Origin of the sequence: Amycolatopsis taiwanensis DSM 45107 (assembly GCF_000519205.1) — a bacterium.
GTDB classification, from domain to species: domain Bacteria; phylum Actinomycetota; class Actinomycetes; order Mycobacteriales; family Pseudonocardiaceae; genus Amycolatopsis_E; species Amycolatopsis_E taiwanensis.
This window is the reverse complement of sequence record NZ_JAFB01000025.1, coordinates 57672-113704: the sequence shown is the minus strand read 5'-3', so window position 1 is coordinate 113704 and position 56033 is coordinate 57672. Positions and strand designations below refer to the sequence as shown.

Here is a 56033-nt window from a genome sequence, read left to right as displayed (position 1 = left end):
GCTACGACCGGATCGTGGTGATCTCCCGCTCCGGGACGACCACGGAGATAGTCCGTGCGATCGACGGCATCACCGTTCCGGTGACCGCGGTGACGGCGGTCGAGGACAGCCCGGTGGCGCGGGCCGCGACCGACGAGATCGTGCTCGGCTTCGCCGATGAGCGCTCAGTAGTCCAGACCCTGTTCGCGACGACCGCGCTGATGCTGTTGCGCGGATCGCTCGGCGAGCCGCTCGACGACGTGATCGAACAGGCCGCGGCGGTGCTGGGCGCGGGCGCGGCGCTGCCCGCCGAGGTCGAGAACGCGGAGCAGTTCACCTTTCTCGGCAACGGCTGGCGGTTCGGCGTCGGGCTGGAAGCCGGGCTGAAGGTGCGCGAGGCGGCGCGCCTGTGGTCCGAAGCCTACCCACAACTGGAGTACCGGCACGGGCCCATCTCGATCGCCCAGCCCGGCCGCGCGGTGTGGGTGTTCGGTGCGGCCGAGGAGGGCATCCTGACCGATGTCGCGGCCACCGGCGCGGTCGTGGTCGCCGACGACCTCGATCCCGTGGCCGACCTGGTTCGTGTGCAGTCCCTCGCGGCCCGGCGGGCGGTGGCCGCCGGGCTGGACCCCGACCACCCGCGCTCGCTGACCCGCTCGGTAGTGCTGGCCGAGCCGGCATGATCCTGTGTTTGTGCCCGAGCCCGGCGATCGACGTCACCTACGACGTGGCCGCGTTCGCCGTCGGTGAGACCACGCGTGTCCGGCGGGTGACCCGCCGGCCGGGGGGCAAGGCGGTCAACGTCGCGCGGGTGCTCACCGCGCTCGGGGACCACGCCGTGGTGCTGGCACCGGTCGGGGGCGCCACCGGCGAGGAGTTCCGCAACGGCCTGTCCGCGTTCGGCTTGCCTGCCGAAACCGTCCACTCTGGACATTCGACCCGGCACACCGTGACCGTGGTCGATGCCGCGGCCGGCCAGGCGTCCGTGCTCACCGAACCCGCGACCATCGACTGCTGGGACGCGGTCGCGGACCGGTTCCATGCGCTGCTGACCGCGGCCGAGGCGGTGGTCATCAGCGGCTCACTGCCCAGCGGCGCACCGGACGACGGCCTTGCCACGCTCACTCTGGCCGCTCGTGCGGCGGAACTCCCGGTTGTGGTCGACACCAGCGGTGCCGCGCTCGCCGGGGCACTGGCCGGGAAGCCGACGGTCATCAAGCCCAACGCCGCGGAGCTGGCCGAGGTCAGTGGCCGGTCGGATGTGCTTGCCGCAGCACGGGAACTGGCCGGCTTCCACGGCGTCGCGGTCGTCGCCTCCCTGGGCGCCGACGGCCTGATCGCCGTCGACGCAGCCGGTAGCTGGCACGCTCGCCCAGCCCGGAGGCTGCGCGGAAACCCGACCGGCGCCGGGGACGCGCTGGTCGCCGCGCTGGCGCGGGGATTCGCCCGTGGCACGGCCTTGGGCGATCTGCTCGGCGACGCGGTCGCCTTGTCCGCGGCGGCAGTTGTCCAGCCATATGCGGGCGAAGTCGACGTCGCCGAGTTCGACCGTCAGCGCACTGGCGTGCGGATCGAAGACCTGGAGGCAGCGCGATGACCCTGGTGCCCACCGCCGACCTGGTCGCGGCCGCGGTCGCCCGGGGTGGCGCGGTCGCGGCGGTCAACGTGATCACGCTGGAACACGCGGAGGCGATCTGCGCGGCGGCCACCGTCCGCGGCACCCCGGTGATCCTCCAGATCAGCGAGAACGCCGTGCGCTACCACGGAAACCAGCTCCTGCCCATCGCCGCGGCGACCGCCGCGGCCGGCCGGCTCGCCGCTGTTCCCGTTGCGCTGCATCTGGACCACGTCACCGACGACGATCTCCTCGCCCAGGCCGCCGACGCCGGCTTCAGCTCGCTGATGTACGACGCGGGAGCACTCCCGTACCGGGAAAACGTGGCCCGGACCGAGCGGGTGGCCCGCCTCGCGCACGCGGCCGGGCTGTGGGTCGAAGCGGAACTCGGTTACGTCGGCGGAAAGCCGGACGCACCGGCGAGCGCGCACCTGGCTGGTGTGCGCACCGATCCGGACGAGGCCGCCGACTACATCCGCCGCACCGGCGTCGACGGGCTGGCCGTGGCGGTCGGCAGTTCCCACGCGATGACCGGCCGGACCGCGATCCTGGACCTGGAGCTGATCGGCCGCCTGCGCGACCGGCTGCCCACCCCGTTGGTGTTGCACGGCTCTTCCGGCGTGCCGGACGACCAACTGCGCGCAGCAGCGCGAGCCGGTATCCGCAAGGTCAACGTCGGCACGGCGCTCAACGCGGCGATGACCGGCTCGGTCCGGCTGACCCTCGGCGGCGACGAGAAGCTGGTCGATCCCCGCAAGTACCTGACTCCCGCCCGGGAAGCCATGTGCGACACCGTCGACCGCCTTCTGGCCGTGCTGCCCTAGACGAGCCCTAGACGAGTAAGCCCGATCTGCTCAGCTGAATTCGGCCTCTCCGCGCAGAACGGGAATGCAGCTACCCGCGACGCTGGCGCGAATGCCCTCGGACTCACGCCAGGCCACCAGTTCCATCCGGCTTTCCCGCCCCATTTCCACGCCCTGGACCGATGTGTAGGCGAGGTGCCGGCCACCCGAGAGGTTCAGCAGCAGACCGGCAAGAGCCACGTTGGCGCTTCCCGTCGCCGGGTCTTCCGGGGTGCCGGACAATGGCGCGAACATTCGTGCGCGCACGTCATCGCCGTTCCGGGCATAGGCGAGAATGGCCAGTCTGCCCGCACCAGGCTGGGTCGCGAGAGCGCTGCGGAACGCAGCCTCATCCGGGGAAGCCTGGCTGAGTGCGTCCGCTCGAACCTCGGTCATCACGAAGGCATTCCCCATTGATGCCTCGATCGGCTCGTGCTGCGCGGTGACCACGTCCGTGGTGTCCAGCCGCAGGCAGGCCGCGATCGATTCGACCGAGTGGCGGTCGCCGACCGCCAGAGGTCGAGGGGCGGTGATCGCCGCGCCTCGAACGATCCCCGCACTGTCGTGCCGGAGTTCCACGTCCACCACGCCGGCCCGCACCTCGAACGCCAAGCGCCCTTCCCGCGCCCGGTCGGCGAGGACGTAGGCCGTGCCGACCATGGGATGTCCCGCGAAGTCCATTTCGCTGGTGCGATTGAAAATCCGCACCCGGGCCGCATGTGCGGGATCATCCGGCGGCAACACGAATGTCGTCTCGCTGAGGTTGAGCTCGCCGGCCAGCGGCTGCAACGCGGCTTCGGGGATTCCTATGGCATCGGTGAACACCGCCAAGGGGTTACCCCCGAAGCGTTGCTCGGTGAACACGTCGATCGTCACAAACGGCGAGGTCGGCACAGCGCCGACACTAGCCGAGTTTCTCCGGCAGTAGCCGGTAGAGCTGCTTGGGCCGGCCCGGGCCGGGCGAGCGTAACGGGGGCAACTGCCAGGCAAGGCCGGTCTCGGTCAGCGTGTGCAGCACCCGCCGGGCCGCTCGCGGGGTGATGTCCAGCAGTTCGGCCACCACGCCGGCGTCGACCACGAGGCGGTCGGCGGGCGAGCCGGGGTCCGATCCCAACGCCTTGGCGAGCCGGTCCAGGGTGGTGCGGGCCTTGCGGTGCGCCGGGTTCTCACTGCGTTGGCGGGTGTTCGGGCGCATGGGGGAGGTCAGCATCGTGCCGTCCGCCCCGACCACGTAACTGCGTTCCCCGACGCTGTCCGCCTTCGCCAGCGCGGTGCGAGCGTTGGCTTCGGCGGCCCGGGCGGTCACGCCGAGGCCGATGCCGAACTTGACGTCCAGGCCCACTTCCTGACGGATCCGCTCGATGAACGGTGGCGCGCTCAGGTCCTCGGTGGCGGCGGCCAGCGACCCGAAGGTGGTCACGAGGTAGTAGCTGCGCTCGTCGCGGGCCAGGACCGTGGCGTCCATCCGCCATGCCTCGTCGAGCAGGATGTGGTGCACCGCGAGACGTAGCTGGTCACGGCTGTACTGGCCGGTGGGCGGCAGTTCGACGATGCCGATCGCGATCTGCGAGTCCTCCAGCCTGCTGCCGATACCCAGCAGCGCGGCGGTCCGCAGCGCGGAGCGGATGGTCGCCGTGGTCGGCCGCATCAGCAGCACCGGCACGTCCGCGTCGGCCAGCCGCTGGGCCACCGAGCGCACGCTGGTCAGCGCGAGTTCGGCGACTTGCGACCGGTGGGCGTCACGGTGGAATTCGAAGAACTCGGCGGGCGAGTCCGGGTCGCGGTACTCGATCACCTGCACGTCGGTGACCGGCATGTGCAGATACGCGTAGGCCTCGTCGATCTCGCTGCGCGGGATCGAATCGATGCTCAGATGCCGGACGTCGGCGCGCTGCTCGAGGCCCGCTCGGGCCAGCGCGCCGTACAACGCCGAACTCGACAGCGGGATGTAGGTGGCGGGCACCGCGAACTCACCGGCGGCGCGTGCGAGGTCGTACGGCAACGGTCCGGTGAACAGGCAGGAGTCCAGGCCGGACTCGACCTTGGCCAGTTCCCTGGCCACCTCACGCTCGTCGTGATAGGTGATGCCGACCAGCCGCCAGTCCGCCTGATCCTCACCGGCGAGGCCGGCGCCGAGTTCGGTGATGCGGGTGACCAGGTCGGGGGGACCGGCCACGCCGACCACCGGTTGGTGCGAGCTCGGTGGCTCCTGTGACTCGGTCACCTTTCATCCCCCGATTCGGCCGGCCCCCGGTGGCAGGTGCGTGGTACGCCCGGTTGGGCCGTCCGGGTGTGCAACCTCCAGACCCCGCCCGGGAGCAAGTTCCCAGGCCCCTTGCGGTGGCCACGGCGATCCATCCTACACACGCGCCGGTTTCTCATCGGTGGACGTCAGGGCCGCATGTACCTTGCGGAACGCCGTTGCGATGTCATCGACGTCCGATTCGGTGTATGCCTCGTTCCAGTGCACCACGAGCAAGGTGCGGCCGATGAGCTCCTCGGCGTTCGGGCACAGCCCTTCCGGGTAGTGCCGTTCCTCGCTCGCCGGCGGGCTGGTCAGCGGGAATCCCGAACCGCCGTAGAGGTTCCGCTCGGCGAGCACCGGATAGCGGTACACCGGCCGGCTCAGGTACCCGGCCGAGACCGGGATCCCTTCGGCGTCAAGGGCTTTCGCCCACTCCGTGTTGGTGCCGCCGGCGAGGGCGGGATCGAGCACGATCGGGAACAGCCATACCGCGTGACGGTCGAGGTCGTCGGGCGGGCGCACGCCGGGCAACCCGGCCAGCGCCGCCGCGAGCCGCTTGGCGGTCGTCCGACGGCCGGCGACCACGTCGGCGAGCTTGCCCAGCTGAACCCTGGCGACCGCGGCCTGCAGCTCGGTCATCCGGTAGTTCATGCCGAGCGAGAGGTGGGTGCGTTCGCCGGTGTGCCGCGGCCAGCCCTTGTCCGCGAACAACCGCATCCGGGCGGCCAGCCCGGCGTCCGAGGTGATCACCAGGCCGCCGTCTCCGCAGGTGATGTGCTTGTACTGCTGGAGGCTGAAGCAGCCGACGTGGCCGCCGGTTCCGGCCGGCTTGCCGTCGGCGAGTTCGGTGAGGTAGGCCTGCGCGCAGTCCTCGATCAGCGCAACGCCGTGCCGGCGGGCGATTTCGGCGAGTTCCGCGATCGGTGCCGCGGCGCCGGTGAGGTGCACCGCGATGATCGCCCTGGTCCGGTCGGTGACCAGCGCGTCCACCGAAGCGGGGTCCAGGATGCCGGTGCCGGGGTCGACGTCGGCGAAGACCGGAACGGCGTTGTGCGCCAGAATCGGGATCACCGTGCCGAAATCGGTGATCGGCGCGGTGATGATCTCGTCGCCCGGTGCCGGGTCCAGGGCGCCGACCGCCAGGTGCAGCGCGGCGGTGCCGGACGTGCAGGCCACCGCGTGCGCAACCCCGTAGTATTCGGCGAATTCGCTTTCCAGGGCGGGAACCTGGGTCCCGCCGCCGGCGCCCAGCCGCCCGGAGGAGATCACCTCACCCAGCGCCGCCGCCTCCTCCGTACCCAGCGTGCGGCCTTCGGGATCCATTGCGGACGGGAAAGGCGCGGTGCGCACGGGAGTTCCGCCGTGCATGGCGAGCTGGTTCATGACTTCTGCTTCCCTTCACTGGCGGACGCGCCACCGGCCGGCTGCCGGCAGCACGAGGTTGACCACGCCATCGGTGCAGTGCGGCGTAAGCGGGACATCGTTGAGCAGCACGACAGCTGGCGGTTCCTGGCCCGTTGCGAGCCGCACCGCGGTGCGTGCCGTGGTTTCCAGTTCCGCTTGCACACCTTGCTCGTTCCACCTGATGTCGGCGGTTCGCAACCCGCGGCCGGCGTGGAGCAGTTCGCGCCCGGCGTGGTGGATATCGCGGGCTCCCCACGACACGGCGGCCACGGGGACGTCGTCGGCCGTGCGGATGACGTGGTCGCTACGAACCAGGTCGGCACGGTGCTTCCACCGCACCAGCACCGCAGCGCCAGGTTCTACTGTGGACACTTCAGGCACCGGCTCGGGCGAGGACCGGAACGGCACCAGCACGAGACTGGCCGAGCCACCCGGACAGTCCAGCCCGAGCCCGTGCAGTCCGGCGGCGCTCGGTCCGGCAGGCCCGGGAGCATTGGTCGGACCGGTGCCCAGATCGACCGCGCGGGCACGGTCCGGTTGTCCGGGCAGCACCAGCAGCCCGGGTCCACCATCGCTGCGGTACCCGCCGGGAGCCGGGCGCCACGGCCGGATTCCGTGCAGCAGCACGCGGAACGGTTCGGCGACCTCGTCGGTGAGCACCCAGTAGGGCTCCGTGCCGCGTAGCAGTAGCAAGGTTCGACGATGCCGCACCGAGTAACCGTCGTGCTCGGCGACCAGGACGTCCGCGGTCGGCAGACCGGCCGCAACCAGCAAGTCCGCGTCGTGCTCGTCGGCCAGTTCCCGGCCGGGAACCAGAACACCGCTGTGCGCCACCGGCGCCTGATACCAGTCGTAGTAGCGCGGGTGGTCGTAGGTGTCCGGCCCGCCCGCCTCCCACAGCAGCGGTTCGCCGTGCGCGGCGAGCACCAGATCCAGCACCGAACGGTGGCTGTGGCTTTCCAGTTCGTGCTCGATCAGCGGGCCACAGTTTACCGCCGCGTACGCCGAACCGCTGCGCTGTACCACGAACTTGCTGGCGGACAACAGCCCACGGTGCGCGGGCGGCGCGGTGCCGTAGGGGGCGGCCTCGAACTCGGCGAGCGGATCGCCGGCAGCGGGGCGTGGCGACAGCCAGGACAGCACCTCGGCGATCCGTTCGCGGTCCATCCAGCGCAGCACGGCGGCCTTGTACTCTCCAGCGCCCAGCAGATAATGGCCTCGTAGCAGGTGTTCTGCGCTGGTAACCAGGTGCGAGTCGTTGAACGGCGGCACCCAGCCGGCCGGCGCGGTCATCGCCAGCAGCCAGTCGTGCATGGCCACCAGCCGAGGATGCGTGACCAGGTCCCACCCCAGCGCCCGTTCCCCGACCATGGCGGCCAGTTGCAGCGCGCCCAGGCACATCACGTGGTAGGAGGGCGCGCGCTCGTAATGCCCGCCATCGGGATAGACGTCCAACTCCAGGTGTTCGTGGAGCCGGGCGAGCGCGACCCGGCTCCACAGCGCACTCTCCGGCAGCTCCGGCAGGAACGCGGCCACCTGCCCGAGCACCGAACAGCCCGCGAGCTGCCAGTTCCCGTGCCGGAAGGTGTCGTGTTCCTCGGCCAGCCATCGCGCTCCGCCGAGCAGCGTCCGCACCATGCTCAGCCACGCGTCGTCGGACAGGGCGGGATTCCCGCCGAGCACGTGCAGCGCTTCGATGAACACCTGGCAGCGGCCGGCGACGCCGAGCGTGTACCAGACCACGTCCAGCCCCGGCCACTGTCCGCGGACCCGTTCCCGGCTGGTGTACCAGTCGAGCACGATCTCGCCGAGCCGGACAGCGTACTTCTCCGCACCGGTCAGCGCGACGGCCCTGGTCAAGGGCTGGGCCCAGTGCAGGTAGTGGAAGCCGTACAACCCGGAGCGGCCGTGGCCGGGGTCGAGGAAGTCGACCGGGGTGTCGAGCAGGCGCTCCGCCTCGGCGATCACCTTGTCCCCGGCGGGACGGCCCTTGGCCCACTTCGCCCAGCGCACCGGGTCGGCGGCGGGGGAGATGTCGCGTGCGGCCAGCCGGGCCCGCAGGCTTCGCGGATCCGGCGCACCGAAGTCCGCCAGCAGGTCGTCGGTGGGTATGTGCAGCATCCGCACCGGGTCGACGTGGGGAGGTTTCTCGACCGGGGTCATTCAGTTCGCCTCCAGTGCTGCGTCACGAGTTACTGGGCCAGCAGGTCGTTCCACTCCTTCTCGGCATCCGTCAGGGCTTGCGCCGCGGTCTTGTCGCCGGACATGAAGGCGCGGATGTGTTCGCGGAAGCGGTCGGAGAGCTGCCGGTCCTTTCCGGTGCCCAAAGTGGACAGTTCCAGTTTGGGCAGTTCGGTGGCGATCTCCGCACGCGCCTTGTCCATCGGCGTGGTGCCGCCGGACTGGCTGAAGAACGGGTTCTTCAGGGCGTCGGAGTGAGACGGGTAGATCGGGGTGAGCTTGCAGAACTCCGTCTGGTTCTCTGCGTTGGTGACGAACGCGGCGAAGTCGGACGCGGTCTCGGGGTGCCGGGATCCGGCGGGAACCACCATCGTCTGCTGGTCGGGCAGGAGGTACTTACCTGTCTTGCCGACGGCCCCCGGTGCGACGCCGATCTTCGCGAAGACGTCCGGTGCGTTCTTCTGCAGGCTGGTCAGGCTGGTCGGGATGGCATTGGCGCCAAAGGCGACCTGCTGGTTGGCGAGCGTCTGTGGGTACTGCCGGTCGTCCTTGACCGTGGAGCCGGGTGAGATCGCCCCGGATTCCATTCCGTGGCGCCATTTCTCCAGCACCGCGACGGCGTCCGGGGTGTTGAACGCGGCGTGCTTGCGGTCCGGGGTGAGCATGTCGATGCCTTCCAGCCGCAGGATGTTCTCGTCGGGAATGCCGTTCATCCCGTAGGCGCCCGGCACCGCGGCGTGAATCTTCGCCCCCCAGTCGAGCGCCTCGTCGAAGGTCTTCGGTGGCGCGGCGGGGTCGAGCCCGGCCTGGCGCACCAGGTCGGTATTGATCAGTGAGATCGGTGCCCCGGCGTTGTACCAGGGAAGCGCGACAAGCTTGCCGTCGCGCCGCAGCGGATCGATGAGGTTCGGCTGGTACTTCTGCGGTACGTCGGGCGGGAGGTACCGGCCCAGATCCGTCAGAGACGGGACGAATTGGTCGATGTCGGCGTTGGCCAGGTTGACCACATCGGGCGCCTGCCGGCTGGCGATCGCGGACAGCAGCTTGGGGCCTACGTCGTTGCCCGGGACGTCGACCCAGGTGATGGTCACGTTCGGATGCTGCTGCTGGTACTTGTCGATCAGGCCCTGGACGTAGTCGCCGAAACTCTTCTTGAGGTTGATGGTCCAGAACTCCAGGGTGAGGGGTCCGCTGTCGTTCTGGGCCGGCTGACTGGGCCCGCTGGTGCCCGGGACGCATGCTCCCGCCACGGCCAGCACGGCGGCGACGGCAACGGCCCGTGCGACGAGCATCGGTCGAGAGAAGCGGAGTTTCACGGCGAAATCTCCTGTCGGTTCGAGGGAACGGGGGCGAAAGCGCTGTCCTTGACACCCCGGTGGAGCGGGGCTACTTTCGCGGTAGCCAATTTCGGCGGACCGTAATTCGGATTGCAGACACGATCTATTAGCCGTCGCGTCGCTGTCAAGGGCCAATCGAACGCGAGCCGGCGAACTGACCGGGTTCCGTCCCGTCTCCGACGAAGGGAAGTGGTGCATGGCCACCAGTGCCGGGACCACAGAACGCACCACGGCCGGTCCGATCACGCCACGCGAGCGCGGCACGACCTCCCGCCCACGTCGCAAGGCGCACCTGCACGGCAAGTGGTACACACCATGGCTGTTCCTGGTGCCCACACTGGTGTTGCTGGCGGTGTTCTTCGCCTGGCCCGCGTTCAGCGCGGTGCAGTTGGCGTTCTTCGACTACCGCGTGGTCAGCCCGCCCACGTGGGTCGGTGTGGACAACTTCCGCCGCATGGCCGAGGATCCGAGGTTCTTCAGCGCGCTGACGAACTCCGGGCTGTTCATGATCGGCATGGTGCCGTTGCTGGTGGCGCTGCCGTTGCTGCTGGCGCTGCTGGTGAACCTGCCGCTGCGGGCCATCAAGGTGTTCCGGCTGATCTACTACCTCCCGGTGGTCACCTCCATGGTCGTGGTCGCGATCGCCTGGAACTACGTGTTCCACGAGCGAGGGGTGCTGAACTGGCTGCTCACCTCGTTGGGGCTGTTCGACAAACCGGTGCAGTTCCTGCTGGACACCGGGTGGGCGCTGCCGGCTCTGGTGGCGGTGGAGGTCTGGAAATCCGCCGGCTACTACATGATGATCTATCTGGCGGGCCTGCAGTCCATTCCCGCCTCGCTCTACGAGGCCGCCCGGGTGGACGGCGCCACCGCACGGCAGCGCCTCGTGCACGTCACGGTCCCGTTGCTGCGGCCCTACCTCGCCGTGGTGGTCGTACTGGCCACAATGGACGCCGTTCAGGTGTTCACCTCGGTGTTCGTGATGACCAAGGGCGGCCCGCAGGACCACACCATGACGCTGGGCTACTACATCTACGACAAGGCCTTCCACGAATTCGACGTCGGCTACGCCAACGCCATCGGCCTGGTGCTGTGGGCCATCCTGATCATCATTTCGCTGGTCAGCTACCGGGTCACCCGAGGCAAGGTGACAACGCCATGAGTAAGCCTCTGCCAAGCCGCACCAGAGTCCTGTTCTACCTGTTGCTGTCGGCGGTGTCGCTGGTGTTCGTCGTCCCCTTCCTCATCCTGCTGTCCACCGCGGTCAAACCGCTGAGCCAGCCGATCTTCTCGTTCCCGCCCCAACTGGTTCCGCTGCCGCCGGTGCTCGACTGGTTCATCGAGGCGTGGACGCAGATCTCGTTCCCCCGCTACCTGTGGAACTCGATACTGCTCGAACTGCTCACGGTGCCCGCCTACCTGCTCATCTCGGCCCTGGCGGCATATCCGTTGGCGCGCCTGCAGTTCCGCGGCAAGCGGCTGGTGTTCGGGCTGATCGTGTCCACGATGTTCCTGCCGGGCGAGGTCATGCTGGTGCCCCGGTTCCTGGTCGTGTCGCAGCTTGGCATGGTCGACACCTTCGCCGGTGTCGTGCTGCCGGGCCTGATGTCCGCGTTCGGTGTCTTCCTGCTGCGCCAGGCGTTCGAGCAGATTCCGCGAGAGCTGTTCGAAGCGGGCAGGATGGACGGGTGCAACCAGTGGCAGGTCTTCTGGCGGATCGCGCTGCCGCAGGTCAAGCCGACCATGGCCACCCTGGCGATCTTCGCGTTCATCAGCGTGTGGAACAACTTCATCTGGCCGCTGGTGGTGCTCAAGACCGACACCAACTACCCGCTGGCGTTGGGCCTTGCCTACCTGGCGGGCGTCTTCGGCGACGACCAGCGAAGCCTGGCGGCGGGCACGGTCATGGCGCTCGTGCCGGTCGTCGCGTTCTTCATCGCAATGCAGCGCCACTTCATCGAAGGAATGAAGGGATCGGTGAAAGGCTGATGACCGGCCTCCGCATCGGAATGGTCGACCTGGACACCTCGCACCCCGAATCCTTCCTGCCGATCGTGCGCGCGCACGGCCACGACGTGGTCGCGGTCTACGACGGCGGGACAGTGTGGGATCCGGACTACGCCGAACATTTCGCGAAGCGGCACGGCATCGCGACGGTGTGCCGGTCGACGGCGGAGATGGCCGAGCAGGTCGACGTGGCGTTCCTGCATGGCTGCGACTGGGACCGTCGGGTGGAGCGGGCCCGCCCGTTCGTCGAGGCCGGCGTGGCACTGCTGGTGGACAAACCGATGGGCGGCACCGCGTCCGCGATCCGCACCCTGCTCTCCTTCGCCGACGGCGGCGTGCGGATCACCGGTGGATCGTCGCTGCGGTGGTGCCGCGAGGCACGCCGGTGGCGTGCCGAGCACGCCGACGATCCGGCGGACTTCGCCCTTGCGGGCTGTTCGGGCGATGAGTTCGAGTACGGGGTCCACGCCTATTCGTTGGTGCACGGATTGTTCGGTCCCGGCATCGTCGCGGCCCGGCATCTGGGTGGTCACCGCCAACGACGTGTCGAGGTGCGCTGGGAAGACGGCCGGACCGCGATGGTGAGCGCCGGCCCGGCCCCGGGCCGACACCCGTATTACGCAACCGTCCTTTCCGCACGGTCGGTGGAGCACATCGCCGCCGATCCGGATGGGCTCTACGAGGAATTTCTCACCGCCACCCTGCCCTACCTGGCCGGTGAGGCCCCCGAACCGCTGCCGTTGCACCAGTTGGTGGAGCCGGAACTGGCCGCGTTGGCCGGACAGATCTCCGCGCGCGATGACGGCCGCTGGGTGGAGTTGCGTGAACCGGCCGTCGACGCCGCTGCCTTCGACGGGACCGCGTTCGGCGTCCGCTACCGAGCCGCGAAGCGGGGCGGGTGAGGGGTGGGCGCGAGGAATGCCGACATCGAGGTACTCGGTGCCGAGGTGTCCTTCCGCGAGGTTCCGTTCGCCGCACCGCTGGTGCTGAGTTCGGGACCGATCACCGGGCTCACCGAGGCGGTGGCCGAGGTCGTGGTGCGCAACCGCCGGGGAACCACGGAACGGGGCACGGGATCGGTCCTGCTGTCCTACCCGTGGGCTTATGGGGCACGTGCGCCACGGGGTGAAGACCGCGATGCCGTGTTGCGCTCAGCGGTCGAGCAGCTTGCCGCCGAACTGCCGGATCTCGGTGGCCCGGCCGATCCGCTGCGGCTGGGTGGGTCGTTGACCGAGGCCGCCCGGCGCCTCGCCAGTCGCCAGGACCTCCCCATGCTGGCGGCTCTCGTGTGTGCCGCACCGCTGGACGCGGCCGTGCACGACGGGTGGGGCAAAGCGCTGGGGGAGGCGGTGTACCAGTGCTACACGGCCGAACACCTGGGTGCGGATCTGTCCCACTACCTGGGGCCGGCGTTCGCCGGTCGCTTCCCGGGCCACTACCTGCGCAGCACTCCGTTGCCGCGGTTACCGGTGCAGCACGTGGTCGGGGTGGGAGACCCGTTGACGCCGGACGAAGCGGAGGGGTCCGCCGCGCCGCTTACCGAGTGGGTGGTCAAGGATGGCGTGCGTTGCTTCAAAATCAAACTGTCCGGCAAGGACCCGGTGGCCGACGCCGCACGGATCAACGACGTCCACCGCGTCGTCGCCACCGCACCGGCGCCGGTGCGGCTCTCACTTGACCCGAACGAAGGCTGTCCGGATCCCGGGCGGTTGGCCGCGGTCCTGCATGCCCTGGCCGAGCTGAACCCGGTGGCCCGCGAGGCCGTCCGCTACGCCGAACAGCCCTTCCCACGCGAGAGTGCGGGGGACCTGCCTGGCCTGCCCGAACTGACCGAGCAACTGCCCGTGCTGCTCGACGAGGCGTTGCTCGACGTGGCCGGGCTGGACGCGCTGGCCGCCGCCGGATGGTCCGGTGTCACGGTGAAGACCGGGCGGGGACACACCCAGTCGTTGCTGGCGTACTGCTGGGCCAGGCAGCACGGCCGGTTCGTGGCGCTGGCCGACCTCACCAACGTCGGTGCGGCGCTGCTGCACTCCGCGGCAATGGCGTCCTGGTTGCACTGTGACGCACCGGCTTTCGAATGCAACAGCCGTCAGTACTCGCCCGCCGGGAACGTCGGCACGGCCGGCGCGCTGGTGGTGCGCGGCGGCGAGCTGGACCTGGCCCCGCTACCGAGAGAGGGAATCCGTTGAGCAGAGCACAGTTTCCCGCGCCGCCGCCCCGCGCGGTCTTCCCGGAGCCAGGCCGGTTCCAGGCGCCGTCGAACGCCGAGGTGTGGTGCCCGCAAACGGCGCTGCCCGCCGGACAGCGGATCGCCGAACTGACCAGGCTGCCGTTGAGGGCCACGCCCGCACCTGGCCGGATCGTCGTCGGTGCGGATCCGACGCCCGGTGAACTGACCGCGCCCCACCAACCGGACGGGTACGCGATCGCGGTCGGCGAGGACCGCATCGAGCTGGCCGCAAACGGTGACCGTGCGCTGCTTTACGCCGCGGAAACCCTTGCCGGGCAAGGGCTCGAATGCGGTCGGGTAGTGGACTTCGCGGACCTGGAGCTGCGCGGGGCACATCTGGACCTGAAGGGCCCCATGCCCGCCTTCGGCTATCTGCTCGGTTTGCTCGACCGATTCCGGCGATGGCGGCTGAACACCGTGCTGATCGAGTACGAGGACAAGTTCGGCTACTCCGAGCAACTCGGCCTGGCAGGCGAGGACGCGCTGGAGGAGGGCCGGCTGCGCGACCTGCTGGCCACCGCGCAACGCAACGGCATCGAGGTCATCCCGCTCGTGCAATGCCTGGGGCACAAGGAGTATGCGCTGCAGCGGCCCCGCTACCAGGCCTTGGCGGAGGACGAGCGTCTCCAGCAACTGTGCCCGCTGCGTCCAGGAGCACTGGAGCTGGTCGAGGCCCAACTGGCCGAGGTACTGGCCGCGCACCCCATGGCGCGGATGGTCCACATCGGTGGTGACGAACCATGGTCGCTCGGCACCTGCGCCGAGTGCCGAGCCTTCGCTGCCCGGCACGGGCGTGCGCGGTTATGGGCGCGGTACGTGCGCCGGGTCGCCGAACTCGTGGTGGAGGCCGGACGCCGGCCAGTGGTGTGGGACGACGTCCTCTACGCCGAGCGTGATCCGTCCTGTGTGGACGAGCTTCCGCCAGAGACAGTCGTGATGCCCTGGGAATACGCCGCACACAAGGAACACATCGGGCACGTGCGCTGGGGAAACCCGCCGCAGCTGATCGCACCCGCGTCGCGGCGCACCGCCCCCGAGGCGCTGCCCGATCTTCCGGAGGAGGCCGTACTGGCGGACCTGGAATCGCTGCCCGCGGCCGAGCAACGGCTCCTGCGCGCGGTCAAGTACGACGGCGACGACCTCGGCGGCCATCCGTTGCCGTGGCTGCGCGCGCTGGTCGCCCGAGGCCGTACGACGATCGGCGCATCGGCGGCACGCGGCGCGGACGGTGAGGACCGGTGCGCGCCGTCCTGGGGGCTGCGGTTGAGCAACATCGCGCTGTGGGCCGGGCACGCTCGCGCGGCTGGCGCGCTGGGCGTGGTCACGACCGCCTGGTCGGCCTACGACACGGTGAGTCCCCCGACCGAGCCGATGGCCACCGCGGAACCCCTGTTCGCCGCCGCGGGCCACCTCTACTGGAACACCGCCACCGAGGTGTCCCGGCTGGAACGGGCGCTCGGCCCGGTGTGGCAGGCGATGAGGTGGATCGAGCGCGCTAAATCGCCGTATCTCAGCGTCGCTGAGGCGCTACTGGCGCACCGGGAGGACGGTGGGTTGGCCGCGTTGCTGGCCGAACATGCCCGGCTGACCGCGGACACCGAGCGGTGGGCGAAGGCGGCCGCCTTCCACCTGTGCGCCCGGCGTCCCGGCCCGGCGGCGGCGTGGGCGCGACGGGAGGCGCTATCCGGTGCGCGGCGCACCTTGGCGGCGTGGGCTGCCTGGCGTATCCGGTTCGCCGCCGAGTTGCGCGACGACTACGCGGCCATCGGTGCCGAAGAGGTTGCCGAGTTGAAATCCGCGGAGCCGGTGCACCGGTTGACGCGGCTGGTGGAGGAGTTCGCGCCAACGAGAGAGGCGGAAAGCGCGTGAGGACAGAAGGAATCCTGACCACCTGCGCGGCGATCGCGGCCATCCTGTTGACCGCGGCGTTGCCGGGCGCCACCGCGGCAGCGTCGGGGCCGCCGAGCCAGATCTCCAATGTCTTCGGCGCCTACGCCGGTGAGATCCGCGAGGCCGTGGCCGGCCCGGACGGCTACCGCCACGTGGACACCGAGGCGACGCTGAACAAGCTGGGGGAGCTGCACAACAACACGTTCGTCTACCTGATCTGGGACGCCCCGAGCGACTGGGACGACCTACGCACCACGTTCCTGCCAGCCGCGCAGAAGCGCGGTATGGACGTGTGGATCTACCTGGTACCACCCACCGAGTGCAGCCCGCAGCGGTGCTCGTATCCGTACCAGACCGATTACCTGCGGTGGGCCCAGGAGATCGCCGCCCTGTCGAAGCGGTACCCGGCGCTCAAGGGCTACGCGATCGACGACTTCAATCACAACTTGAATCTGTTCACGCCCGAGTACGTGCGGCAGATGCAGGACACCAGCAAGGCGATCAACCCGCGACTGGTGTTCCTTCCCCAGGTGTACAACACCACCATCACACCCGAGTTCGTGGACTCCTACGGCCCGCTCATAGACGGCCTGATCCTGGCGTTCCGCGACGACCCGTACCGCAACACCCAGCGCACCGACACGTTGCGCGCGCAGTTGGACGCGGCCTCCGCGAAACTCGCCAAGTATCACAAGCCGCTGGTTCTGATGAACTACACCAGTTCGCTGTCGGCAACGCCTTTTCCGCCAACGCCCGAGTACGTGCGCACCACCACCGAGGTCGGTGCCGAGTACGTGGCGGCCGGGAAGCTCGGTGGCACCCTCACCTACGTTTTGCCGTTGAACCCGGCTGACGACTGGAACCACGACAACCACGCGTACCACGGGGTGGGCAGGCTCAGCCTCTTCGTGCCGATGGCCACACCGACCAACGCGGGCGACACGGCAGGAGCGAGCCAGGTCGTCCAGGTTGATCCGAACGCCGACGAGTACCACATCGCCTTCCGGCACAACGACACCTACTACAGCGGCGGCCAGGCCGCCGGTTACCAGCTCAAGCAGCTCCTGGTGGACGGCGAGGTGGTGTGGGAAACCGACGTGGCCGCCGACGCACCCGGGTACTCCACCGTCGATGTCGACCTTTCCCAGCAACTACGCGGAAAGACCAGCGCGACCCTGACCTTCCGGCTGTTGGAGCGAGCGGGCGTCTCGAACTTCTGGGTCGACGTGTCGTTCGACGACATCCAGGCCACCGGTTTCACGGTGGCCAACCCCGGCTTCGAAAGCCGCGACACGTGGGAGCTGTCGTCGAGCAGCCACGGCTTGCTACCCGACTTCGACCAGTATCTGCCGGACCGCGCGGTCCAGGCGTTCGCGGAGGTACAACGGGTGTACGGCGCGCAGGAACGAGGCCACCACGGCGCGGCCGCAGGGGCGTCCGGGGAGTTCGGCGGATGACGCGCGAGGATACGACCGCCGCGGCGGGATGCCTGCCGGACATCCCGCCCGCGGAGGTTCTGGACGTGGACCTGCTGATCGGCCGGTACCCGGACCGGCCGGGCCCGCCGGGTGATCCGGACTCGGTGCGGGCCGTGCTCGACGCCCACGGCATCGGCGGCGGTCTGGTGTGCTCACTGCGCGGCCCACTGTTCGATGTGGACGCCGGAAACGCGGAGACCCGCCGAGCCGCACTGCCCGGGTTTCACCCGGTGTCCACAGTAGACCTGCGGGACGGGTTGCGCGCGGTGCGGACGCTCGACAGGCTCGCCGACCAGGGACGCCGGATCGTGCGGTTGTTCTGCGACGAGCAGCACATCGAGCCGGACTTCCCCGCGTTGTGGCAGGTTGCTCGGCGGGCCGCGGATCAGGATTTCCTGGTGCTGGTCAGTGGGGACGTCCGGCGGCTGTGGCGGCCGTTCGCGGGGATCGGTGCCCGCGTGGTATTCCTGGACACCCACTTCTACCATCTGGGTGACTTCCTTCTGCTGGCCAGGGACGAGCCGGGTTTCCACACTTCGTCCAGGCTGCTCTCCTCGCCCGACGGGCTGGAACTGGTGGCCGCCGAGGTGGGTGCGGAGCGGATGCTGCTCGGTACCCGGACTCCGCTGTACGTGGCGGCCGTGCCGTTGCTGCGGCTGGCGAAGTCCGGATTGGACGGTGCGCAGCGACGACTCGTCGCCGGCGCGAACCTGCGACGCCTGCTGGAGGGACGGACGTGATCGTCGACGTGCACGCGCACTGGGGGCCGTGGTTCTTCGCGATGGACGTCGGCCGGGTGGAAACCAACCTGGCGGTGATGGACCGCTATGGCATCGACCTGCAGATCGCCTCCGCCAGCGAGGCCGTGATCTACGATCCGTCCGGCGGGAACCGGAGGATGGCCGAGGTGCTGGCCACGACGGACCGGATGCGCGGCTACCTGGTCGTCAACCCGCGAGAGCTGGCGCAGGCCGAACGAGACCTCGCCGAGCTCCTGCCCTGCGGGCGGTTCGTCGGCGTCAAGATCCATACCGACTACACCGGCACGCCGATGTCCGCCCCACGGATGCGGGACGCGCTGACCCTGGCCGCCGAGCACGACCTACCGGTGCTGGTGCACGCCTGGGACACCGCGGTGCTCGACCTGGCCGCGCACTGCGTGGCGATTCCCACGCTGCGCGCGATCGCCGGGCACATGGGCGGTCCCGGGTGGCGGCACGCGATCGAGGCCGCGGCGGCCTGTCCGAGGTTGTACCTGGAGCCGTGCTTCTCGCATTTCGAGGCCGGCCGGGTCGCCGCGGTCGCGTCCGAAGTGGACTCCCGGCAGTTGCTGTTCGGCACCGACGCCACGCTGATCGACCCGGCGGTCGCGCTGGGCGCTGTCCGGGCGGCGGCGTTGAGCACCGAGATACTCGAGGCGATGATGTGGCGCAACGCGGTCGACCTGTTCGGGTTGGACCTCCCGCTGTAGCGCACCTGGGTCGTTTCTTGCCTCGGCGCTTGGGGTCAAATGGTCAGTGCGTTTTCGGCTGGTAGCAACAGATCGTTGAAGACTTCGGTGGGGTTGAGCCAGTTGAGGGTTTGGCAGGGCCGGTCGTTGAGTTCGTCGGCGATCGCGTCGAGCTGGGCTTGGGTGTAGCCGGAAAGGTCGGTGCCTTTGGGGAAGTACTGGCGCAGCAGCCCATTGGTGTTCGGAGGCTTCGGGACGGCGTCTATCCGGGTAGTGGGGCGGTTGGCAGAGGGCCTCGAACGACCTCTGGGCTCAGGGTGAAGCCGAATTCTCTGGCCATCATCGCCAGTGCCAGGACGACCTCTTCGAGTATCGAGTACGGTGTCGGCACCGGGAGCAGGCCGGCTTCGCGCATCAACCCGTCGAAGCGCTCGGCGCTCGGGCCGGCCAGGGAGTGATAGGACTGCCCCAGCAGAAAGCCCGCTCCACGACCGTCGCGTGCCTGACAGCTGGCATGGTTCGGACCCATCTCGTCGTAGTTGACGGTCACAAAGTCGTGGTCGACGGCCAATCGGTCCAACGGTGCCGTGGACAGCGATCCTGCCCTGATCGGCTCCATTACGATCACCCAGTCACCGCTGACGGCAACCCGCAGGCACGCAGTCTCGGCACCGGCGGAACTCTCGTGGCCCCAACTTTCGAGCAGCGTCATCTCGCGCACCGACTCAACCGGCACACCGTAGGCCGCGAAAACCTCGTCCGGGGTGACACCACGGATGAAGCTCATCCGCCCGTCATCGTCGAACACGGACGGATGCTCGATCACCCACGTCCAGTCGTCGTAGTTCGTTGCCTCGGGAAGTTCATCAGTGCCCGTCATACCGGTCGCCTCTCTGCCCTATGAGTCGTGGTCGCCAACGACTTTAGGCGCCGACGGTGACCCAGAACGGGTCAGTGTCGATGAGTCGGGCACGGCGGACGAGGGTGCCGAAATCAGTGCCAGCGTGAGAGTTGAGCGCTCGCGGCATGCCCCGAACATCTTGACTTGTGTCCGGTGCGGCGTTGAAGGTGATGTTGCGCTGCAGTTGATCGCTCAGCGGGGGTTTTCGATCAGGAGGAGATATGGCGACTCGACCCGACGTGATCGTCGTCGGCGCGGGCATCGGCGGGCTGACACTGGCATTGGAGCTACACGCCGCGGGAATTGGCTGCACGGTGCTGGAAGCCGTACCGGAGCTCGCCGCGGTGGGGGTGGGCATCAACCTGCTGCCGCACGCGACCCGCAGGCTCGCCGGCCTTGGTCTGGAGCAGGCATTGGCCGACGTCGCGGTCACCACCCGGGAATCGGCCTTTTTCACCAGGTTCGGACAGCACGTCTACTCCGAAGCCACCGGCCGTTTCGGCGGCTACGACTGGCCGCAGTTCTCGATCCACCGCGGCGATCTGCAGCAGGTGTTGCTGTCCGCTGTGCGCGAGCGGCTCGGTGCGGATGCAGTCCTTCTCGATCATCGGGCCGTCTCGGTCACACAGGACGATCGGCGAGCGGAAGTCCGATGTGTACATTCCGACGGCACGTCGACGGTGTACCGCGCGGACGCGGTGATCGCTGCGGACGGGGTGCACTCCGCGGTGCGACAGCAGTTCCACGCCGACGCCGCGGTGCCGAATTACACCGGTTACATGATGTGGCGTGGCGTGACGGTCTGGCAGCCGTTCCTGACCGGCGCAAGCATGGTGCGGGCGGGATGGCTCTCCCACGGCAAGATGGTGATCTACCCGATTCGCGACCGGGTCGACGCGCAGGGACGGCAGCTCGTGAACTGGGTGGCCGAGATCGAGGCCCCGATGCGGCACCAGCGCGACTGGAACAGGAAGGGACACCTCGAGGACTTCCTCGAACCGTTCGCCGACTGGCACTTCGACTGGCTGGACGTCCCCGCCCTGATCACCGCCGCCGACCAGGTCCTCGAATACCCGATGGTGGATCAGGACCCGCTCGATTTCTGGACCCGGGGCCGGATCACCCTGCTCGGCGATGCGGCGCACCCGATGGTGCCGCGTGGCTCCAACGGTGCGGCACAGGCCATTCTGGACGCGCACGAGCTCGCCGCCTGCCTGGCCGGCATCGGTGATCCGGTGGCCGCGCTCGCCGAATACGAGCGGCGCAGGCTGGCTGCCACCGCACAGGTGGTGCTGACCAATCGCACCAACCCGCCGGACACGCTGCTGCGTGAGGTGCACGAGCGCACCGGCGACCGGCCGTTCGACGATATCGCCGATGTGATCAGTCGTGAGGAGATCCTGGCGTTGACCGAGGGCTACCAGAACATCGCCGGTTTCAGCCGGCGGCAACTGTCGCGTTAGCAGGTCCGGTACCCATGACAGAGGCGGCAGATGACCAGGGCGGCTCGGTCTCGCCGGGTCCGAAGGAGAACAAAAGGTCGAGCAGGCGGGAGCTCACGCTCCGCCCCGGTTCGCTGGTCCGCAACACGCCACCCTCGCTTCCCGGTATTCCTCTTCGCCCACGCCGGATGTTCGTTCAATGAGTCATCATCCCTCCCAGCCGATCCGGGACGTGCAGCATGAAAAGCAGACCTGGCTTGATCCGGGGACGACAACAATCGGCAGGGAAACGACCCATCGGATCGGGGACCGAGAACCGGAGGAGTTCGAGGATGACACGACGCACCGGACTGCCGAGGATCGCGATCGTCGGCGGCGGCATCGGTGGTCTCGCCGCCGCGGCGTTCCTTCGGCGCGAGGGATTCGACAGCACGGTCTACGAGCAGGCCTCCAGGCTCGGCGAGGTGGGCGCGGGCCTGGTGGTCGCACCGAACGCGGCGCGCCAGCTGCGTAAGCTCGGTGTCCTCGATGCCCTGCGTGAGCGCGCCGTGCAACTCGACACCGGCTGGGAATTCCGCCGCTGGCAGGACGGGACCGTGCTGTCAGCGGAGAATCTGGCCGACGCCTGCGAGCGCCGCTACGGCGAGCAGACCTACACGGCCCACCGGGCGGACCTGCTCCGGGTCATCGAGGCGCTGGTCCCGCCGGAGAACATCGTGCTGGGGCACAAGTGTGTCGCGGTGGAGCCCGGCGCCAGGCCGCGGCTGCGCTTCGCCGACCGGCAGGCGGTGGAGGCCGACGTCGTCATCGGCGCCGACGGGGTTCACTCCGTTGTGCGCGGTGCGCTGTTCGGGGCGACGCCGGCGACGTACTCGGGCCTCTGTGCCTTTCGGGCCCTCGTCCCAGCGGAGGAGGCGCCGGGCTTCGCGCGGCGTCCCGCCCAGACGCTGTGGATCGGCCCGGGCCACCACCTCGTCCACTATCCGGTGTCGTCGGGCGAGCAGGTCAACCTCGTCGCCTTTGCTCCGGCCGGCGACTACACGATGGAGTCGTGGACCGCGACCGCGACGGTGGAGGAGTTCCTCGCCGAGTTCGCCGAATGGGACGGTCGGCTGGTGGACCTGATCCGCGCCGGCGGGACGCCCGGCCGGTGGGCACTTCTTGACCGGGCCCCGCTGTCGCACTGGTCCGAAGGCGGTACGACGCTCCTCGGCGATGCCGCACATCCCATGTTCCCGTTCTTCGCCCAGAACGATCCCCTTGTCGCAAACGGATGGATCTACGACTACGACCCGGACGTCGCGCTGGGACGCCCGGCGCTCGCATGATGAAGACGACCGTTTTTCGGGTCTCGTCCCAGATCCGCAGCAGCTCCGCCTGCAGCAACGTCCTGTTCTGCTCGTCGAGCGCCGAGAACGGCTCATCCATGAGCAGGACCTCGGGGTCGTTGGCGAACGCTCGCGTGGTTTCGGGACACCGCATTACCTGAAGCCGGCTACCGGAGGTCTTCTCGGCAGGCAGCTGTCATGGTGGGCCACCCTCATCCTCCTTGGCGGCCTGATCCCGGCTGCGTCCGAGCAACCCTTGAGTCCGGGGCGCTGGCCTTCGCCGCGCCACGAAATGACTCATTGGGGGCACGAAAGCACGGCGGCTCGATTTCTACGCTGGCCGTGTTCGGGTACCTCGGGCGGCGCCCGTGGGCGGATCGGTTGCGGAGGCGCGATGGGTGAGGCCGGCGCGACGGTGACGGTCGATGTGGAGGTCAACGGCCAACGGCACAGGTGCGACGTGCCGGCGCGGATGTTGCTCGTGCACCTGCTCCGGGACCGGCTCGGGCTCACCGGCACGCACGTGGGATGCGACACGACCCAATGCGGCGCGTGCACCGTGGAACTCGACGGGATCGCCGTCAAGTCGTGCACCGTGCTGGCCGCGCAGGCGTCGGGGCATGCGGTGCGCACGATCGAGGACGTCGCCGGTGCCGGCACCATGCTCGACAATGTCCAGCAAGCGTTCCGGGACAAGCATGCGCTGCAATGCGGTTTCTGCACGCCCGGCATGGTGATGGCGGTCCGCCAGCTGCTGCGCGACAACCCGAGCCCGACGGAGGACGAGGTTCGGCACGGCCTCGACGGAAACCTGTGCCGCTGTACCGGATACCAGAACATCGTCGCCGCCGCGCTGCAGGCAGCGCGCGGCGGGAAGACGGAGGCCACCGGTGTATCCCGCTGAGTTTCGCTACCTTCGCCCGGGCGGTCTGGACGAGGTGCACGCAGCGCTGGAAAAGTATGCGGGAGACGTCAAGTTGCTCGCCGGCGGCCAAAGCCTGCTCCCGTTGATGAAGCTGCGGCTGGCCACGCCGGGCGTCCTGGTGGACTTGGCCGGCGCGGGCGAACTGCGCGGGCAATGGCGGAGCGCGGACGGCGTCCGGCTCGGCGCGATGACGACCTACCGCGAGTTGCGGCACAGCCCGGCGGCGCTCGCGTGGCTGCCCGGGGTGGACGAGACGCTCGACGTGATCGCCGATCCGCAGGTGCGGGCGCGCGGCACGATCGGCGGAGCCCTCGCCCACGGTGATCCGACCGCGGACCTGCCGGCGATGTTGCTGGCATTGAACGCGCATGTTCGGCTCCGCGGGCCGGGCGGGGAGCGGGACGTGGCGCTCGACCGTTTTCTCACCGGCCTCTATACCACCGACCTTGCCGAGGACGAGGTCCTCACGAGTGTCAACGTCCCGGCACCGCCGGCGGGCTCGGGCGCGGCCTACGACAAGCACGAGCAACCCGCCAGCCACCTGGCGTTGTGCGGCGTCGCGGCGGTGCTCACGGTCGCCAATGGCCACGTCACACAGGCTCGTGTCGCGATGACCGGGGTCAGTTCGGCCCCGCGGCGGCTCACAACCTTGGAGGAGACCTTGATCGGTGTGCCGACATCCGGATCCGCGCTGGAGGAGGCGACCGAAGCCGTGACCGAGGGGGTGCGGCCCTTGGACGACCTGCACGCCCCCGCCGCATACCGCTTGCAGTTGCTGCGTGTCGCGACACGGCGAGCGTTGCGTGTCGCCGCGACCCGGGCCGGGCAGAGGTGGGTGGCATGAGTAGCCCTGTGGCAAGCCGCGGCAATCAAGGTGGGGTGACTCGGGTTCGTCAGGAGCGCCCTGTCGACACGATCGCGGTCGCGCGCAAACTCGCGGAGGATAAGGCATGAGTAGCAACGTACTTCGGGTGTCCACTGAGGACCGTGTCACGACCTGCGTGCTCAGCCGGGTGGATGCGGGCAACAAACTCAACGGCGAACTCTTGCTGGCACTGGCGGGTGCCGTTCGCGAGGCGCAGGCCGACGGTTCGCGGGTGCTGGTGCTGCGCGGCGACGGAGCGGACTTCAGCCTTGGCAGGCAAGGGCCCGAACTGGCCGGGCCGCCGACACCGGCCGTCCTCAACGCCGAGTTCGCCCGCGTGCAAGCCGCGAACGAGCTCGTCGAGGACTTCCCCGGAGCGACGGTCGCCGTGGTGCACGGCCGCGCGCTGGGTGCGGGCGCCAGCCTGGCCGGCCGATGCGACCTCGTCGTGGCCGCACGTTCGGCGCGGTTCGCCTTCCCCGAGGTGCCCCAGCGCATCGCGCCCACCGTGGTGGCGTCCTATTTCACGCACCGGCTCGGTCGGACCGCCCTGCTCGACCTGTTACTGACCGGACGCGAAGTGGACGCGCTCGAGGCGCAGCGTCTCGGGCTGGTGTCCCGGGTCGTCGACGACGAAACGCTGGACACCACGGTGGCGAAGCTGACCGCCGAGCTGGCGGCGTTGGATCCCGACGTGGTGCGGACCATCAAGTCGTTCATCTCGACCGCGTCGGGACTGGATCCACGGACCGCGGTCCGGCTGGGTATCGCGGAACTGGTCAATCAGATGGTCGATCAAGCTGGAGGGGAGCGATGAGCGGCTCGGAACTGACCGTGCGCAAGACCTTCTCGCAGGTCGAGGAGGTCCGGCAGGCCGCGGGCCGGCCGGCGGACGGGGTACCACTGCGCAAGGTCGCGGTCTGCGCGATCGTCGCCAATCCCTTCGCAGGCAAGGGCTTTGTCGCCGATCTCGGGCCGATCGTCGAAGCTTCGCGCAAAATCGGCACGTGGCTCGGCAGCGAGGCGACACGCTTACTCGGCGGTCCCGTGGAGAGCTACGGCAAGGGCGGCCTCGCCGGCATCGACGGTGAACAGGAGCATGTCAACGCGGCCCTGACCTCGGTGTTCGGCAACGCCTTCCGCGACGCCATCGGTGGCGGCAAGGCCTGGATCACCTCGGCGACGAAGGTCGCCGGACCCGGCTCGGTGATCGACGTACCGCTGGCCTACAAGGACGAGCTCTGGGTGCGCAGTCACTACGACGCGCTGGAGGTGCGGATCCCGGACGCTCCACTGCCCGGTGAGCTGGTCGTGATCGCCGCCGTGGCCAATCGCGGCCGCCTCAACGCCCGGGTGGGCGGTATGACGGTCGACGAGGCCAAGGACGAACGGGCATGAGCGGCCTCGCGGTCGTCGGCGCGGCCACGGTGCTTTCCGGCGACATCACGGCCCCGGTGGTCCCGGAGGCCGACACCGTGATCTGCCGGGACGGCGCGATCACCGCCGTCGGCCGTCGTGCCGACCTGGCCGGCGAGATCGCGTCGTCCGCCACGGTGGTGGACGCCCAGGGCGCGACGGTCGCGCCAGGCCTCATCGATTCCCACTGCCACGTCGTGCTCGGCGACTACACGCCGCGCCAGAAGACCGTCGATTTCCTCGCGAGCTACGTGCATGGCGGCATCACCAGCGTGGTGTCACCCGGCGAGATCCACGCGCCGGGACGGCCGCACACCGCGTCCGGGGTCAAGGCACTGGCGATCGCCGCGAAGGAGTGCTTCGACAACTTCCGCCCGGGTGGCATGCGAGTACACGCGGGCGCGGTGGTGCTCGAGCCCGCGCTGCGGGAGGACGACTTCGCTGAGCTACAGCGCGCCGGGGTGCGGTTGGCGAAGTTCGGGTTCGGTGCCTACGCCGATCCCGCCGATGGTGTGCCACAGGTACGGTGGGCGCAGCAGTACGGGATCACGGTGATGTGCCATTCGGGCGGGGCGAGCATCCCCGGCAGCAAGCCGATCACGCCCGAGCATCTGCTCACTCTCAGGCCGGACGTGTGCGGGCATATCAACGGCGGTCCCACCTCGCTGGACGAGCCGGGTGTCGACGTCGTCATCGAGCACACCGACATGGCGCTGCAACTGGTGCAGGCGGGCAATCTCCGCTCGTCGCTGCGCATTCTCCGGAGGGCGCGCGAGCTGGGCCGGCTGCACCGGATCGTGATCGGCTCGGACACGCCCACCGGTACCGGTGTGATGCCGCTGGGCGTGATCAAGACCGTGGCCGAGCTGTCCTCGCTGTCCGGGACCGACCCCGCGGTGGTCTGGGCGATGGCGACCGGCAACAACGCGCGGATTTGGGATCTGCGCGCCGGTTTCGTCCGGGCGGGCGCCGCCGCCGACCTCGTGGTGCTCGACGCCTCATGGGGCTCGACCGCCGGTGACGCGCTCGGTGCGCTCGCGATCGGCGACATCCCCGGCATCACGGCGGTCATCACGGACGGGCAGGTCAGAGCTTTGCGCAGCCGGAACACGCCACGCGCGGCACGGCTCGCGACCGTGGAGCCGGCGTTGCCACATCTGGATTCCGACCACTGAGCGGGACTTTGAATGCTGAGGAGGCACCGCGATGCCGCTGAAAGTGACGGTCGATCTGGCGGCGTGTCAGGGATACGCCTGCTGCATGATGGAGGCGCCGACGGTATTCGATCTCGACGAGTCGGCAGGCAAAGCGACGGTGCTCCAGCCGAGCCCGTCGGACGAGCAACGTGCCGAGGTCGAGAACGCGGCTCGCACCTGCCCGGCCAAGGCCATCACGGTCACGGACGGTTGAGGCGATGCGGGTTCACCCGAATTGCCTCAAAGAGGCCACGCGAACACGCTGCCCGCCTTTATAGGTTCGAATTCCGACAAGGGTTCAGCTCAGCGAAGGTTGGCTCATGCGGCTGCATCACGAGTTCACCCTGCCCGTCCCGCCTGAGCAGGCGTGGCACACGCTGCTCGACGTGCCGCGCGTCGCGCGCTGCCTGCCCGGCGCGACGCTCGACCGTGTGGACGGCGACGAGTTCTCGGGTCGCGTGATGCTCAAGGTGGGCCCGCTGCGCATGGCCTATCTCGGCGATGTCCGGATCACGGAACGGGACGAGACGGCCCGGCGGCTGGTCCTTTCCGGCGTGGGCAAGGAATTCCGCGGTTCGGGCACCGCCGAGGCGAACGTGACGGCGGCACTGGAGCACAACGGTGCCGGCACGCTCGTGGCGCTCGACACCGAACTCGCGTTGACCGGCCGTGCGGGACAGTTCGGGCGTGGCCTGGTGAACGAGGTCGCCGGCGACCTCATCGGCCAGTTCGCGGACCGTTTGTCCGTCGAGATGCGAAACGGCGGTGAGCCTGCGCCGGAGTTGCCGCCCGAACCGGTGGCCGCCCCCGCTCCCGCCGGCCCGGCCGGCGAGTCGCTCGATCACCTCGCCATGGTGCGGCCGCTGCTGGCCTCACGGGCCGCGGCGGTAGCCGGCGGCCTGGTGGCGCTGGCGCTGGCGTTCGTGCTCGGCCGGCTCGGCCGTCGGCGGTGAATCGCATGTACGCGCTGCAAAAGCTCCTCTGGGACGTGCGTAAGGACCCGGCGCTCGCCGAGCGGTTCCGCGCGGAGGCGGACGCTGTGCTGGACGAGTACGGAATTGAGGGCGCGGAGCGTGCCGCGATGAGGTCCCTTGACTTCAAGACCCTCTACGAGCGCGGGGCGAATCCGTATCTCCTCTATTTCTGTGCCCTCCAGATCGGTGTGGACCGGGCCGACTATTACGCCCGCCTACGCGGGGAGGCGAGCTAGGTGGAAAAAGACCTGGGAAAGATCGTCGGCGTGTTCACCGCGTCCCATTCGCCGGGCATCACCGGGTTTCCGGAACGCGCGGAACCTGCCCGGCGGCGGGCCGTGGAAGGCGCGTTCGCACGGGTGCGGCGACGGATCGAGGAACTCGAGCCGGACGCGGCGATCGTCGTGTCGGTGGAGCATTTCACCAACTTCTTCTTGAACAACCTGCCCGCGTTCGCCGTTTCGACGGCCGATTCCTACCTCGGCCCGGTGACCGCGGAAATGGGCGCGTTCCTCAACGTGGAGCAGCACTGGTACCCGGGGAACGCCGGGCTCGGCGAACACGTGTACTCCTTCGCCCTCGAGTCCGGTTTCGACCCCGCGCTCGTGGCCGGTGGGCTCGCGTTCGACGAGAACTTCTGCGTGCCGCTCAAACACCTCGACCCCGGATCCCGGCTGCCACTGGTGCCGGTGATCGTCAACGGCGTCAACCCGCCGTGGCCCACCGCCCGCCGCTGCTACGACTTCGGCCGCATGATCCGCGCCGCGGTCGAGGCGCAGCGGGACGCGCGCCGCGTGGTCGTGCTCGGTACGGGCGGCCTGTCGCACTGGGTGGGCATGCCCGAGTCCGGCACGATCAACGAGGAGTTCGACCGGGACTTCCTCGACCGGATGGAAACCGGCGACTCCACCCGCCTCACCAGCTACACGCCGGACGAGATCGACGCGGCCGGCAACGGGGCGCACGAGATCCGGACCTGGCTGGTGGCGGCCGGCGCCGCGGGCACCCCCTTCGAAACCCTGGCGTACGAACCCGTTCCCGAATGGCTGACCGGCACCGCGGTAGCGGCTGCCCGGCTGTGAAAGTTCCCTTTCCGACGGCAAAGGACCGAGCACATGAGTAAGCTCCCCAAAGTCACCGGCCGCGATATGCGCGGCGTCATGGCGTACCCGCCGACTCCGGCGCTGCCGGGTGCCGAACGGGTGGACGCCACCGACACGGTGGATCTCGCCGAGACCGAGCGGATGGTCCGCACGCTGATCGCCGACGGAGTGGACGCGATCGCGCTCAACGGCACTCTCGGCGAGTGCGCGACGCTCACCCTGGACGAATGGAAGAGCTTCGCGGCGTGCGTGGCGGAGACCGTCAAGTCCGTCGCCCCGGACTTCCCGGTGTTCATCGGAACCACGACGCTCAACACCCGTGACACCGTTTCGCGTATGCGCTATCTCGCCGACCTCGGTATCACCGGCACGCTGCTGGGCAGGCCGATGTGGGGCTTCATGGTCGGCCCGGTCATGGAGCGGTTCTACCGTGACGTGGCCGAGGCAGTGCCCGAACTGGCGATCGTCGTTTACGACAACACGGCCGCCTTCGGCGGGGTCATCCCGCGCAGTGTCTATCGGACGTTGGTGGAGCTGCCTCAGGTCGTCGCCGTGAAGTACGCCGGTGGCGCGTCGGTCGGGTTCCGCTACCACAACGACATGGCGCATACCGGCACGCATTTCCCGCTGATGCCGATCGAGACCGACTGGTTGCCCGCCTGGGAGATGTACGGCGAGGATCTCGTCGGGATGGCCTGGTCCTCGACCACCGCCTGCGGCCCGGCGCCGGTGCTGGCGTTGCGGGACGCGTTGCGCGGCGGCCGGATCGACGACGCGAAGTGGCTCACCGAGCGTCTGCGCTGGGCCCATGAGCCGTTCCTCGTCGGCCAGGACTTCATGGAGTTCTCGAAATACAACGTCCCGCTCGAAAAGATCCGCGTGAACGAGGCGGGCTATATCCACGTCGGTAAGTGCCGCCCGCCCTATACCGAGGACCTCGTGCCGGAACAGCATGTGCGCGGCACCCTGGACCACATCGCCCGCTACCAGCAGGTGGTCAAGGAGGTCGCCGACCGGCTGGGGCGGACCCACACGGTGAAGGAATGACCGTGGGTTCACCGACGGTGAGCCCCAGCGTGCGGGCGATGCTGGAAGAGATGGCCGACCGGGTGCCCGCGGGCCGCGTGCCGGCGCGCATCTTCAACGATCGCGAGGTCTACGAACTCGAGATCGAGAAGGTCTTCGGCAAGGCCTGGTGCTTTCTCGCGCACGAGTCGGAGATCGCCCGGCCCGGCGACTACGTGACCCGCTCCATCGCGAACAACAACATCATCGTGGCCCGGGACGAGCAGGGCGGGATCCACGCCCACCTCAACATGTGCCGGCACCGTGGCAACATGATGTGCAAGTCCGAAATGGGCAATGCCTCCCACTTCCGGTGCTCCTACCACGGTTGGATCTACCGGAACTCCGGCGAGCTGATCGGCGTCCCGTACTTCAGCGAGGCGTACGAGGCGAAACTCGACCGCAAGGAGTGGGGACTGGTCAAGATCCGGATCGGCACCTACGGCGGGCTGATCTTCGGCACGCTGGATCCGGATGCCGAGAGCCTCGCCGACTATCTCGGCGGTTTCCAGTTCTACCTGGACATCTACCTCAAGCAGGGGCTGGGCGGCAGTGAGGTGCACGGGCCCCCGGACCACTGGGTGGCCGAGACCGACTGGAAGATCTGCACGGAGAACTTCTCCGGCGACGGATACCACACCCCGGTCACGCACCAGTTCGGATTCCATCTCGGCTATTTCCCGTCCTCGGGAGCCACCCACAGCAAGGGCTGGGCGGTGCACATTCCCGGCAAGGGGCACGGCATCGGCCTGGGGCACACGCCGGGTATGCCGCCGTTCTTCGGCTACCCCGACGACCTCGTCGCGCAGATGCGGCAGAGCCTGTCGCCGGAGCAACTGGAGTTGTTCTCGAAGACCAGAACCGCGGTCGGCTCGGTGTTTCCGAACCTGTCGTTCTTGATCCAGCCGCTCAGCCTGGAGCCGGGTGAACCCGGGGTCCGGTTCTGCACGATGCGGCTTTACCACCCGATCGGCCCTGGCCGGATGGAAATGTGGTCGTGGTGCCTGGTGCCCACGGAAGCGCCCGCGGAGTACAAGGAGGCGGCATACCAGGCCTACACGCTCGCGTTCGGGCAGGCGGGCACCTTCGAGCAGGACGATTTCGAGAACTGGACGAAGGTCACCAGGATGGCGGGCAGCACGGTGGCCCGGCAGGTCGAGTTTCCGTACCTGATGGGGCTGGGACGCGAACCGCTCGCCGATTTCCCCGGGCCGGGCCATGCCGTCGAGCCGTACGTGACGGACGACAACTTCCGCAACCTTTGGTCCACGTGGGCCCGGTACATGACGGCGGGGGAGTGAGTACGGTGTCCCTGCGCATCAAGACGGCCGACGCCCGCACGCGGGAGTCCATTCGCGACTTCCTCTACCTGGAGTCCATGGCCTTGGACGAGCGCCGGTTCCGGGACTGGCTGGGTGCCTTCGCCGAGGACGCGCGTTACGAGATCCCGGTGCGGGTCACGCGAGAGAAGCTCGCCGAATGGGAACTGTCGCCCACCTCACGCGTGTTCGACGACAACAAACGCACGCTCGAATTCCGAGTGGAGCGCCTGGAGACCGACTTCGCCTGGGCGGAGCAACCGCCGTCGCGAACGCGGCACTTCATCACCAACATCGTGGTGGAGCCGACGGCAATCCCCGACGAGTTCCGGGTGCATTCCAACTGTCTACTTTACCGCAGCCGCGGCGATGACCCCATTCCGAGCATCTTCTCCGCGCAGCGCAAGGACCTGCTGCGGCGGGACGGAGACAGCTGGCTGATCGTCCACCGCTGGGCCGCGATCGACCAGGCGGTGATCAATGCGCACAACATGTCCGTCTTCATCTGATCAGCACAGGAGTGATCATGGACAGCGGCGAGGGTGCCGGCCGGTTCGAAGTGGGTTCCTGGCCCGATGAAGGGGCGTTGCTGGGCACGATACCGGCCGAGGGCGGGACGAATGGGCCCGTCATGATTTCCAACGAGTTCGCTGACGTGGTCGTATCCAAGGTACGGACGCGCAACGGCGTCCGGCTCGACATCTGGTCGCCGCGCCGGGGCACGCGGGTGCAACTCGACGCCGTGGAACTGGACTGCCTCAGCTATCAGCCCAAGGAGACCTTCTCCGAGCTGCTCGAGCGGAGACCCGGACCGTGACGTCCCGCCTGAATGGACTCTCCGCGCTCGTCACCGGCGGCGGCTCGGGCGTGGGGCGTGGCGTGGTCGATGCGTATGTGGCCGAGGGCGCGCGGGTGACGGTGCTGGAGCGGTCCGCGGACAACGCCGCGGAACTCGCGCGCGAACATCCGGATGCGGTATCGGTGGTCGTCGGCGACGCGACAGACGCCGATGCCCTGGCCGAGGCGGTTGTCGTCGCCGGCGGTCTTGACCATCTGACGTGCTGTGTCGGTGTCTTCGATTACTACGTGTCCGTCCGTGACCTGACGCCGACGGAGCTCGCCGCCGCGGCGGAAGAGGTGTGGCGCGTCAATGTGCTGAGCGCGCTGCTCGCGGTCGACGTCGCATATCCCGCTCTGCGCGAGCGCGGCGGGTCCGTGACGCTCACTCTGTCCGAGTCGGCCTTCCATCCCGTCGGCGGCGGTGTGTTGTACGGCAGCTCCAAGTGGGCGCTGCGGGGCGTGGTGGCTCATCTGGCGACTGACCTCGCACCGGAAGTGCGGGTCAACGGGGTCGCGCCGGGAGGTACCTCCGGGACCAGGTTCGGCGGACTCGCGTCTCTCGGCCAGCGGCAGACGGCCGACCAGGTGGCGGGCCGGGACGACCGGATCCGCACGGGCAACGTGCTCCGCGTGGTGCCGGCGCCGCACGACCATGCGCCCGCGTACGTGTATCTGGCCGATCCCATCCAGGCCCGCGTGGTCACGGGCGTTGTGCTGAATACCGACGGAGGCAGGATATGACGCGGCCGGACGGGGAAGAGACATACGTCGGCAAGGCGATCCCGCGGCGCGAGGATCCGCGTTTCCTCACCGGCCGTGGTCGCTACCTCGACGACCGGAACCTGCCGGGCCAGTTGCACGCACATTTCGTGCGCAGCTCCTACGCCCACGCGGAGGTGCTGGACATCGACGTGAGGCCGGCTTTGGAGGTTCCCGGAGTGGTCCGGGTACTCACCGCGACGGACCTGGACGAGTCGATCCGGCCAATCCCATGGATCCGCCGGCCACCCGAGCCCGGCGCCGAGCTGCCCGGGCAGTCGGCGCCGCCCGCACCATTACCGGAGCTGAGGCCGCTCGCCGGGGCTGTCGTCCGGTGGGTCGGTGAGCCGCTCGCCGTGGTGGTGGCGGAAACGCCGGACGCGGCGGCCGACGGCGCGGAAGCCGTGGCGGTGTCCTACCGGCAACTGGAGGCGACGGTGCTGGTCGAGGACGCGATCGCGGACGGCGCGCCCGAACTGCACGAGGGATTCCCGGGCAACGTTCCGTTCCGGACGCGGTATGCCGGCGGCGACGCCGAGGCGGCCTTCGCCTCGGCCCCACACCGGTTGCACCGGCGGCTGGTCAACCACCGGGTCCATCCGATGGTGCTGGAGCCGCGCGGCGTACTCGCCTCGTACGACACGCACCAGGAGATCCTGGACGTCTGGATCAGCACGCAGCGGCCGCATCACTCCCGGCTGATGTTCGGCCAGGTTCTCGGCTTGCCGGAGCACCGGATCCGGGTGGGTGCGGGTGATGTGGGCGGGGCGTTCGGCGCCAAGGAACCGATGTACCCCGACGAGGTCGTGGTGGCGTTCGCCGCCAAGCTGCTCGGCCGGCCGGTCAAGTGGGTGGAGGAGCGCACCGAACATCTCCTCGCCACCACGCACGGCCGCGACCAGGTCGCCGAGTTGGAGGTCGCGTTCGACGACGAAGGCGTCATCAGCGCCATCCGCGGTCGCGTCCTCGGCAACATGGGCGCCTATCTCTACCCGAACAGCTACGGCACGATCAGCGGCCGCACCGGGCCGCTGCTACCGCAGAGCTACCGGATGAGCAGCATCGACGTCGAGATGGTCGGCGTGTTCACCAACACCACGCCGACCGGTCCCTACCGCGGCGCCGGGCGGCCCGAGGCGACGTACTACACCGAGCGGCTGGTCGATGAGGTCGCCGCCGAACTCGGACTCGATCCGGTGGAGGTGCGGCGGCGCAACTACGTCCGAGCCGAAGAGATGCCGTGGCATACGCCCACCGGGCTGGACTACGACAGCGGTGACTACGCCAAGGCGCTGCAGGTCGCGCTCGACGAGATCGGCTACGACAAGGTCCGGCAGCTGCAACAAGGCGACGACGGCAGGCTGATCGGCGTCGGTGTCGCGTCCTATGTGGAGATCGGAGGCGTGACGCCGTCGGCGATCGCGCCGATGGAAGGCTCACCGGGGCTGTGGGAGAGCGCCCAGATCAAGGTCCATCCGACCGGCAAGGTGGCGATCTCGCTGGGCACCTGCGGGCACGGGCAGGGGCACGAGACGACCTTCGCGCAGATCGCCGCCGACGCGCTGCGGATCCCGTACGACGACATCACGATCGTCTACGGCGACACGGAGACTTCGCCGTTCGGCTTCGGCACGTTCGGATCGCGCAGCGCCGCCGTCGCGGGCACCGCGGTGGCGATGGCCTGCCGGAAGGTCGTCGACAAGGCAAAGCGCCGGGTCGCGTCGCTGCTGGAATCGTCGGTGGCGGAGATCGAAGTGGTAGCGGGTGGTTATCAGGTGCGGGGAGCGCCCGCGACCAGGATGTCGTTCGCGGAGGTCGCGCAGAAGGCCCTGATGTTGATGAAGCCGCTCGACGACGGTGAAGAGCCCGGGCTCGACGCGACGGCGTACTTCGATCCGCCGAACTACACGTTCTCGTCGGGAACGCACGCGTGCGTGGCCGAGGTCGATCCGGACACCGGCAAGGTGGAGATCACCGCGTTCGTCGCGGTTGATGACTGCGGGACGGTCATCAACCCCTTGATCGCGGAGGGACAGGTGCACGGCGGGGTGGCACAAGGCGTGGCGCAGGCGCTGTACGAGCGCGTGGTCTATGCCGCGGACGGCCAGCCCCTCACCTCGTCGCTGATGGACTACGCCATGCCGACCGCGCGCCGGCTCCCGGCGGTGCGGACGGCGAACGTCTGCTCGCCGACACCGGTCAACCTCCTGGGGGTCAAGGGAATCGGCGAGAGCGGAGCGATCGGTTCGACGCCTGCGGTGGTCAACGCGGTGCTCGACGCGCTGCGGCCGATCGGCGTGCGGGATCTGGACATGCCGCTGACCCCGGACCGGGTGTGGGCCGCGATCGAGCAGGCCCGCTCCGCGGTCAGGGGCCCTTGAAGGCGTCGCCTGGTAGTCGGCCACCACCAAGTGTTACAAATCAATTTCCGTGTGCCGAATAGCGGCACATGACTCGTTCTCGCGCACATTCTTGTTCATACTTGCCGACCAGAACGGTTCACACCGGTGACGTCCGCCGCGAGACACGTTGTGCGTGCAGCGCGCCACCGATCACTGAAGCTTCGTGCCCGCACAACAAAATCAGGAGGTTTCAATGCGTGCTCCTGTTGTGAGGGGGGTCGTCATGGCGGCCCTGCTGGTCCGTGCGCACGAGGGTGGATCATGAATGCGACCGGCGAAGCGCGGAGCCGATATGCCGGTGCCCTGCAATCGGCGCTCACCTTGAATGAAGTCAGCGACGCCTTCATGAGCGTTGCCGGCGAGGTGATTTCAGCCGGAGGGCTCGGGCTCTACCGGGTGGACAAGGACGGGCGCGATGTACTCGACGTGCGAGCGTCCGTGGCCGAGGACTTCCTGGGCGACTACGAGGACTACGGCCGTAATGACGATCCGGTGCTCGATTTCGTCGTCCGCGAGCGGAAGCCGATCGACTCCTCCCAGGTGGGCCACGACCGGTGGCGATCTTGCGGGGCCAGGGCGGCGCTCGAAGTAGGCGGTTATTGCCATTCGATGGAAGCACCGGTGCTTGTCTCCGGCGCCCTGTTCGGCACGATCAACTTCGCCCGTGGTTCGGCGCACCACTCCTTCAAGCCGGCGGATCTGGCGGCGGTCCGGTTCGCCAGCGAGCAGTTGGGCCTCGCCGCCGAGCGCGCACTGCGATTCGAGCTGACCGGCCATCGGGTGACCATGCTTGAGCGCACACTCGATCAGGTGCCCGAGCCGGTCGTCGTCAGCGATCTCGACGGCCGGCAGTTGTACAGCAACCGGGCGGCGCGGAACCTGTCGTTGACCACGGACGACCAGCCGGCAGACGGGCCGGAGCACGTCCACGACGGTATCGCCGAGGCGCTGGAGGAATTCCGGGTGCACGGCAGGCGGGTGCACACTACGAGCGTGCCCGGCACGCCGATCGCGGAACGGCTGATCGTCAAGTCGTTCCGCCTGCCCGAGAACCACGACGCGGCGGTCACCGTCGTGTTCAAGGCAGGCAGACAGGAGGGAAAGCGCCTCCCCGCGTGGAACGTGCTGTCCAGGCGGGAACAAGAGATCGCCGAGCTGGTGGCGCAGGGCTGGACGACCAAGCAGATCGCGGAGCGCGCGTTCATCAGCACGCACACGGTCCGCCAGCATGTCAAGCGCATGTTCGCCAAGACCGGGGTGCGCAGCCGCGCGGAGTTGGTGCAGATGGTCTGGGCCTCGGGAAACCAGACCGAGGACAGCGACTCCTGATCGCATCGATCTCCGACACACCCAACAGCATCAAGCCACATCGATCGACCACAGCCGACTTCACTGATACCCGCACTCGAGTGTTGCCCGATCGGCGGCCGGAACGGGCAGACCTGTCTCCGACACGGTAACGAACTCCGTGACATCGCCGACATAGCGGGAAAATTACGCGGCTCGTCGCTTTCCTGTCACACTCGAGGGAGAATCTCCATGCGTTACTCACTGGCCATCGCGTTGTCGTTGGGCCTGGCCGTCTTGACCGGTTGTGGGAGTTCCGGCTCCGCCACCGATGACGTCTCGCCGGCAACCGGTAACAGCATCGATACCGTCGGGGAAGCCGGTTCCGCCGGAGGCTTGCCGGGGGTCCCTGGCTGCCCATTCACCGAGGCGCAGGTCTCCAGCCTGGTCGGACAGCGCATGAAGGACGAGGGGAACTGCCTTTTCGGAGACGGCAACGGGGTAGCCAGCGTTACCATCACCATGTCCTCGGCGGATGCGGGGCAAGTCACCTATGACTACCAGCGCAAACTGGCAGAGGAGACCTACACCAGGGTGCAGGATCTGGGCAAGACCGGGTACCTGGCGGTCAAGGACATCGCGGGCGAGGCCGTGGTGATCAACGGCAAGGGTGCCTACACCGTGATCCTGTCCAGTTTCGAGACCGATCCCAGCGGCTACGAGCGAACCTTGCGGGCAATCGTCGACGCCCTCCCACACTAGGCTGTGTCAGGGCCCCGCACCGAATCGGCGAAACCGCCGATCCGGTGCCGTGGCCCACGCTGGTCAGCGCAGTTCGGCATCGAGCAGCACCAGCGCTGTCGGTCTTGAGTCAGTGGGGGAGGCGTCGCACGGCAGCGAACGCGTCGTCGGTGCGGTCGAGGATGTCATCGATGTCGGCATCGGTGTGTGCGGCCGACAGGAACCAGTTGTGCCAGGGGTGCAAGTACACGCCTCGGGTGACAGCGGCTTCGGCCCAGGCGGTACCCAGGCTGATGTCGGAATCTTCGGCGAAGTACAGGACCGGCATCTGCACCGGCCCGGTCTGGCGGATCTCGAACCCGTGTGCGGCAGCCTGGGCGGCTAGCCCGTCCCGAAGCCGGCTGCCGGTCCGTGCCATCGCGGGCAGGGCCTGGCCCTTGCGGAGTTCCCGCAAGGTGGCCAGCCCGGCCGCCAGGGGAACGGCCGCGTACCAGAAGGATCCGGTCACGTAGATCGAGCGTGCGGCATCGCGGAGCGCCTCGGTTCCGGTGACGGCGCCGAGCGGCTGCCCGTTGGCCAAGGCTTTCGACCAGGCCGTGAGGTCTGGCCGGACGCCGAGTGGCTCCCAGCTTCCGCGCAGGTCCAGTCGCAGTCCACAACGGACGTCGTCGAGGATCAGGACGGCGCCGGTGCGATCGGCCAGCGCGCGCAGCCCACGAGCGAACGCGGGATCGGCCAGTTCCTGGTCGCGGCGAATGTCATGGCGCATGGGGCAGACAAGGATGGCGGCGAGGTCGTCGCCGGCTTCGGCCGCGGCCGCCTCGGCCGAAGCCAGGTCGTTGTACTCGAAGTGGATCAGGTGAGCCTGGTCCTCGGCGGTCACGCCCTTGCCCCGCAACGCGCACCAGGGCACCGCGCCGTGATAGGCCCCGGTCGCGACCAGAACCTTCCGTCTGCCAGTGGCCGCCCGCGCGGTGGTGACGCACATGGTCGTCGCATCGGTGCCGTTCTTGCAGAACATGGCCCAGTCCGCGGACGGAACGGTGTCCACCAACAGCTCGGCGTAGTCGACCGCGACGGGGCTGGTTCCGTCCAGGCAGTCGCCGCGTTCGAACTGGTCCAGGATCGCCGCGGTGACCGCCGGGTGCCGGTGACCGAGGACGATCGGACCCCAGCCGCACATGAGGTCGATGTACTCGCGTCCGTCCGCGTCGGTGACCCGGCATCCGTTGCCGGAGACCATGAACTGCGGGTGGGCCCGGCTGAACGCTTCGACGCGCATATGGCCGTACATGCCGCCGGGAATGACTCTGCGCGCGCGTTCGCGCAGGGCGAGCTCCCTGGTTCCGAGCGCGGCTGCGGGGGCTGTGGTCATGCTTGCTTTCCCTTGGTCGAGGTGAGCAGTTCGTGGGCGACCTCGGCGATGCCGGGCGCGTCGAGCCGGTAATGGGCGTAGAGCGCGGCGGGCGGCCCGACGGGCACGTGCTCGTCGGGAACCCCGTGGCGGCGGAACGGGACCCGGGCTCCGGCTTCGAGGAGGATCTCCGCGACGGCGGTGCCGAGACCGCCGGTCACGTTGCCCTCTTCGACGGTGAGGACGGCGCCGGTGGATTCCGCCGCGTCGAGCACGGCTGCCCGGTCGAGCGGCGATATGGTCCACATGTCGACGACCCGGGACGAGATCCCTTGTGCGGCAAGGATTTCCGCCGCCTGCACGGCCGGGTGCACTTCCGATCCGGTGGCGATGATCGTGAGGTCGGACCCGTCCCGGACGGTTTCCGCACGCCCCAGGATCAGCTCGGGTACCGCGGCGTAGACCTCGGGGTCGCGCCCCCGGCCCAGCCGCAGATACATCGCGCCGGGGTGGTTCAGCGACAGGCGTAACAGCGCCCGCAGGTGGTTGGCATCGGTCGCGCAGACCACCGTCAGGTCGGCGATGGTCCGCATCATCCCGAGGTCCTCGAGGCTGTGGTGGCTGGTGCCGTAGAACCCCATCGACATGCCGGAGTGGTGTCCGACGACGCGGACCGGCAGGTCCGGGTAGGCGCAGTCGGTGCGGATCTGCTCGGCGCACAGCAGCGCGGCGAACGAGCCGAAGGTGGCCGCGAACGGCACGTACCCGCAGGAGGCCATGCCCGCGGCGATCGTGATCATGTTCTTTTCGGCTATGCCGACGTTGACGAACCGGGTGGGGTGCCGGGCCGCGAAGTCCAGGGCCCGGTTGGACCGACCCAGGTCCGCGGTGAGTACGACGATCCGTGGGTCGTGTTCGGCGAGGTCGGCCAGTTCTTCGCCGAACACGAACGCCGGGATCGTCCGGGTGTCGGTGCCATCGACCGAGCGGGTGTCCTTGAGGCCGACGTTCGCCGTGCCGTTGAAGATCTCGGACTGATCCTGAGTGTCAGTTGCCATGTGTGCTCCCGCTGCCCAGTTCGGCCATGACGTCGTCGTAGTCGGCTCCCACGAGGTTGCCGACATGCCAGTCCGGACTCAGCTCCATCCGCGCGACCCCCTTGCCCTTGATCGTGTCGGCGACGATCAGCTGTGGCCGCGACCCACCGGGATCGGGCAGTGCCGCGAACAGGTCCAGCAGGGCGCCGATGTCGTGGCCGTCGACCCGATGGGTCTGCCAGCCAAAGGCCGAGAACCGCTCGTCGATCGGCTCGGCCGGCATGATGTCCCGGACGAACCCGTCGATGCCGAGTTGGTTGGCGTCGACGATGGCAACCAGGTTGCCGAGTCCGAAGTGGCCGGCGGACATCGCGGCCTCCCAGATCTGCCCCTCGGCGAGCTCGCCGTCACCGAGCAGGCAGTAGGTGCGATAGTCCAGTTCGGACATTCGGCCGGCCAGCGCCATCCCCACGGACACCGACAGCCCGTGGCCCAGCGATCCGGACGAGAAGTCGATGCCCGGGATGCGCTTCATGTCGGGATGGTCGCCGAAGGGGCTGCCCAGCCGGGTATAAGTGTCCAATTCGGACTTGTCGAAGTAGCCGAGGTCCGCGAGCACGGGGTAGAGGCCGATGGCCGCGTGTCCCTTGCTCAGTACGAACCGGTCGCGCTCGGGCCAGTCCGGCCGGGCCGGGTCCAGCCGGAGTTGCGCGTAGTACAGCACGGCGAACAGCTCAGCGCAGGAAAACACGGCGCTGTAGTGGCCTGCGCCGGCTATCCGAGTGAGACGCACCGTCTCGGTACGCACGAAGTTCGCCCGCTCTGCGAGTTGGTTGAGCTGGTGCTTTCGCGATGGAGCGGCCTTGACAGGCAATGTCGGTCTCCGATCGTGTCGTCAGTCGGTGGTCTCGAAGATGGAACCGGTGGCGTCCCGGAAGCGGTTCAGCACGTTCGCCGTCATCCGTGCGGTGTCGTTGTCGCCACCCTGGTGCGTCATGGCGGTGGACCAGGCGATGGAACCCACCGAGAAGACGGCCCCGCCCCCGGGCCGGCCCAACAGCACGATGTCGGCGCGGACCTTCGGGTGAACACCCGGCGGTGGCGTGGCATATCCGTGGTCGATTTCCTCGGGAACAAGCGCGATTCTCTCCGAATGGCCCACCGAGGAGGCGAGGACGACCGCGTCGGGCGGAGTGCCCAGGGTGACGTCGGCCCGGTCGAGCTCGTCGCCCGCGGCGCCGCCGAGGCCGGGTCCCTCGTCGCCGAACACTTCGCCCGCACCCGCGCCGATCCCGTCGAAGACCCACGCCACGGCGGGATCGGTGCTCGCTTCGCTGCGGACGTAGCCGCCGGCCTTGTCGTGCCCCTGGGCGGTGAACCCGACGCCGGCCAGGACGTTGGGTGCCCGCCCGCGCAGCCGCCAGAGCCCACCGGGTTCGCCGGTCGCGGACAGGTGCTGCTCTCCGGGATCGGAGACCCAGGTCGCGACGCCGGCATGGCCACGCCGGATCTCGATCGCGCTGGGGTGCCCGGGGTGCCGGGCGGTGACCTGGTAGAAACCGTTGCCGCCCAGGTACATCAGGCGCCCGCCGGCGAAGGTGTAGGCGAGGTAGGAGTCGAGCATGCCGGCCGAGCAGTACTCGGGATGGGAGCCGGTGATCACGACGCGGTAGTGGCGGAGTAGTGCGCTTCCCTCGCGTTCCACCTCGTCGTCGGTGACGACCGCGTAGCGCTCGCCGCGGTCGTCGAGCCACGCGAGGAGCTGCAGATCCTGGGCGAAGTGCCGGAATCCTCGGGTGGTCGGCGTGAAGTAGTCGGGGCGGAGGTTGAGGATCGGGCGCAGGCTGGTCGAGTAGAACACGCCGCTGCCATCGGTGTGGACGTCGTACAGCGAGCGGCCGAGTTCAGGATGCTCGGCCAGCCATCGATCGCGCTCGTCGATGCCGCGGCGCTCGCCGTAGAGGGCGACCCGCTCCTCCTCGTACTCGGCGTAGGTGCGCCAGTTCGCGTATGCCAGGTAGGTCCAGGTCGGCAACACAACCAGGACGGGAGCGTCGTGCGAGGCCGGGGTGACCACGAACGGGATGCGGTCGACGTCCTCGCCCGCGGTGACTTTCAGCGCGTACGCGCCGGTGGGCAGCTCCGCTGGGACCGTCCATTCGAGATCGGTTTCCCACCCGGCGTCGGCGAGATCGTCGTCGTGCAGGTGCAGCGCGTCGAACTCCGCCGGCGCCCGGCGGAAGTCGGTCTCCGCTCCGGTCCAGAACGGGCCCGGCACGCCCCGCCCCGGCAACTGCCGGAGTTGCGCCCCGGCGGTGAGGCCGCCGCGGTCGGGAACCCGGGTACCGCCGGGGTCGGCGGCCAGGTCGAGCGCGCTGACGGTGGCTGCGGGAAGCAGGTTCAGCGGGTCGGCCCCGGCCGCGAGCGCGACGGTCGTGCTCTCCGGCCAAGCCGTCGCCGCGAGGACCGGCCGGGCGAGCTTGCCGTTGAACGTGTGCCCGAGCCCGCCGGTGAACCTCCCGTCGCTGCCGAGCAGCAGCCTGGGCCGGTCCAGGTGGAACGGTTCGGACCGCGCCGACGTGGAGAGCACCGGGAGTCCTGGCCGGTGCAGGGACAGCCCTACGGCTCCGGACCGGTCGACGGTCGCGGCCACGAACGCCCAGTTGCGCTCCTCGATCCGCGTCGTCAACCCGGCCATGACCCGCTCGCCGGTCCGGACAAGGATTCCGCGAGCCGAAACCTCGAGCACCAGCGCCCCCACGGCGACCAGCGGGCGCGGGTCCGGTCCCGGCAGCGTCGGCTGAAACCACACGCCCAGCCCGAGTTCGTCGAGTTCGCCGTTCACGCGGGCATCGGCGTAGGAGCCTGACGTGGTGTGCTGGCACCGTCCTGCCAGCGACTCGGGCAGGTCGGCCTTCACCGGCTCCTCCACCAGCGGTGTCGCATGCCGCGGCGAGCCGGGCTGCCGCAGGCGGACGATCTCCGGCCGGAGTTCGGGGTGCTCGGAACTCAACCGGAAACCGAGCGTCTGCCCGGGGCGCACGGAAAAGCGGTCCGGATACCCGATGATCCTCATCCGTTGACCCACTTGGTCCAGCGCTGCGTGGCTTCGTCGAGGTTTTCCGCCCACCACGCGTTGTCGCGGATGACGGTGGTGCCCTTGGCCTTCGTATCGTTCGAGACGAAGGCATCGATGTCCGCGTTGTTCGTCTGATGTGCCTGCGAGGTGACCGGGCCGTAGGGGATGTGGTCGACAACGGCCTGCTGGTTCTTCTGCCCGATCAGCGCGTTGATCAGGGCGTACGCCTGGTCCTGATGCTGGGCTCCTTTGACGATCGTCACCACGTCGAAGTACTTGAGCGGCTGGTTGAACACCACGCCGAGGTTCGCACCGCTCTTGGCGGCGTCATAGGCCCGGCCCGGCCAGGCCAGCATCATGTCGATCTCACCCGACTGCAGGGCCTGGGTCTGTTGTGCCCCGGTGTCGTAGAACTTGAGGTTCGGCCGGATCTTGTCCAGGGTCGCGAAGGCCCGGTCGTAGTCCAGCGGGTAGAGCTTGTCCGCGGGCACGCCGCTGGCCAGCAACGCCGTCTCCATGCCGGCATCCTTGGGGTAGTTCATGATGCCGCGCGTGCCGGGGAACTTCGCGGGGTCGTAAAAATCGGCCCAGCTCGTCGGCGGGTTCGCGCCGTACTTGTCCTTGTTGTAGACGAGCACGAAGTAGGAGTTCAGCACCGGCACGCCACAGTCGGACATCTGCGACTTGTCGAGCCCGGACGTGTCGATCTTGCTGTAGTCGATCTTCTCGAAGAGCTTCCCGCACTTGCCGATCGCGGTGTACGGGGTGGCGTAGAAGACGTCCCACGTGGGCTTTCCGCCCTGGACCATCGCGGTCAGCTTCGCCTCGTTGTTCGGCGACTCCTCGGACACGGTGATCCCGTTGGTGGCGAGGTCGGCGTAGGCGTTCTGCTTGAACACCTCCGCCAGCGCCCCACCGGTGTTGGAGAAAACCACGGACTGCGCTCCGCCGGATGCGGAGTTTCCGGTCGTGCCGAAGCACGCCGTCGTTGTCAGCCCCACCAGGCCGGCCAGCGCCAACGCCGTACCGAGACGTTTTCCGAGCCGCACCGCAACCACCTCTACTCGCTAGGACGGGAGACAGAGAAGATTTCATAATATGAAATCTAGTTTGCAATAAGGAAAGGATGTAATGAACGCGGGCCGCTCGTCAAGACCCAAGAAGCAGCCGGATCTTCGGGTTTCTCGAACGTAAAAGCTGTCTTGATGGGTTGACAACCAGGGGTCCGACAGGCACTGTGTGATTTCACTTCGTGAAACGTGTCCCAATTAGCGAGATCTGGCCGCGGTGAGGTCACAGCCGCCGACCAGGAAGGGGCCTGCCTATGTCCGTGATTTCCCCGCCTCACACCGCAGCCCGCACCCCTCGTCGGCGAACGTCCACGCCCCGGGCCGGTGGCCGCCGGTTCTGGGGCCGCGCCGGGTTGCTGCTGGTGGTACCGGCGTTGGTGGTACTCGCCGTTTTCTTCGTCGTACCCGCGCTGCGTCTGCTCTGGCTCTCGGTGACCAGCCCGGAGCCCGGGTTCGGCAACTACACCGCAATCATTCGCGACGAGGTGGCGGTCACCATCGTGCTCCGCACGCTCGGCATGGCGGCCATCGTGACGGCGGTGTGCCTGGTCTTCGCCTATCCCTACGCCTACCTCATGACGATTTCCCCGCGCCGATGGCGGGTGATCCTGCTCGGCGTCGTGCTGATCCCGTTGTGGACCTCGCTGATGGCCCGCACCTTCGCTTGGGTGGTGTTGTTGCAGGACAACGGGATCGTCAACTTCCTGCTGTCTTCGCTCGGCGGCGGAGAGGTCCATCTGCTGGGGACCGCGGCAGGCGTGACACTGGCGATGGCGCAGGTGATGTTGCCGTTCATGGTCCTTCCCGTGCACACGACCATGCGCGGGATCGACCGCCGTCTCGTCGATGCGGCGCTGTCGCTCGGCGCCCGCCCGGTCAACGCTTTCCTGCGGGTCTACCTACCGCTCTCCCTGCCCGGTGTCGCGGCGGGCGCGACGCTGGTCATGGTGCTGTCACTCGGTTTCTACGTGACACCGTCGCTTGTGGGGTCCCCCAAGCAGTCGATGCTCGCGCAGTTCATCTCCGTGCAGGTCAACCAGCTGGTGAACTTCGGTGGCGCCGGTGCCCTCGCGGTCGCGCTGCTCGTGCTGACGCTCGCCCTCGTCGGTGGCGTTCAGTTCGCCACCCGCAGGAAGGGCGCCCAGACAGCCACCGGCGCCAGCATGGCGGGAGGCGTGTCCGTATGAGAACCGGACGTGGTCTGCGCATCGTGCTGACCTTGGTGGGAGTGCTGGTCGGGGCCTGGCTCGTCGTGCCCACGCTGATCGTGATCCCGCTCGGTTTCTCCGGCGAGGACAGCTTCGCCTTTCCACCACATTCGTGGAGCATCCGCCACTACGTCACGTTCTTCACCGAGCCCAGCTGGCTGACCGCGTTGCTGGCGTCGGTGCAGATCGCGCTGATCGTCACCGCGGTGGCCACCGTGCTCGGCACGACGGCCGCGTTCGGCCTGGCGAGGACCGGGTTCGTGGGCAAGGGCGCGATCAACGGCCTGTTCCTGGCGCCGTTGATCGTGCCGGGGATCGTCGTCGCCGTCGCGATGTACGCCGCGTTCCTCAGCTGGGGTCTGATCGGCACGCCGACCGGCTTCATCACCGCCCACACCGTGCTTGCCCTGCCCTTCGTAACGGTCAACGTGACCGCCGCGCTGGCGGGTTTCGACCGCACTCTCGAACGCGCCGCGGCAAGCCTCGGAGCGTCGGCGTGGACGACGTTCCGGACGGTGACCTTTCCGCTGATCCGTCCCGGCGTCCTGGCTGGTGCCCTGTTCGCGTTCGTCACCTCGTTCGACGAGGTCGTCGTCTCTCTGTTCATCCAGGCCCCGACCTTGCAGACCCTGCCGGTCCGCATGTTCACCTCGGTGACCAACGAGGTCGATCCGACTATCGCGGCGGCGTCCACAGTGGTGCTCGTGGTCTCGACCGCCCTGATGGGGCTCGCCAACATCACGAGGAGGAAGCCCAGTGAAAGCTGATCCGGCCGGCGACCAGCGCGCGGGCGCTCGCATCGAGACCCGGGCATTGTCCAAAGTGTACCGTGGTGCGACCCGTCCCGCGGTAGACGACGTCGCACTGACCATCGAGGCGGGCGAGTTCATGACCCTGCTCGGCCCCAGCGGCTCGGGCAAGACCACCACGCTGAACATGATCGCCGGGTTCGAGGACGTGACCGCCGGCCAGATTCTCCTCGGTGACGCCGACATCGCGCGGGTCCCGCCGCACCGCCGCAACCTCGGTGTGGTTTTCCAGAACTACGCGCTGTTCCCGCACATGACGGCTGCGGACAACGTGGCTTTCCCGCTCAAACAGCGAAAGGTCGGCAAGCGGGAGATCGCGCGACGAGTGGCCGAGGCGCTGGACCTCGTCCGGCTCGGTGAGCACGGGAGCCGGCTTCCGTCCCAGCTGTCGGGCGGGCAGCAGCAACGGGTCGCGCTCGCTCGTGCCGTCGTGTTCGAGCCCAGAGCGCTGCTGCTCGACGAGCCGTTGGGCGCTCTGGACAAGAAGCTGCGGGAGTCCCTCCAACTCGAGATCGCGAGACTGCACAAGGAATTGGGGATCACCTTCGTGTTCGTCACCCACGATCAGGAGGAAGCGCTCGCGCTGTCCGACCGCATCGCCGTCTTCCGTGACGGTCACATCGAGCAGGTGGGGACGCCGGCCGAACTGTACGAAAAGCCCGCATCGCACTTCGTCGCCACTTTCCTCGGAGATTCCAACGTTTTCTCCGGCCACGCGCGCGACGGTCTCCTCGACACCGGCTGGTGCCGGTTGCGAGCCGGCGGCGAGGTCCTGACGGGACCGGTCGCACTCGTGGTACGCCCCGAAAGCCTCCGGATCGGTCCGCCGGCCGACCCCGGCGCCAACGTGCTCTCGGCGACCGTGACCGACGTGATCTATCAGGGAGCGTTCCGCCGGATCCTCGTCGAATTCGACGGCGGCTTCGGCGGCCAGATACGAGACGGCGCCGCCGGTCCGGCCGCCCCGGTGACGATCGGACAGCGGATCGAGGTGCACTGGCCGGCCGAAGCCGGAGTGCTCGTGCCCGGCGAAGGCGAACCCAGCGAAACCGAACCTCCGGTGCTGACCTCGCCTGCGGGGAGTGCCCGGTGAACGCCGAACTCGAAATGGCACGCGAGCAGGTCGCCGAGGCGGGGCGTCGGCTGATCGGCGACGGACTGGTCCAGGGAACGGCGGGCAACATCAGCATCCGGGTCGGGGATCTGGTCGCCATCTCGCCGTCTGGCGTTCCCTATCACCTGGTGAGCGCGAACGACGTCTGTGTAGTCGATCTGGCGGGCGAACCGCTCCCGGCCCTGAACACGCCGGCGCCATCCTCCGAAACTCCGATGCACCTCGCCATCTACCGGGACACCGGCACTGGTGCCGTGGTGCACCACCACGGACTCCACAGCGCCGCGGTCTCCACCGTGGTCACCGAACTCCCGCCCCTGCACTACTACGCGCTGCAACTCGGTGGCCCCACCCGGGTCGCCTCCTACGCGACGTTCGGCACCCCCGGACTCGCCGAATCGGTCTGCACCGCGCTCGAAGGACGCAATGCGGCCTTGATGCAGAACCATGGGGCCGTTGCCCACGGCAACACCCTCGACCAGGCCTACGACCGTGCGCGGCTCCTCGAATGGTTGTGCGCCCTGCACATTCAGGCCCACAACCTGGGCACTCCGCGCGTTCTCACCGACACCGAACTCACCGCTGTCACCCGGCGGAAAGCGGAAAGGGCAGTCCGGTGAGCCCAAAGGTCGTGTGCGTCGGGGCACACATCGTCGATGTGCTGGGCCGGCCGGTGGTCGCGATACCACCCGGTCAGGGCCGGGAGACTCTGGAAGAGATCAGGGTGACCGCGGCGGGCACGGCCGGCGGCACCGCGGTGGACCTGGCCAAACTGGGCGCCGAGGTCGCCAGCGTCGGCCCGATCGGGGACGACACCGCCGGGCGCCTGCTGCGCACCCTGCTGTCCGAGCACGGTGTGGACGCCAGCCGGTTGGCGGTCAAACCCGGCCTGGCCACACCTGCGACGATCCTGCCGATCAGGCCGAACGGGGAGCGGCCTTCACTGCACGCCCCCGGCGCGATGGAGACTCTCACCGCGGACGACATCGACTGGGACCTGGTCGCCGAGGCCGACGTCCTGCACGTCGGCGGGCCGGACGCCCTCGGCGGCTTCACCGAGGCCGTGCTGCCGGATCTTCTCCGGTTCGCGCGCCGGCATGGCACCGTCACGACCATGGACCTTCTCCGGACGGCCGTGCGGCCCGAACTGATCGAGATATTGCGGCCGTCCTGGGAACACATCCAGTACCTACTGCCCAACGACGACCAGATCCGCGCGATCAGCGGGCTGCAAGACCTCCATCAAGCGGCCCTGAAGGTGCGCGCCACGGGGGTCGGTACGGTCGTGGTCACCAAGGGCGGCGACGGGTCACTGATCGTCGGAGAAGGGGTGACCGAGGATATTCCCGCTTTCCGGATACCAGTGGTCGACACCACCGGCTGCGGCGACGGGTACTCGGCCGGGTTCATCACCGGACTGTGCCATGGCTGGGACCTGCTTTCCGCGGCCCGGCTCGGGACCGCGGCCGCGGCCCTGGTGGCGCAGGGGCTCGGCTCCGACGCCGGTATCGTCGACCTTCATACGACCCTGCGCTTCTGGTTGGACCGGCTGGACGAAATGGACGGCAACGCCCCGCCCGAACTCGAATCCGCCTCGGGCACCCGACTGGTTCGCCGGGAATGACGAGGTGTCGCCTACGGTGGTCCGGCACGAACCGGTGAGGGAGAGAAAACGCAGCTATGCCTGAAAAAGCAGGCGCGGCGGGCGAGCCCGTCCGAGTACTGGTCAAGGCGATGGCCGTGCTCGAATTGCTCGCCGAGGCACCGGAGGAACTGAGCCTGGGCGATATCGCCGCGCGCCTCAACCTCAACAAGAGCACCTGTCACCGGATCTTGACCACGCTCGCGGCCGGCGACTTCGTCGAGCGCCCCTCCGCCGGTTCCTACCGGCTGGGCATCGGTGCCTTCAGAATCGGCAGCGCGATGGCCCGCCGCCTCAGCGTCCGCGACCGCGCGCTGCCCGCCATGCGCGACGTCTATCGAAAGACCGGCGAGACCGTTTTCCTGCTGGTGCTGCGCGGCGACGAGGCCGTTTGCCTGGAACGGCTCGACGGTCGTTATGCGGCCACCCACACCCTGCGGGTCGGCGGTACGTTGCCGCTCTACCTGGGCGCCGGCCCTCGGCTGCTGTTGGCACACCTACCCGAAAACCAGTTCGAAAGCTATCTCGCCGGCCCGTTCCAGCGGCGCATCTCGGCCAGTCAGCCGACCGAGGCGCAACTGCGTGAACAACTGAGCGTCATCCGCCAAGACGGTTACTCGGCGAGCCGTGACGACGTCGAGGAAGGGGTCACCGCGCTGAGCGTTCCGGTACGAGACCATCTCGGCGCGATCGTCGCGGCCCTGAGCTTGAGTGGGCTCTCGTCTCACCTGACCGAATCGGAACGCCCTGTCCACCTCCGGCATCTTTTCGACGCCGCCGCGGAGGCATCGCGGGCAATGGGTTTTCGCGACCACGGGCGTCCGGCAACCTAGACGTGTTCCGGGCGATTTCCGGCTTACCCTCCTCAGGAGGCGAAGAACGTCTCGCCGCTCAGCGGAATCTCCCGGATGCTGCGGCCTTCGCCGTCGAGGAGCCGGCCCAGTTGTTTCATCGTCCGGAGGCTGATCGCCCGGTCCGCCACCACGAGCCCGGGCGCCCGCTCGACGAGGGTGGCTTCGAGCGCGGGCATCTCGTCCAGCGTGCGCAGCCACACCATCAGCAAGAGGTTCCGCGCCCCGGTGAGCGCGCAGCACAGCCGCACGGACGGCAGCGTGGCCAGCGAGCGGCCGACCCGGTCCAGGCTTTCCGGCGGGACACTTGCCCAGACCACCGCGGTGTGCGGCGTGCCGGACACGGACTGGGCGACGTCGCAGCGCAGCCGCAGTTGCCGGGTGGTCAGCAGCCGGTTCACGCGCCGCCGGGCCGTCGGCTCGCTGATCCCGGCGCGTCCGGCCAGCTCGGGATAGGACATCCGGCCATCCTCGTGCAGTAGCTGGTAGATCCGTTGGTCGGTCGGGTCGACGCGGCCGCCCTGGGCCGCGTGGCGGGGCTCGGCATCGGTTTCCAGCATTTGCCGCTGCGCGCGCGTGAGGCTGTGCAGGCGCCAGCGGCTCGCTTCGCTGTAGCCGACGGTCCGCAGTTCGCAGCGGTAGCCGCGGACGCCCGGCAGCGCCGCGACGGACATCCGCACGGATTCGGCGATCGCAGCCGGGGTCGGCCGCGCGAGAACCACGAACAGCGCGTACTGCCCGGTGAGCTGGTACAGGTAGATGACGTGGTCCAGTTCGACGAGCGTGTCGGCTACCTCGTCGAGCCGGCCGGGCGCGCAGTCCACCTCCAGGTAGGCCATGCAGAACTCGCGGTGCCGCGCCGGGCCGATCACGCAGGTGATCCAGGCGATGCCGGAATCGTGCAGCCGCCGCCAGCGGCGGGCCACGGTCGCGGCGTCGACCCCGAGTGCGCGGCCGAGCGCCGACCACGGTGCGCGAGGGCTCACCTGTAGCGCGTTGATCAGCGCGAGATCCAGCTCGTCGACGGAATCCGGCATGAGGTCCTCCCAGTTTGCTCGATAATGACGGTATCAAGCAATTCACGCTTGGACTTGCTGTGCTCGCGGACGCTGTTCGCCATGTATTCGGCAGGAAGATTCGACCGGGTGGTGCGCGTGGCCGCCGAGAGGGGTCTGGTCGGCGAAGCGGAGCCGGTCGCCGGCTTTCTCGACGTGGACGGCGTGCTCGATTCGGCGCACGACCTGTTCGCCGCGTTCGAGGACGTCCCGGTGTTGCACACGTTCGCGGTCAAGGCAGCGGCGCTCGTCCCAGTGCTCCGGCTGCTCGCCGACGCCGGGATGGGCTGTGAGGTCGCCAGCCCGGGCGAGTTCGCGCAGGCGACCGCCGCCGGGGTGCCGGCCGACCGGATCGTCGTGGACTCCCCGGCCAAGACGCGCGCCGAGCTGACGCACGTGCTCGCGCATGGCGCTGCGGTCAACGCGGACAACTTCACCGAGTTGGAGCGCATGGACGAGCTGCTGGCCGCCCAGCCGAGCGCCTCCGTGCTCGGGCTGCGGGTCAACCCGCAGGTCGGCCAGGGCACGATCGCGGCGATGAGCACGGCCGGGGAGAGTTCCAAATTCGGTGTCCCGCTACGGGAAGCCCGCACGCGGCTCGTGCAGGCGTTCGCGGCACGGCCCGCGCTGACCCGCCTGCATGTGCATGTCGGCTCGCAGGGCTGTCCGCTCGAGCTGATGGTCGAGGGCGTGCGCGAGGTCTACGAACTCGCGGAGGAGATCAACCGGACCCTGCGCCGTCCGCAGGTGAACAGCATCGACCTCGGCGGCGGCCTGCCGGTCGACTTCTCTTCCGACGACCGGCCCGCGTTCGCCGAGTACGCCACGCTGCTGCGCGCACGGATTCCGGGGTTGTTCGACGGCCGGTACACGATCGTCACCGAGTTCGGCCGCGCGCTGCTGGCGAAGAACGGCTTCATCGCGGCGGTGGTCGAGTACGTGAAGGACGCGGGCGGCCGCCGGATCGCGATCACGCACGCCGGCGCACAGGTCGCGACCCGGACGGTGTTCATGCCGGACGCGTGGCCGCTTCGGGTCGGTGCGTTCACCGCGGACGGGAAGCGCAAAACCGGTGTCCTCCAGCGGCAGGACATCGCGGGTCCGTGCTGTTTCGCCGGCGACGTCGTGGCGACCGGCCGGAACCTGCCGGAACTGGCGCCGGGTGACCTCGTGGTGCTGCCCGACACCGGGGCGTACTACTTCTCGACGCCGTGGTCCTACAACAGTCTTCCGCGTCCGGCGATCCACGGTTTCACCAACCGGGACGGCGAACCCCGGTTCGCCACCGTCCGAACGCGACAGTCGATGGCCGAAGTGGTCGCCGAAAGCGGAGCCGAGCACCGGGACGCGCTCGGCGCGCTCGGCAGACTGGAGAAAGCATGACGACGAAAGTGGCCCCGGCAACGGGGAACCCGCCGGCCGGCACCCGGTCGGCGGCGAACGTGGTCCGGTACTCGCTGGCCGCCCTCGGGCTGGTGGGCAGCGCGGTGCTCGGCGCGTTCGTGCACGCCCCGACGGTGTGGGGCCTGCTCCCGGTGGTGCTCTACGCGGTGCTTTCGCTGTCGGGCATGCATCTGCTGCTCGCGACCGCGTGCGCGCTGGTGTCCGGCATCCTGCTCGACCACCGTTCGCCCGCCCGGATCGGCGAACTGCTGGGGCATTCGCTCGGCGACACGGTGACACTCATCGGCGTCATCGTCGTGCTCGGTGGGGCGCTCGGCGAGGTGCTGCGGGTGACCGGCGCGGCCGACGTGCTGGTCCGCGGGGTGCTCAGGGTGATTCCGGGCAACAGCCGGATCGCGATCCAGTTCGGGGTCATGCTGGCGTGCCTGGTATTGGTGTTCGCGCTCGGCACCCTCGCCGGGGCGCTCGCGATCGTCGCGCCGATCGTGATCCCGGTGGTGGCGCGCGCCGGGTTCACGCGCTCGGCCACCGCGTCGATGATGTTCCTGGGTGGCTGTGCCGGGCTGGCGCTGGCTCCGTTCGCCGGCTCGAACATCGCGATCCTCGACGCGGCGAAGATCGGTTATGGCACCTATCTGCTGGTCGGCGCCGGCCCGCTGGCGGTGCTGTCGATCCTGCTTTCCCTGGTCGTCGTGCCGCGGGTGCAGCGGCGTTCGGCCGCAGAGGGCGGTGACTTCTACTCGCCGGAGCAGGTGGAGAAACCGAACGAGGCACCGCACAGCGGCCGCGCAACGGTCGTTTTCGGGATCTTCCTCGCCGCGACGGTCGCCTACGCGGTGGTCGCCGGGGCGTCGACGAGCTTCCCGCTGCTGGCCCTGCCGGTGCTCGCCGTGGTCACCGCCGCGGCGGGCGGGCTGTCGGTCCCCGAAACGGTCGCGGCGCTGGCGCGCGGCGGCGGCCGGCTGTTCGAGACCTTCCTGATGTTCTGGCTGCTGGCGGCGTTCTTCCAGATCGTTGACGAGCTGAAGCCCTATGACGTCCTGCTCGGCCGGTTCGGCCCGATGCTGCACGACATGCCGGTGCTGCCGTTCGCGATCGGCGTCGCGATGCTGGGCTGGCTCGGTGTGCCTGGCGCGACCGCCGCGCACGTCGTGCTGCTGAACAAGGTGTTCGGCTCGCTCGGCACCGCGCTGGGCATGACGCCCGCGGCGTGGGCGGTCACCTACCTGTGGGGGTCGAAGGCCGATACCTACGGCCCATTCCCCAACGCCAACATGATGTCCGTGCTCGGGTTCTCCGAGTCGAACCGGCTGAAGACGCTGCTCTCGGTCGGCTGGGTCGTGCTCGTGCCTGCCGCGCTCATGTACCTGCTGATCCTGATCGTATTGCTCTAGAAGGGGGATTCCATGCTTGATCTGGTGCTGTGCGGAGGAACCGTCGTGGACGGGACCGGCGCCGAACCAGTGCGCGCGGACGTCGGCGTGCGAGACGGACGCATCGTTGCCCCGGGCCCCGCGCGCGAGGTCGTGGACTGCACGGGCCTCGTGGTCACCCCGGGGTTCGTCGACCTGCATTCGCATGCCGACTTCACCATCCGGCATTCGCCCGCCGCGGAAAGCTGTCTGCGGCAAGGAATCACGACCATCGTGACCGGCAACTGCGGCAGTTCTCCGTTCCCCTCGGTGCCCGGGGTCAACGAAACCCTGGGTGGGGCAGGGGAGCGGGACACCACTCAGTGGCCGTCGTTCACGGCGTTCGCGGAGTCGGTCGACGAACGCGAGCCCGGCGTGAACGTAGCCGTGCTGGTCGGGCACGCGGCTTTGCGCGCCGCGGTGGCCGGTTCGGAGCTGCGCGACCTGACCGCCACGGAACTCGCGGCGATGTGTGAAACGCTGAAAACCCTGGCGGAGGAAGGAATTCACGGCCTTTCCACCGGTCTCATCTACGCGCCCGGCTCATTCGCCCCGACCGACGAGGTGGTCGCCCTCGCGACCGTCGCCGCCGAAGCCGGGTTGCTCTACAGCACGCACATGCGCGACGAAGGCGACCGGCTGCTGGAAGCCGTCGAGGAAGCTCTCGAAACCGCGCGGCGCAGCGGCGTTCGGCTGCAGATCTCGCACCTCAAGGCAATGGGACCGGTCAACCACGGCAAGGTGCGGGAAGCGTTGCAGCGCATCCACTCCGCACGGGCCGCGGGCCTGGACGTCGCCTGCGATGTGTACCCGTATGCGGCGTCGTCGACGAGGTTGAGTTCGCGGCTGCCGGATTGGGCTCTCGATGGTGGTGCGAGCGCGCTGGTCACCCGGCTGCACGAGCCCGAGACACGCGCCCGGATCCGCGCCGAGGTCTCCGCCCGGATCGGCCGTACCCTGCTGCCCGAAGGCACCATGATCGCTGCTCTGTCCCAGGGGCCGTTCCACCGGTGGATCGGCGCTACCGTCGCGGAAATCGCGGCCGCGGACGGAGCCGAGCCGGTCGACACGGTGCTGGACCTGCTGCGCGATCACCAGGGCGACGTCTGGATCGTCAACCACGCCATGGCGGAAGAAGACGTGGAAACGGTGCTGCAGGACCGGTTGAGCGCGGTCGCCAGCGACGGCTGGGTGCTCGACACCGCCGGCGGCGGACACCCGCACCCACGGCACTTCGGTGCGTTCGCCCGCGCCTTCGCGAAATACCACCGCACTCGGGGCGTCGTCGATTTGGCTGACGTGGTGCGGAAAATGAGCGCGTTGCCCGCGGAGCGCATCGGCCTGCGCGACCGGGGCACGTTGAACGAGGGCCGGATCGCGGACGTAGCGGTGTTCGACCCGCAGACGTTCACCGATGTGGCGACGTACGAGAAGCCGCTGGCCTACGCCACCGGGATCGCCCACGTGCTGATCGGTGGCCGGTTCGCGGTGCGGGATGGTGCTTTGGCAGCTCAGCGTCACGGCCGGGTGCTGCGTCGCTGAACGACCCGGCTACACGGTAGGGCAACATACGAAGCCCTTGCGCAGGATCGTGATCTTGTCGATTACGGCCCTGCCAAGGGCTTCGCTACGTTCCCGGCATCGGCACATCGTCAGGTGGGAAGTACGTCGGGGCCGTAGCGTTCCGCGCAGAAGGTCCGAAGCCGGTGGGCCATCGCGGCCAGCGACCGAGCCGCGTGGTGCGCCGGATCCCAGGCGGCGAACAACGTGATGCGCAGTGGCCCGAGGCTGCTGCCGATCTGCAGGCCGTGCAGGCCGAAGCGGGGGTCGTCCGAGACCACCGCGACACCGCGGCCTGCCGCGGCGAGCGCCTGCGCCACCTGCGCGTTGCCGCATTCGACCAGCTCGGGTGTGGGGAGGCTGTCGACGGATAGCGCTTCGTGCAGGATCCGGCGTGGCCGGAACGAGGGGTCGAGCACCACGAGCGGTTCACGCACCAACTGCTCCAGCGGCACGCTCGCTTTCCCGAACCAGCGGTGCCCTTCGGGCACGTAGGCCCACAACGGCAGGACGGCGAGCGGGAGCCGGCCCCACGCTGCTTGTGGTCGTTGGGTCACGATCGCGAGATCGGCGCCTCGGCGCAGGGCCGCCGTACCCGTCGTTTCGACGACCGTGGGCATCGGATCGTCCGGGCCGAAGGTGGCCAGGAACGGCGCGATCACGTCGGTCAGGGTGGTGGTCGGCGCGGCGATGGTGAGCCGTACCAGTCGTCCGGCCGCGAGCGCGTCCGCCGCGGACAGCGCTTCGTCCGCACGATCAAGGACTTCCCGGGCGACCGGCAGGAACTGCGCGCCGGCGGCGGTGAGTTCCAGGCGGTTTCCGTGCCGGTGGAACAGCGTGAGCCGCAGTTCGCGCTCCAACTGCCGTATTTGGCGGGACAACGCCGGCTGGGTCACCCGGACGATTTCGGCCCCCGCGCTGACCGAGCTGTGTTCGGCGACGGCGACGAAGTACCGCAAGGTACGCAACTCCACAAGGAGAGTATGCCTCATGCACATACTGAAAGAAGAAAAGAAGCATTGGACGGCATGGTCGATGCTGGTGACGATGGCAGCATGACGCTCACCAGTGGGCCGGCCCAGGCCCGTCACCTCGCAACCGCGATTCCCGGTCCGCGTTCCCTGGAACTGATGGCGCGCAAGGAGCACGCCGTCGCGCGCGGGGTCGGTACGACCATGCCCGTGTTCGCCGTGCGTGCCAGTGGGGGAGTGGTG

The 56033-nt window shown here is 68.7% G+C and carries 53 protein-coding genes and 1 pseudogene (2 of these 54 cut by a window edge); 40 read left to right on the top strand and 14 right to left on the bottom strand.

The annotated features are described in order from the left end of the window. The 3 genes in view from A3CU_RS0120485 to A3CU_RS0120475 are tightly spaced (each overlapping or abutting the next) and all read left to right on the top strand, a layout consistent with a single transcriptional unit that may run on beyond the window. Window positions 1–662, top strand: partial view of an SIS domain-containing protein gene (locus tag A3CU_RS0120485; protein ID WP_027943891.1) — the 3' portion only. Its footprint begins 235 nt before the window's first position; the window shows 662 of its 897 coding nt (coding positions 236–897); the start codon falls outside the window, past its left edge; it ends in the stop codon at window positions 660–662. Beyond that, window positions 659–1576: a 1-phosphofructokinase family hexose kinase gene (locus A3CU_RS0120480; protein WP_027943890.1), complete on the top strand. Its 918-nt coding sequence runs from the start codon at window positions 659–661 to the stop codon at window positions 1574–1576. Before A3CU_RS0120485 ends, A3CU_RS0120480 begins: the two co-directional genes overlap by 4 nt. Beyond that, window positions 1573–2418 (top strand): class II fructose-bisphosphate aldolase, encoded by an 846-nt coding sequence (locus tag A3CU_RS0120475; protein WP_027943889.1) that lies wholly within the window; start codon window positions 1573–1575, stop codon window positions 2416–2418. The genes A3CU_RS0120480 and A3CU_RS0120475 overlap by 4 nt, the downstream gene beginning before the upstream one ends. Before the next feature lie 30 nt (window positions 2419–2448). Here A3CU_RS0120475 and A3CU_RS0120470 read toward each other — a convergent pair whose 3' ends face one another. The 5 genes from A3CU_RS0120470 to A3CU_RS0120450 all read right to left on the bottom strand — a co-directional run bounded on the left by A3CU_RS0120470 (window position 2449) and on the right by A3CU_RS0120450 (window position 9558). Next, window positions 2449–3330: a PhzF family phenazine biosynthesis protein gene (locus tag A3CU_RS0120470; RefSeq protein WP_027943888.1), complete on the bottom strand. Its 882-nt coding sequence runs from the start codon at window positions 3328–3330 to the stop codon at window positions 2449–2451. 10 nt (window positions 3331–3340) lie between these two features. Next, window positions 3341–4660 (bottom strand): transcriptional regulator, encoded by a 1320-nt coding sequence (locus A3CU_RS0120465; RefSeq protein ID WP_156960446.1) that lies wholly within the window; start codon window positions 4658–4660, stop codon window positions 3341–3343. Between the two features lie 135 nt (window positions 4661–4795). Then, window positions 4796–6064: a DegT/DnrJ/EryC1/StrS family aminotransferase gene (locus tag A3CU_RS45745; RefSeq protein ID WP_052371908.1), complete on the bottom strand. Its 1269-nt coding sequence runs from the start codon at window positions 6062–6064 to the stop codon at window positions 4796–4798. 15 nt (window positions 6065–6079) lie between these two features. Beyond that, window positions 6080–8248: a heparinase II/III family protein gene (locus tag A3CU_RS0120455; RefSeq protein ID WP_027943886.1), complete on the bottom strand. Its 2169-nt coding sequence runs from the start codon at window positions 8246–8248 to the stop codon at window positions 6080–6082. Between the two features lie 29 nt (window positions 8249–8277). Beyond that, window positions 8278–9558, bottom strand: a complete 1281-nt coding sequence (locus tag A3CU_RS0120450) for an ABC transporter substrate-binding protein (RefSeq protein WP_027943885.1) — start codon at window positions 9556–9558, stop codon at window positions 8278–8280. A 241-nt stretch (window positions 9559–9799) separates the two neighbouring features. On the opposite strand from A3CU_RS0120450, the gene A3CU_RS0120445 reads away from it, so the two are divergent. Genes A3CU_RS0120445 through A3CU_RS0120410 form a run of 8 tightly spaced genes read left to right on the top strand, consistent with a single transcriptional unit; the run spans window position 9800 to window position 18682 of the window. Then, window positions 9800–10765 carry a carbohydrate ABC transporter permease gene (locus A3CU_RS0120445; protein WP_052371907.1) on the top strand — a complete coding sequence of 322 codons (966 nt, stop codon included), beginning with the start codon at window positions 9800–9802 and terminating at the stop codon, window positions 10763–10765. Continuing rightward, entirely contained in the window at window positions 10762–11592 is an 831-nt protein-coding gene (locus A3CU_RS0120440) for a carbohydrate ABC transporter permease (RefSeq protein WP_027943883.1), read from the top strand. Before A3CU_RS0120445 ends, A3CU_RS0120440 begins: the two co-directional genes overlap by 4 nt. Then, window positions 11592–12512: a Gfo/Idh/MocA family oxidoreductase gene (locus tag A3CU_RS53530; RefSeq protein ID WP_052371906.1), complete on the top strand. Its 921-nt coding sequence runs from the start codon at window positions 11592–11594 to the stop codon at window positions 12510–12512. Before A3CU_RS0120440 ends, A3CU_RS53530 begins: the two co-directional genes overlap by 1 nt. A gap of 3 nt (window positions 12513–12515) precedes the next feature. Beyond that, a complete protein-coding gene (locus A3CU_RS45735; RefSeq protein WP_052371905.1) occupies window positions 12516–13802 on the top strand; it encodes an enolase C-terminal domain-like protein in 1287 nt (428 codons plus the stop codon). Next, window positions 13799–15712, top strand: coding sequence for a family 20 glycosylhydrolase (locus A3CU_RS0120425; RefSeq protein ID WP_043841838.1), 1914 nt, complete (start codon window positions 13799–13801; stop codon window positions 15710–15712). The genes A3CU_RS45735 and A3CU_RS0120425 overlap by 4 nt, the downstream gene beginning before the upstream one ends. After that, entirely contained in the window at window positions 15709–17190 is a 1482-nt protein-coding gene (locus A3CU_RS0120420; RefSeq protein WP_027943881.1) for a hypothetical protein, read from the top strand. The genes A3CU_RS0120425 and A3CU_RS0120420 overlap by 4 nt, the downstream gene beginning before the upstream one ends. Next, entirely contained in the window at window positions 17187–17951 is a 765-nt protein-coding gene (locus A3CU_RS45730) for an amidohydrolase family protein (RefSeq protein WP_043841836.1), read from the top strand. The genes A3CU_RS0120420 and A3CU_RS45730 overlap by 4 nt, the downstream gene beginning before the upstream one ends. After that, window positions 17948–18682, top strand: coding sequence for an amidohydrolase family protein (locus A3CU_RS0120410; RefSeq protein ID WP_027943880.1), 735 nt, complete (start codon window positions 17948–17950; stop codon window positions 18680–18682). The genes A3CU_RS45730 and A3CU_RS0120410 overlap by 4 nt, the downstream gene beginning before the upstream one ends. A 35-nt stretch (window positions 18683–18717) precedes the next feature. Here the strand turns inward: A3CU_RS0120410 and A3CU_RS51200 are convergent. Together A3CU_RS51200 and A3CU_RS0120405 are read right to left on the bottom strand one after the other, a co-directional pair. After that, window positions 18718–18903: pseudogene (locus A3CU_RS51200) on the bottom strand (transposase); the annotation flags it as partial. Window positions 18904–18923: 20 nt separating this feature from the next. Beyond that, window positions 18924–19541, bottom strand: coding sequence for a hypothetical protein (locus A3CU_RS0120405; protein ID WP_027943879.1), 618 nt, complete (start codon window positions 19539–19541; stop codon window positions 18924–18926). 242 nt (window positions 19542–19783) lie between these two features. On the opposite strand from A3CU_RS0120405, the gene A3CU_RS0120400 reads away from it, so the two are divergent. The 19 genes from A3CU_RS0120400 to A3CU_RS45710 all read left to right on the top strand — a co-directional run bounded on the left by A3CU_RS0120400 (window position 19784) and on the right by A3CU_RS45710 (window position 37245). Further along, complete coding sequence (locus tag A3CU_RS0120400; RefSeq protein WP_027943878.1) at window positions 19784–21025, top strand: flavin-dependent oxidoreductase; 1242 nt, start codon at window positions 19784–19786, stop codon at window positions 21023–21025. 311 nt (window positions 21026–21336) lie between these two features. Beyond that, on the top strand, window positions 21337–22332 hold the full coding sequence (locus A3CU_RS0120395) for an FAD-dependent monooxygenase (protein WP_027943877.1): 996 nt from the start codon (window positions 21337–21339) through the stop codon (window positions 22330–22332). Between the two features lie 415 nt (window positions 22333–22747). Beyond that, entirely contained in the window at window positions 22748–23236 is a 489-nt protein-coding gene (locus A3CU_RS0120390; protein WP_027943876.1) for a (2Fe-2S)-binding protein, read from the top strand. Beyond that, entirely contained in the window at window positions 23223–24101 is an 879-nt protein-coding gene (locus tag A3CU_RS0120385) for an FAD binding domain-containing protein (protein ID WP_027943875.1), read from the top strand. Before A3CU_RS0120390 ends, A3CU_RS0120385 begins: the two co-directional genes overlap by 14 nt. 106 nt (window positions 24102–24207) lie before the next feature. Beyond that, window positions 24208–24939 (top strand): enoyl-CoA hydratase/isomerase family protein, encoded by a 732-nt coding sequence (locus A3CU_RS45725; protein ID WP_052371904.1) that lies wholly within the window; start codon window positions 24208–24210, stop codon window positions 24937–24939. Then, window positions 24936–25520 (top strand): amino acid synthesis family protein, encoded by a 585-nt coding sequence (locus tag A3CU_RS0120375; RefSeq protein WP_027943874.1) that lies wholly within the window; start codon window positions 24936–24938, stop codon window positions 25518–25520. Before A3CU_RS45725 ends, A3CU_RS0120375 begins: the two co-directional genes overlap by 4 nt. Further along, window positions 25517–26713, top strand: a complete 1197-nt coding sequence (locus A3CU_RS0120370; RefSeq protein ID WP_027943873.1) for an amidohydrolase family protein — start codon at window positions 25517–25519, stop codon at window positions 26711–26713. Before A3CU_RS0120375 ends, A3CU_RS0120370 begins: the two co-directional genes overlap by 4 nt. 31 nt (window positions 26714–26744) lie before the next feature. After that, window positions 26745–26948: a ferredoxin gene (locus tag A3CU_RS0120365; RefSeq protein ID WP_043841834.1), complete on the top strand. Its 204-nt coding sequence runs from the start codon at window positions 26745–26747 to the stop codon at window positions 26946–26948. A gap of 106 nt (window positions 26949–27054) precedes the next feature. Next, entirely contained in the window at window positions 27055–27687 is a 633-nt protein-coding gene (locus A3CU_RS0120360) for an SRPBCC family protein (RefSeq protein ID WP_027943871.1), read from the top strand. 5 nt (window positions 27688–27692) lie between these two features. After that, the gene (locus A3CU_RS45720) at window positions 27693–27944 is read left to right on the top strand and encodes a hypothetical protein (protein WP_043841832.1); all 252 of its coding nucleotides are present in this window, start codon (window positions 27693–27695) and stop codon (window positions 27942–27944) included. Next, a complete protein-coding gene (locus tag A3CU_RS0120350; protein WP_052371903.1) occupies window positions 27945–28790 on the top strand; it encodes a DODA-type extradiol aromatic ring-opening family dioxygenase in 846 nt (281 codons plus the stop codon). Window positions 28791–28823: 33 nt separating this feature from the next. Beyond that, window positions 28824–29858: a dihydrodipicolinate synthase family protein gene (locus A3CU_RS0120345; protein WP_027943869.1), complete on the top strand. Its 1035-nt coding sequence runs from the start codon at window positions 28824–28826 to the stop codon at window positions 29856–29858. Beyond that, window positions 29855–31177, top strand: coding sequence for an aromatic ring-hydroxylating dioxygenase subunit alpha (locus tag A3CU_RS45715; RefSeq protein WP_063628859.1), 1323 nt, complete (start codon window positions 29855–29857; stop codon window positions 31175–31177). Before A3CU_RS0120345 ends, A3CU_RS45715 begins: the two co-directional genes overlap by 4 nt. A 5-nt stretch (window positions 31178–31182) precedes the next feature. Then, window positions 31183–31704 (top strand): 3-phenylpropionate/cinnamic acid dioxygenase subunit beta, encoded by a 522-nt coding sequence (locus A3CU_RS0120335; protein ID WP_027943868.1) that lies wholly within the window; start codon window positions 31183–31185, stop codon window positions 31702–31704. A 17-nt stretch (window positions 31705–31721) separates the two neighbouring features. Then, a complete protein-coding gene (locus A3CU_RS53980; RefSeq protein ID WP_211246467.1) occupies window positions 31722–32012 on the top strand; it encodes a hypothetical protein in 291 nt (96 codons plus the stop codon). After that, window positions 32009–32776, top strand: coding sequence for an SDR family NAD(P)-dependent oxidoreductase (locus tag A3CU_RS0120325; protein ID WP_027943866.1), 768 nt, complete (start codon window positions 32009–32011; stop codon window positions 32774–32776). Before A3CU_RS53980 ends, A3CU_RS0120325 begins: the two co-directional genes overlap by 4 nt. Further along, window positions 32773–35175, top strand: coding sequence for a xanthine dehydrogenase family protein molybdopterin-binding subunit (locus A3CU_RS0120320; protein ID WP_043841830.1), 2403 nt, complete (start codon window positions 32773–32775; stop codon window positions 35173–35175). Before A3CU_RS0120325 ends, A3CU_RS0120320 begins: the two co-directional genes overlap by 4 nt. Before the next feature lie 282 nt (window positions 35176–35457). After that, window positions 35458–36525: a LuxR C-terminal-related transcriptional regulator gene (locus tag A3CU_RS0120315; protein ID WP_027943864.1), complete on the top strand. Its 1068-nt coding sequence runs from the start codon at window positions 35458–35460 to the stop codon at window positions 36523–36525. 210 nt (window positions 36526–36735) lie between these two features. Beyond that, entirely contained in the window at window positions 36736–37245 is a 510-nt protein-coding gene (locus A3CU_RS45710) for a hypothetical protein (RefSeq protein ID WP_052371901.1), read from the top strand. Between the two features lie 109 nt (window positions 37246–37354). Here the strand turns inward: A3CU_RS45710 and A3CU_RS0120305 are convergent, their stop codons facing one another. The 5 genes from A3CU_RS0120305 to A3CU_RS0120285 form a co-directional block, all read right to left on the bottom strand. Then, window positions 37355–38599, bottom strand: coding sequence for an aminotransferase class III-fold pyridoxal phosphate-dependent enzyme (locus tag A3CU_RS0120305; protein ID WP_027943863.1), 1245 nt, complete (start codon window positions 38597–38599; stop codon window positions 37355–37357). Then, window positions 38596–39636: a transketolase family protein gene (locus A3CU_RS0120300; protein ID WP_027943862.1), complete on the bottom strand. Its 1041-nt coding sequence runs from the start codon at window positions 39634–39636 to the stop codon at window positions 38596–38598. Before A3CU_RS0120300 ends, A3CU_RS0120305 begins: the two co-directional genes overlap by 4 nt. After that, window positions 39626–40423: a transketolase gene (locus A3CU_RS0120295; protein ID WP_245617227.1), complete on the bottom strand. Its 798-nt coding sequence runs from the start codon at window positions 40421–40423 to the stop codon at window positions 39626–39628. Before A3CU_RS0120295 ends, A3CU_RS0120300 begins: the two co-directional genes overlap by 11 nt. 87 nt (window positions 40424–40510) lie before the next feature. Next, complete coding sequence (locus A3CU_RS45705; protein ID WP_052371900.1) at window positions 40511–42691, bottom strand: N,N-dimethylformamidase beta subunit family domain-containing protein; 2181 nt, start codon at window positions 42689–42691, stop codon at window positions 40511–40513. After that, a complete protein-coding gene (locus A3CU_RS0120285; RefSeq protein ID WP_027943860.1) occupies window positions 42688–43743 on the bottom strand; it encodes an ABC transporter substrate-binding protein in 1056 nt (351 codons plus the stop codon). Before A3CU_RS0120285 ends, A3CU_RS45705 begins: the two co-directional genes overlap by 4 nt. Before the next feature lie 275 nt (window positions 43744–44018). Here A3CU_RS0120285 and A3CU_RS45700 point away from each other — a divergent pair, with 275 nt between their 5' ends. Genes A3CU_RS45700 through A3CU_RS45685 form a run of 6 tightly spaced genes read left to right on the top strand, consistent with a single transcriptional unit; the run spans window position 44019 to window position 49370 of the window. Beyond that, complete coding sequence (locus A3CU_RS45700) at window positions 44019–44951, top strand: ABC transporter permease (RefSeq protein ID WP_063628858.1); 933 nt, start codon at window positions 44019–44021, stop codon at window positions 44949–44951. Further along, on the top strand, window positions 44948–45739 hold the full coding sequence (locus tag A3CU_RS0120275) for an ABC transporter permease (RefSeq protein WP_027943859.1): 792 nt from the start codon (window positions 44948–44950) through the stop codon (window positions 45737–45739). The genes A3CU_RS45700 and A3CU_RS0120275 overlap by 4 nt, the downstream gene beginning before the upstream one ends. Next, a complete protein-coding gene (locus A3CU_RS45695; RefSeq protein WP_084143461.1) occupies window positions 45729–46874 on the top strand; it encodes an ABC transporter ATP-binding protein in 1146 nt (381 codons plus the stop codon). The genes A3CU_RS0120275 and A3CU_RS45695 overlap by 11 nt, the downstream gene beginning before the upstream one ends. Further along, the gene (locus A3CU_RS0120265; protein ID WP_027943858.1) at window positions 46871–47515 is read left to right on the top strand and encodes a class II aldolase/adducin family protein; all 645 of its coding nucleotides are present in this window, start codon (window positions 46871–46873) and stop codon (window positions 47513–47515) included. Before A3CU_RS45695 ends, A3CU_RS0120265 begins: the two co-directional genes overlap by 4 nt. Continuing rightward, window positions 47512–48519 carry a carbohydrate kinase family protein gene (locus tag A3CU_RS45690; protein WP_063628857.1) on the top strand — a complete coding sequence of 336 codons (1008 nt, stop codon included), beginning with the start codon at window positions 47512–47514 and terminating at the stop codon, window positions 48517–48519. Before A3CU_RS0120265 ends, A3CU_RS45690 begins: the two co-directional genes overlap by 4 nt. Window positions 48520–48575: 56 nt before the next feature. After that, window positions 48576–49370 carry an IclR family transcriptional regulator gene (locus A3CU_RS45685; RefSeq protein ID WP_052371899.1) on the top strand — a complete coding sequence of 265 codons (795 nt, stop codon included), beginning with the start codon at window positions 48576–48578 and terminating at the stop codon, window positions 49368–49370. 32 nt (window positions 49371–49402) lie between these two features. Here A3CU_RS45685 and A3CU_RS0120250 read toward each other — a convergent pair whose 3' ends face one another. Then, on the bottom strand, window positions 49403–50425 hold the full coding sequence (locus A3CU_RS0120250; protein ID WP_027943857.1) for an Lrp/AsnC family transcriptional regulator: 1023 nt from the start codon (window positions 50423–50425) through the stop codon (window positions 49403–49405). A gap of 81 nt (window positions 50426–50506) precedes the next feature. Here A3CU_RS0120250 and A3CU_RS0120245 point away from each other — a divergent pair, with 81 nt between their 5' ends. Genes A3CU_RS0120245 through A3CU_RS0120235 form a run of 3 tightly spaced genes read left to right on the top strand, consistent with a single transcriptional unit; the run spans window position 50507 to window position 54801 of the window. Then, the gene (locus A3CU_RS0120245) at window positions 50507–51826 is read left to right on the top strand and encodes a type III PLP-dependent enzyme domain-containing protein (protein WP_156960442.1); all 1320 of its coding nucleotides are present in this window, start codon (window positions 50507–50509) and stop codon (window positions 51824–51826) included. Continuing rightward, window positions 51823–53241 (top strand): Na+/H+ antiporter NhaC family protein, encoded by a 1419-nt coding sequence (locus A3CU_RS0120240; protein ID WP_084143443.1) that lies wholly within the window; start codon window positions 51823–51825, stop codon window positions 53239–53241. Before A3CU_RS0120245 ends, A3CU_RS0120240 begins: the two co-directional genes overlap by 4 nt. Window positions 53242–53253: 12 nt before the next feature. After that, a complete protein-coding gene (locus A3CU_RS0120235; protein ID WP_027943854.1) occupies window positions 53254–54801 on the top strand; it encodes an N-acyl-D-amino-acid deacylase family protein in 1548 nt (515 codons plus the stop codon). 110 nt (window positions 54802–54911) lie between these two features. Here A3CU_RS0120235 and A3CU_RS0120230 read toward each other — a convergent pair whose 3' ends face one another. Next, the gene (locus A3CU_RS0120230; RefSeq protein WP_245617225.1) at window positions 54912–55811 is read right to left on the bottom strand and encodes a LysR family transcriptional regulator; all 900 of its coding nucleotides are present in this window, start codon (window positions 55809–55811) and stop codon (window positions 54912–54914) included. 63 nt (window positions 55812–55874) lie between these two features. Here A3CU_RS0120230 and gabT point away from each other — a divergent pair, with 63 nt between their 5' ends. Further along, on the top strand, window positions 55875–56033 hold the beginning of the coding sequence (gene gabT / locus A3CU_RS0120225; protein WP_027943852.1) for a 4-aminobutyrate--2-oxoglutarate transaminase. 1161 nt of this gene lie beyond the right edge of the window; the window shows 159 of its 1320 coding nt (coding positions 1–159); the start codon lies at window positions 55875–55877; its stop codon lies off the right edge, out of view.

Excerpts from the sequence above, each read along its gene's own strand:
- A3CU_RS0120480 (WP_027943890.1), top strand. The coding sequence starts at position 659 with ATGATCCTGTGTTTGTGCCCGAGCCCGGCGATCGACGTCACCTACGAC.
- A3CU_RS0120475 (WP_027943889.1), top strand. The coding sequence starts at position 1,573 with ATGACCCTGGTGCCCACCGCCGACCTGGTCGCGGCCGCGGTCGCCCGG.
- A3CU_RS45745 (WP_052371908.1), bottom strand. The coding sequence starts at position 6,064 with ATGAACCAGCTCGCCATGCACGGCGGAACTCCCGTGCGCACCGCGCCT.
- A3CU_RS0120455 (WP_027943886.1), bottom strand. The coding sequence starts at position 8,248 with ATGACCCCGGTCGAGAAACCTCCCCACGTCGACCCGGTGCGGATGCTG.
- A3CU_RS0120450 (WP_027943885.1), bottom strand. The coding sequence starts at position 9,558 with ATGCTCGTCGCACGGGCCGTTGCCGTCGCCGCCGTGCTGGCCGTGGCG.
- A3CU_RS0120445 (WP_052371907.1), top strand. The coding sequence starts at position 9,800 with ATGGCCACCAGTGCCGGGACCACAGAACGCACCACGGCCGGTCCGATC.
- A3CU_RS0120440 (WP_027943883.1), top strand. The coding sequence starts at position 10,762 with ATGAGTAAGCCTCTGCCAAGCCGCACCAGAGTCCTGTTCTACCTGTTG.
- A3CU_RS53530 (WP_052371906.1), top strand. The coding sequence starts at position 11,592 with ATGACCGGCCTCCGCATCGGAATGGTCGACCTGGACACCTCGCACCCC.
- A3CU_RS45730 (WP_043841836.1), top strand. The coding sequence starts at position 17,187 with ATGACGCGCGAGGATACGACCGCCGCGGCGGGATGCCTGCCGGACATC.
- A3CU_RS0120405 (WP_027943879.1), bottom strand. The coding sequence starts at position 19,541 with ATGACGGGCACTGATGAACTTCCCGAGGCAACGAACTACGACGACTGG.
- A3CU_RS0120400 (WP_027943878.1), top strand. The coding sequence starts at position 19,784 with ATGGCGACTCGACCCGACGTGATCGTCGTCGGCGCGGGCATCGGCGGG.
- A3CU_RS0120395 (WP_027943877.1), top strand. The coding sequence starts at position 21,337 with ATGACACGACGCACCGGACTGCCGAGGATCGCGATCGTCGGCGGCGGC.
- A3CU_RS45725 (WP_052371904.1), top strand. The coding sequence starts at position 24,208 with ATGAGTAGCAACGTACTTCGGGTGTCCACTGAGGACCGTGTCACGACC.
- A3CU_RS0120375 (WP_027943874.1), top strand. The coding sequence starts at position 24,936 with ATGAGCGGCTCGGAACTGACCGTGCGCAAGACCTTCTCGCAGGTCGAG.
- A3CU_RS0120370 (WP_027943873.1), top strand. The coding sequence starts at position 25,517 with ATGAGCGGCCTCGCGGTCGTCGGCGCGGCCACGGTGCTTTCCGGCGAC.
- A3CU_RS0120365 (WP_043841834.1), top strand. The coding sequence starts at position 26,745 with ATGCCGCTGAAAGTGACGGTCGATCTGGCGGCGTGTCAGGGATACGCC.
- A3CU_RS0120360 (WP_027943871.1), top strand. The coding sequence starts at position 27,055 with ATGCGGCTGCATCACGAGTTCACCCTGCCCGTCCCGCCTGAGCAGGCG.
- A3CU_RS45720 (WP_043841832.1), top strand. The coding sequence starts at position 27,693 with ATGTACGCGCTGCAAAAGCTCCTCTGGGACGTGCGTAAGGACCCGGCG.
- A3CU_RS0120345 (WP_027943869.1), top strand. The coding sequence starts at position 28,824 with ATGAGTAAGCTCCCCAAAGTCACCGGCCGCGATATGCGCGGCGTCATG.
- A3CU_RS45715 (WP_063628859.1), top strand. The coding sequence starts at position 29,855 with ATGACCGTGGGTTCACCGACGGTGAGCCCCAGCGTGCGGGCGATGCTG.
- A3CU_RS53980 (WP_211246467.1), top strand. The coding sequence starts at position 31,722 with ATGGACAGCGGCGAGGGTGCCGGCCGGTTCGAAGTGGGTTCCTGGCCC.
- A3CU_RS0120320 (WP_043841830.1), top strand. The coding sequence starts at position 32,773 with ATGACGCGGCCGGACGGGGAAGAGACATACGTCGGCAAGGCGATCCCG.
- A3CU_RS0120315 (WP_027943864.1), top strand. The coding sequence starts at position 35,458 with ATGAATGCGACCGGCGAAGCGCGGAGCCGATATGCCGGTGCCCTGCAA.
- A3CU_RS45710 (WP_052371901.1), top strand. The coding sequence starts at position 36,736 with ATGCGTTACTCACTGGCCATCGCGTTGTCGTTGGGCCTGGCCGTCTTG.
- A3CU_RS0120305 (WP_027943863.1), bottom strand. The coding sequence starts at position 38,599 with ATGACCACAGCCCCCGCAGCCGCGCTCGGAACCAGGGAGCTCGCCCTG.
- A3CU_RS0120300 (WP_027943862.1), bottom strand. The coding sequence starts at position 39,636 with ATGGCAACTGACACTCAGGATCAGTCCGAGATCTTCAACGGCACGGCG.
- A3CU_RS45705 (WP_052371900.1), bottom strand. The coding sequence starts at position 42,691 with ATGAGGATCATCGGGTATCCGGACCGCTTTTCCGTGCGCCCCGGGCAG.
- A3CU_RS45700 (WP_063628858.1), top strand. The coding sequence starts at position 44,019 with ATGTCCGTGATTTCCCCGCCTCACACCGCAGCCCGCACCCCTCGTCGG.
- A3CU_RS0120275 (WP_027943859.1), top strand. The coding sequence starts at position 44,948 with ATGAGAACCGGACGTGGTCTGCGCATCGTGCTGACCTTGGTGGGAGTG.
- A3CU_RS45685 (WP_052371899.1), top strand. The coding sequence starts at position 48,576 with ATGCCTGAAAAAGCAGGCGCGGCGGGCGAGCCCGTCCGAGTACTGGTC.
- A3CU_RS0120250 (WP_027943857.1), bottom strand. The coding sequence starts at position 50,425 with ATGCCGGATTCCGTCGACGAGCTGGATCTCGCGCTGATCAACGCGCTA.
- A3CU_RS0120245 (WP_156960442.1), top strand. The coding sequence starts at position 50,507 with ATGTATTCGGCAGGAAGATTCGACCGGGTGGTGCGCGTGGCCGCCGAG.
- A3CU_RS0120240 (WP_084143443.1), top strand. The coding sequence starts at position 51,823 with ATGACGACGAAAGTGGCCCCGGCAACGGGGAACCCGCCGGCCGGCACC.
- A3CU_RS0120235 (WP_027943854.1), top strand. The coding sequence starts at position 53,254 with ATGCTTGATCTGGTGCTGTGCGGAGGAACCGTCGTGGACGGGACCGGC.
- A3CU_RS0120230 (WP_245617225.1), bottom strand. The coding sequence starts at position 55,811 with ATGAGGCATACTCTCCTTGTGGAGTTGCGTACCTTGCGGTACTTCGTC.